This window comes from Arthrobacter sp. DNA4, from assembly GCF_024362385.1.
Taxonomy (GTDB): domain Bacteria; phylum Actinomycetota; class Actinomycetes; order Actinomycetales; family Micrococcaceae; genus Arthrobacter.
Window position 1 is genome coordinate 4209084 of sequence record NZ_CP101466.1, and the last position, 57671, is coordinate 4266754.

General features: G+C 64.2%; 43 protein-coding genes and 3 pseudogenes (2 of these 46 cut by a window edge). 21 read left to right on the forward strand and 25 right to left on the reverse strand.

Translation table 11 applies throughout. The annotated features are described in order from the left end of the window. The 5 genes from NMQ03_RS19510 to benA form a co-directional block, all read right to left on the reverse strand. Positions 1–1617, reverse strand: partial view of an AAA family ATPase gene (locus NMQ03_RS19510; protein ID WP_255173581.1) — the 5' portion only. The gene continues 1215 nt to the left of window position 1, outside the view; 1617 of the gene's 2832 nt are visible here — the first part of the coding sequence; it begins with the start codon at positions 1615–1617; the stop codon falls past the left edge of the window. A 60-nt stretch (positions 1618–1677) separates the two neighbouring features. Continuing rightward, positions 1678–2505 carry a 1,6-dihydroxycyclohexa-2,4-diene-1-carboxylate dehydrogenase gene (locus NMQ03_RS19515; RefSeq protein ID WP_255173582.1) on the reverse strand — a complete coding sequence of 276 codons (828 nt, stop codon included), beginning with the start codon at positions 2503–2505 and terminating at the stop codon, positions 1678–1680. Beyond that, complete coding sequence (benC, locus tag NMQ03_RS19520) at positions 2505–4076, reverse strand: benzoate 1,2-dioxygenase electron transfer component BenC (protein ID WP_255173583.1); 1572 nt, start codon at positions 4074–4076, stop codon at positions 2505–2507. Before benC ends, NMQ03_RS19515 begins: the two co-directional genes overlap by 1 nt. Positions 4077–4200: 124 nt before the next feature. Continuing rightward, positions 4201–4737, reverse strand: a complete 537-nt coding sequence (benB, locus tag NMQ03_RS19525; RefSeq protein ID WP_255173584.1) for a benzoate 1,2-dioxygenase small subunit — start codon at positions 4735–4737, stop codon at positions 4201–4203. Positions 4738–4772: 35 nt separating this feature from the next. After that, positions 4773–6158 carry a benzoate 1,2-dioxygenase large subunit gene (gene benA / locus NMQ03_RS19530; RefSeq protein ID WP_255173585.1) on the reverse strand — a complete coding sequence of 462 codons (1386 nt, stop codon included), beginning with the start codon at positions 6156–6158 and terminating at the stop codon, positions 4773–4775. 329 nt (positions 6159–6487) lie between these two features. Here benA and catA point away from each other — a divergent pair, with 329 nt between their 5' ends. Both catA and NMQ03_RS19540 read left to right on the forward strand, forming a co-directional pair. Continuing rightward, complete coding sequence (gene catA / locus NMQ03_RS19535; protein ID WP_255173586.1) at positions 6488–7369, forward strand: catechol 1,2-dioxygenase; 882 nt, start codon at positions 6488–6490, stop codon at positions 7367–7369. Between the two features lie 91 nt (positions 7370–7460). Further along, complete coding sequence (locus tag NMQ03_RS19540) at positions 7461–8744, forward strand: benzoate/H(+) symporter BenE family transporter (RefSeq protein WP_255173587.1); 1284 nt, start codon at positions 7461–7463, stop codon at positions 8742–8744. 44 nt (positions 8745–8788) lie between these two features. On the opposite strand, the gene NMQ03_RS19545 is transcribed toward NMQ03_RS19540, so the two are convergent. After that, positions 8789–8977 carry a hypothetical protein gene (locus tag NMQ03_RS19545; protein WP_255173588.1) on the reverse strand — a complete coding sequence of 63 codons (189 nt, stop codon included), beginning with the start codon at positions 8975–8977 and terminating at the stop codon, positions 8789–8791. A gap of 152 nt (positions 8978–9129) precedes the next feature. On the opposite strand from NMQ03_RS19545, the gene NMQ03_RS19550 reads away from it, so the two are divergent. The 6 genes from NMQ03_RS19550 to NMQ03_RS19575 all read left to right on the forward strand — a co-directional run bounded on the left by NMQ03_RS19550 (position 9130) and on the right by NMQ03_RS19575 (position 18352). Continuing rightward, the gene (locus NMQ03_RS19550) at positions 9130–9756 is read left to right on the forward strand and encodes a TetR/AcrR family transcriptional regulator (RefSeq protein ID WP_255173589.1); all 627 of its coding nucleotides are present in this window, start codon (positions 9130–9132) and stop codon (positions 9754–9756) included. A 100-nt stretch (positions 9757–9856) separates the two neighbouring features. Then, positions 9857–11395 (forward strand): aldehyde dehydrogenase family protein, encoded by a 1539-nt coding sequence (locus NMQ03_RS19555; RefSeq protein ID WP_255173590.1) that lies wholly within the window; start codon positions 9857–9859, stop codon positions 11393–11395. Next, positions 11396–13036 carry a GMC family oxidoreductase gene (locus NMQ03_RS19560; protein WP_255173591.1) on the forward strand — a complete coding sequence of 547 codons (1641 nt, stop codon included), beginning with the start codon at positions 11396–11398 and terminating at the stop codon, positions 13034–13036. Between the two features lie 148 nt (positions 13037–13184). After that, positions 13185–14759 (forward strand): APC family permease, encoded by a 1575-nt coding sequence (locus tag NMQ03_RS19565; protein ID WP_255173592.1) that lies wholly within the window; start codon positions 13185–13187, stop codon positions 14757–14759. Between the two features lie 150 nt (positions 14760–14909). Next, positions 14910–15473, forward strand: coding sequence for a hypothetical protein (locus tag NMQ03_RS19570; protein ID WP_255173593.1), 564 nt, complete (start codon positions 14910–14912; stop codon positions 15471–15473). Further along, positions 15470–18352, forward strand: a complete 2883-nt coding sequence (locus tag NMQ03_RS19575; protein ID WP_255173594.1) for an ATP-binding cassette domain-containing protein — start codon at positions 15470–15472, stop codon at positions 18350–18352. The genes NMQ03_RS19570 and NMQ03_RS19575 overlap by 4 nt, the downstream gene beginning before the upstream one ends. Here the strand turns inward: NMQ03_RS19575 and metH are convergent. After that, a complete protein-coding gene (gene metH / locus NMQ03_RS19580) occupies positions 18342–21986 on the reverse strand; it encodes a methionine synthase (protein ID WP_255173595.1) in 3645 nt (1214 codons plus the stop codon). The two genes, NMQ03_RS19575 and metH, sit on opposite strands and share 11 nt — an antisense overlap. 308 nt (positions 21987–22294) lie before the next feature. Between metH and NMQ03_RS19585 the strand changes: the two genes are divergently transcribed. From NMQ03_RS19585 to NMQ03_RS19595, 3 genes are all read left to right on the forward strand, one after another. After that, positions 22295–22627: a hypothetical protein gene (locus tag NMQ03_RS19585; protein WP_255173596.1), complete on the forward strand. Its 333-nt coding sequence runs from the start codon at positions 22295–22297 to the stop codon at positions 22625–22627. A gap of 187 nt (positions 22628–22814) precedes the next feature. After that, the gene (locus tag NMQ03_RS19590) at positions 22815–23648 is read left to right on the forward strand and encodes a DUF4062 domain-containing protein (protein ID WP_255173597.1); all 834 of its coding nucleotides are present in this window, start codon (positions 22815–22817) and stop codon (positions 23646–23648) included. Between the two features lie 1328 nt (positions 23649–24976). Further along, positions 24977–26734: a diadenylate cyclase gene (locus tag NMQ03_RS19595; RefSeq protein WP_255173598.1), complete on the forward strand. Its 1758-nt coding sequence runs from the start codon at positions 24977–24979 to the stop codon at positions 26732–26734. A gap of 118 nt (positions 26735–26852) precedes the next feature. On the opposite strand, the gene NMQ03_RS19600 is transcribed toward NMQ03_RS19595, so the two are convergent. The 8 genes and pseudogenes from NMQ03_RS19600 to NMQ03_RS21250 form a co-directional block, all read right to left on the reverse strand. After that, positions 26853–28454 carry an LA2681 family HEPN domain-containing protein gene (locus tag NMQ03_RS19600; protein ID WP_255173599.1) on the reverse strand — a complete coding sequence of 534 codons (1602 nt, stop codon included), beginning with the start codon at positions 28452–28454 and terminating at the stop codon, positions 26853–26855. A 115-nt stretch (positions 28455–28569) separates the two neighbouring features. Next, a complete protein-coding gene (locus NMQ03_RS19605; protein WP_255173600.1) occupies positions 28570–28770 on the reverse strand; it encodes a hypothetical protein in 201 nt (66 codons plus the stop codon). A 518-nt stretch (positions 28771–29288) separates the two neighbouring features. After that, positions 29289–29627 (reverse strand): annotated as a pseudogene (locus NMQ03_RS19610) (chromosome partitioning protein ParB); the annotation flags it as partial. A gap of 233 nt (positions 29628–29860) precedes the next feature. Then, positions 29861–30424, reverse strand: coding sequence for a hypothetical protein (locus NMQ03_RS19615; protein WP_255173601.1), 564 nt, complete (start codon positions 30422–30424; stop codon positions 29861–29863). A 45-nt stretch (positions 30425–30469) separates the two neighbouring features. After that, a complete protein-coding gene (locus NMQ03_RS19620; protein WP_255173602.1) occupies positions 30470–30865 on the reverse strand; it encodes a matrixin family metalloprotease in 396 nt (131 codons plus the stop codon). Positions 30866–31621: 756 nt separating this feature from the next. Further along, positions 31622–33901, reverse strand: a complete 2280-nt coding sequence (locus tag NMQ03_RS19625; RefSeq protein ID WP_255173603.1) for a site-specific integrase — start codon at positions 33899–33901, stop codon at positions 31622–31624. Positions 33902–34025: 124 nt separating this feature from the next. Beyond that, entirely contained in the window at positions 34026–34712 is a 687-nt protein-coding gene (locus NMQ03_RS19630; protein WP_255173604.1) for a site-specific integrase, read from the reverse strand. A 720-nt stretch (positions 34713–35432) separates the two neighbouring features. Continuing rightward, positions 35433–35555: a hypothetical protein gene (locus NMQ03_RS21250; RefSeq protein WP_324643415.1), complete on the reverse strand. Its 123-nt coding sequence runs from the start codon at positions 35553–35555 to the stop codon at positions 35433–35435. Positions 35556–36103: 548 nt separating this feature from the next. Between NMQ03_RS21250 and NMQ03_RS19640 the strand changes: the two genes are divergently transcribed. Beyond that, entirely contained in the window at positions 36104–36754 is a 651-nt protein-coding gene (locus tag NMQ03_RS19640) for an amidase domain-containing protein (protein WP_255173605.1), read from the forward strand. A gap of 102 nt (positions 36755–36856) precedes the next feature. Next, complete coding sequence (locus NMQ03_RS19645; protein ID WP_255173606.1) at positions 36857–37186, forward strand: hypothetical protein; 330 nt, start codon at positions 36857–36859, stop codon at positions 37184–37186. A 169-nt stretch (positions 37187–37355) separates the two neighbouring features. On the opposite strand, the gene NMQ03_RS19650 is transcribed toward NMQ03_RS19645, so the two are convergent. The 4 genes and pseudogenes from NMQ03_RS19650 to NMQ03_RS19665 form a co-directional block, all read right to left on the reverse strand. Beyond that, positions 37356–39434, reverse strand: coding sequence for a tyrosine-type recombinase/integrase (locus tag NMQ03_RS19650; RefSeq protein ID WP_255173607.1), 2079 nt, complete (start codon positions 39432–39434; stop codon positions 37356–37358). Next, the gene (locus NMQ03_RS19655) at positions 39431–40555 is read right to left on the reverse strand and encodes a tyrosine-type recombinase/integrase (protein WP_255175675.1); all 1125 of its coding nucleotides are present in this window, start codon (positions 40553–40555) and stop codon (positions 39431–39433) included. The genes NMQ03_RS19650 and NMQ03_RS19655 overlap by 4 nt, the downstream gene beginning before the upstream one ends. A gap of 71 nt (positions 40556–40626) precedes the next feature. Continuing rightward, positions 40627–40881: pseudogene (locus NMQ03_RS19660) on the reverse strand (chromosome partitioning protein ParB); the annotation flags it as partial. A gap of 158 nt (positions 40882–41039) precedes the next feature. Then, positions 41040–42089: pseudogene (locus tag NMQ03_RS19665) on the reverse strand (LLM class flavin-dependent oxidoreductase). Between the two features lie 174 nt (positions 42090–42263). On the opposite strand from NMQ03_RS19665, the gene NMQ03_RS19670 reads away from it, so the two are divergent. Then, positions 42264–43238, forward strand: coding sequence for an alpha/beta fold hydrolase (locus NMQ03_RS19670; protein ID WP_255173608.1), 975 nt, complete (start codon positions 42264–42266; stop codon positions 43236–43238). A gap of 1 nt (position 43239) precedes the next feature. On the opposite strand, the gene NMQ03_RS19675 is transcribed toward NMQ03_RS19670, so the two are convergent. The 5 genes from NMQ03_RS19675 to NMQ03_RS19695 form a co-directional block, all read right to left on the reverse strand. After that, on the reverse strand, positions 43240–43674 hold the full coding sequence (locus NMQ03_RS19675; protein WP_369693192.1) for a hypothetical protein: 435 nt from the start codon (positions 43672–43674) through the stop codon (positions 43240–43242). A 165-nt stretch (positions 43675–43839) separates the two neighbouring features. Continuing rightward, positions 43840–44754, reverse strand: a complete 915-nt coding sequence (locus NMQ03_RS19680) for an intradiol ring-cleavage dioxygenase (protein ID WP_255173609.1) — start codon at positions 44752–44754, stop codon at positions 43840–43842. A gap of 332 nt (positions 44755–45086) precedes the next feature. After that, the gene (locus tag NMQ03_RS19685) at positions 45087–45722 is read right to left on the reverse strand and encodes a GntR family transcriptional regulator (protein ID WP_159629943.1); all 636 of its coding nucleotides are present in this window, start codon (positions 45720–45722) and stop codon (positions 45087–45089) included. 40 nt (positions 45723–45762) lie between these two features. Continuing rightward, positions 45763–47226, reverse strand: a complete 1464-nt coding sequence (gene tcuA, locus NMQ03_RS19690; protein WP_255173610.1) for an FAD-dependent tricarballylate dehydrogenase TcuA — start codon at positions 47224–47226, stop codon at positions 45763–45765. A gap of 120 nt (positions 47227–47346) precedes the next feature. Then, the gene (locus tag NMQ03_RS19695) at positions 47347–48015 is read right to left on the reverse strand and encodes a GntR family transcriptional regulator (RefSeq protein WP_255173611.1); all 669 of its coding nucleotides are present in this window, start codon (positions 48013–48015) and stop codon (positions 47347–47349) included. 319 nt (positions 48016–48334) lie between these two features. Between NMQ03_RS19695 and NMQ03_RS19700 the strand changes: the two genes are divergently transcribed. The 5 genes from NMQ03_RS19700 (at position 48335) to NMQ03_RS19720 (ending at position 54468) form a co-directional block, all read left to right on the forward strand. After that, a complete protein-coding gene (locus NMQ03_RS19700) occupies positions 48335–49426 on the forward strand; it encodes a PrpF domain-containing protein (RefSeq protein WP_255173612.1) in 1092 nt (363 codons plus the stop codon). A gap of 39 nt (positions 49427–49465) precedes the next feature. After that, on the forward strand, positions 49466–50563 hold the full coding sequence (locus tag NMQ03_RS19705; protein ID WP_109045441.1) for an ABC transporter ATP-binding protein: 1098 nt from the start codon (positions 49466–49468) through the stop codon (positions 50561–50563). Beyond that, positions 50560–52344 carry an iron ABC transporter permease gene (locus NMQ03_RS19710; RefSeq protein ID WP_255173613.1) on the forward strand — a complete coding sequence of 595 codons (1785 nt, stop codon included), beginning with the start codon at positions 50560–50562 and terminating at the stop codon, positions 52342–52344. The genes NMQ03_RS19705 and NMQ03_RS19710 overlap by 4 nt, the downstream gene beginning before the upstream one ends. Positions 52345–52376: 32 nt before the next feature. Then, positions 52377–53495 carry an ABC transporter substrate-binding protein gene (locus NMQ03_RS19715; RefSeq protein WP_255173614.1) on the forward strand — a complete coding sequence of 373 codons (1119 nt, stop codon included), beginning with the start codon at positions 52377–52379 and terminating at the stop codon, positions 53493–53495. 79 nt (positions 53496–53574) lie between these two features. After that, positions 53575–54468, forward strand: a complete 894-nt coding sequence (locus NMQ03_RS19720; RefSeq protein WP_255173615.1) for a serine hydrolase — start codon at positions 53575–53577, stop codon at positions 54466–54468. A 101-nt stretch (positions 54469–54569) separates the two neighbouring features. On the opposite strand, the gene NMQ03_RS19725 is transcribed toward NMQ03_RS19720, so the two are convergent. After that, complete coding sequence (locus tag NMQ03_RS19725; protein ID WP_255173616.1) at positions 54570–55475, reverse strand: LysR family transcriptional regulator; 906 nt, start codon at positions 55473–55475, stop codon at positions 54570–54572. 128 nt (positions 55476–55603) lie between these two features. Here NMQ03_RS19725 and NMQ03_RS19730 point away from each other — a divergent pair, with 128 nt between their 5' ends. Next, positions 55604–56746 carry a PrpF domain-containing protein gene (locus NMQ03_RS19730; RefSeq protein ID WP_255173617.1) on the forward strand — a complete coding sequence of 381 codons (1143 nt, stop codon included), beginning with the start codon at positions 55604–55606 and terminating at the stop codon, positions 56744–56746. Between the two features lie 56 nt (positions 56747–56802). Continuing rightward, on the forward strand, positions 56803–57671 hold the 5' portion of the coding sequence (dctA, locus tag NMQ03_RS19735) for a C4-dicarboxylate transporter DctA (protein ID WP_255173618.1). 442 nt of this gene lie beyond the right edge of the window; only the first 869 of its 1311 coding nucleotides appear in the window; it begins with the start codon at positions 56803–56805; its stop codon lies off the right edge, out of view.

Sequence of the window (57671 nt, forward strand, 5' to 3'; positions counted from 1 at the left end):
CTCCGACTCGATGTGCGCCGGAGTTCCGGGCTCCGTGAGAGCCATGGCGCGTTCGGCCCAGCCGGTAATCATCGGACCGTCCCAGGAGGCCACCCCGTGGAGGACGAACCGTTGGGCCACCTGTGCTGCCGCGGCGGGTTCATGCTGCGGATTGCTGGTGCGCCAGGCCATCTCCAGCTGGCTTTGGGCGCTGTCATTCTGGCCGGACACGGTGGACAGGTACCCCAGCACCGAGGAGCGCAGGGGCGACGGCGGCAGGGCATCCACTGCCCCGGCCCAGGCCTGCGCCTGGGCCACGTTGCCGGAGCCCACCAGGGCGTCAACGGCTTTCAGGAGCCGGAGGTTGCGGTCGCGGATATCGGGTGAAAGCCGCGAAGCGGAGAACAGCGCGGTGGAGGCATCCTGCCACGCCCCGACCATGGCCTGCCGCCGCGCGAACTCTTCCAGTTCCGTGGCCAGGGCTTCGTCTGCCGCCGGGGTGGCTGCAACGCGGTGGCCCAGCTGTTCGCCCTCGGACTGGACGGCTTCGGCGGCCTTCCGGTGCAGGGCAATGCGCCGGCTGGGGACGATTTGTTCGTAGACGGCTTCCGCGGAGCCGGGTTCCAGGAAGGCGACGGCGGAGCGGGACTGGTTCACGGACAGTCCCAGCAGCCCGGCACGGTGCCCCTCATCGAGCGCCGGCATGACGGATTCCAGGCCGCCCACCCTGGCCACCTCGGCCAGGCCCGCGCCGGGGCCGAGCACCGCTGCGGCTTCCGCGGCGGCGACCAGGGCGGAGGACGCCGCGGCCAGGACGCTGCGGACCCTGGCGCGCACCCGGGAGGTGGGCGGCAGGGAAGGGAACCACGACTGCCAGGTTTCCGGGGGCAGCTCACGGAGCAGCTCCACGATGGACTGGGCAATCCCGCCGGTGTGCGTCACCAGGCCATGGGCCGCCGTCGCGCTGAGGTCCAGGCCGAACAGGCTCCGGGCCAAGTCCTGGACCTGCTGCGGCGAGAGGGGTTCCAGCGGGATGCGGGCCACCTGGTGGCCGGTGAGGGAGTCGAGCACGCCGGCGGGGACGCGGGGCGCGTCAACAGGGTTGAGGGTCAGCAGGAACAGGACCCGCTTGTCGTGCAGCCTGCGCATGACGAAGGTGAGGATGCGCAGGCTCTCCTCGTCGAGCTTGTGGACGTCGTCGACGGCGACCACCACACTGCCGTGCGTCTGCAGGCCTTCGAGATGGGTGCTGAGCGTGGAGGCGTAGTTGACCACCTGGTCAGGGGTCAGGGAGGCGACGGGCCCCGGCGCCAGGGCCGGGCCGCCGTCGTAATCCTTCGCCGTACGGAGCGGCAGGGTCCGCATGAGCTGGGAGTAGCCTGCCAGGGCGAACTGCGCCTCCCAGTCGTCCCCCATGGCGGACAGCACCCGGACGCCGCGGGCGGCCGTGCGGCAGTGGTCGAGGAAGAGTTCCAGGAGCGCGGTTTTGCCGGAGCCCGAGGGCCCGGACAGGATAACGGTTCCCACCTTGCCTTTGCGGACAGTTCGGAGGATTTCCAGCAGCTGCTCGAACGCCGCGGCCCGGCCCGCCAGCGGGAAGTCCTCCGCCATCTCGCCCTGGGTGGAGCCCGCTGTCATGGCCGCAATCCTACCGGAGCGGCCCGGGCGCCCCTGGTGCCGCCCATCCAGCACCGGCCCCTACCCCAGGTCGCCGCCGGCCACCGGGAGGATGCTGCCGGTCAGGTAGGATGCCTCGTCCGAGGCAAGGAACACGATGGGCGCCGCCTGCTCGTCCAGGGTGCCGTAGCGCTTCATGAACGAGGAGTCCACCGTCTGGTCAACGATGGTCTGGTACCAGTCCTTCTCGGTGGCGGATTCGGCGTCCGGCCCGCGCTTGACCTTCCGCGGCGGGGCTTCCGTGCCGCCCGGGGCGGTGGCCACCACGCGGATGCCGTGCCCGGCCACCTCCATGGCCAGCGACTGGGTCAGGGCGTTCACGCCACCTTTCGCCGCGGCGTAGGGCACCCGGTGCAGTCCGCGGGTGGCCACCGAGGAGACATTCACGATTGTGCCGGAGCCCTGCTCCACCATGGTAAGCAGGACTGCCCGGCAGGTCCATAGCGTGGGAAAGAGCGAGCGGCGGATCTCCTTCTCGATCTTCTCCTCGTCGTACTCCTGGTAGGGGCGGGCCCAGATGGTGCCGCCCACGTTGTTGACCAGGACGTCCACGCGGCCGTGGGCTGCGAGCGCGGCCTTGATGGCCTGGGTGGCGCCGGCGAAGGTCTCCAGGTCTGCGGTGACGGACGTGGCCGACCCGCCCGAGCCCGAGGCTTTGGCGGCCTCGTCGATGCCGCGGGCAACGTCGTGAACCAGGTCCGCGCGGTCCACCAGGACCACGGCGCCGCCTTCGGCGCCGATGCGTTCGGCCACCTTCCGGCCGATCCCCTGGGCTGCACCGGTGACGACGGCGACCTTGCCGCCGAACCGGCCAGGGGTCACGTATTGCCCGGCGTACGGCGCAGCCATCAGCGGGCGGCCTTGGCGTCGATGGCCCCGGCCATGGTGTCCTTCGCGTCCTGGGCATGGGCGGTGATGACGGCGCGCAGATGGTCCTTGTCGCCGCGTTCGAAGGCGTTCACGATCTCAAGGTGGTCCTGGGTGACGCGTTCGAAGATCGGCGTGCCGGCTTCGAAGGCCGCGGCCATCTGGGCGTGGACGTCCAGGCGCCGGTAGGACTCCAGGAGCATCGGGTTGTCACAGATCGTGAAGAGGTACTCGTGGAATTCCTCGTTGGTGCGCGCGAACTCCTCGGGGTCGGTGATGTTCCCGCCCTGCACCGAGCCGGTGGTGGCTTCGGCCAGGCGGCGGAATTGGCGAAGCTGCTGTTCGCTGAGCCGTCCCAGCAGCAGTTCGCTGACCGCAAGCTCCAGGCCCATGCGGGCGTCCAGCTGGGCGAAGCTGTCCTCCTTGCGGAAATCCAGCCGGCCGGTCTCCAGTGAGGACACGGCCTCACCGCGGCTCATGGTGTCGCCTTCGGCCTGGATCTTCCCGGCCGGTGCGGGGGCGCCGGTTTCGGCGTCGCCCCCGGTGGTTTCCTTCGGTGCGAAACGTTCGAAGTAGAAGTTGGCCGTCTTGATGCCTTCGGTATCCAGCCACTTGGAGACGGCGTTGACCATGGGCGGCGGGCCGCAGAGGTAGATGTCCACGTCGCCGTCGTTGAGGTGCTTCGGTTCGATGATCTGGGTGACGTAGCCGGTGTGCGGGGCGGAGGTGCCGGGCTCGGAGGCGATGTAGTCCCAGGTGAAGCCGGGCAGTTTCGCCTCGTAGGCGCGGAGCCAGTCAAGGCCCACGATGTCCGCCTCGCGGGTGAGCCCGTAGATGAGGTGGACCGGGGTGGACGGCGGGTTTTCGGAGAGCTTTTCCAGGATGGACAGCAGTGGGGCCAGCCCGGTGCCGCTTACCAGGAGCAGCAGGGGCCGCTTGGGCTCGCGCAGGAAGAAGGATCCGTACGGGCCCGTGAACTCGATGGCATCGCCTACCGCGGCGCGGTCGCGCAGGTACTCGGACATGGCGCCCTGCGGAGTCACGCGGACCATGAAGGACGCATCGTCCACCTCGGGGCCGCTGCTGAAGGAGTAGGAGCGCTCGGCGTCGGTACCGGGAACCTTGAGGTTGACGTACTGCCCGGGGAGGAAAGCCAGTGCGTCCCGGTTCTCCACCTCAAGGGTGAAGGACACCGTGGTGTCCGTGTGCCGGTTGAGCTCCTTGATGGTGGAGCTGAAGGTGGCGGCCGCCGTCTTGGCCGATTCGGACGTGGCCGGGATCTGGATGGCCAGGTCGGACTCCGGGACGGCCTGGCACGTCAGCATGTAGCCCTTTTCGAGCTCCTCTTCGGTCATGGCGTCGTCGATGAAGTCGCCCGGGTCGAAGGAGCCGGAATCGCAGAACGCCTTGCAGGTGCCGCACGCGCCGTCGCGGCAGTCCGACGGAATGTTGATCCGCGCCTTGTAGGCCGCGTCCATGACGGTCTCATAGTCGCCGACGTTGATGACTTTGGTGACGCCGTCTTCGAAGCTGAGGGCTACTTTGTGGCCCATGGGGTCCTCCTGACTGGGGCGGGCGCGTCGTCGCGTCCGGGGAAAAGTTGGGGCGTGCCCGGCGGGCACGGAGTGGGACCTGCCGTGCGGAGCCCGTACGTCCCGGGCGCCGGCTACGGGCAGGTCAGATCATGTAGACGTCCACCACGTGGTGGATGTAGTCGTTCTTCAGGACGACTTTCTTCTTCAGGATCACCGGCTGCGGGCCGGAAAGGTCCACCGTGTAGTAGCTGGTGCCGAAGTAGGTGTCCGTCGTGTTGTAGCGGAAGTACAGGGTGAACCAGTTGAAGCGCACGTCCACCTTGCCGCCGTCGTTCGCCACAACCTCCACGTCCGTGATGTTGTGGCCCGTGCGCGGCTCCGGGAGGGAGGTGGCCGAAGACCTGTCGGTCTTGATCCGGAACACCCGGTCCTCGATGCCGCCGCGGTTGTCGTAGTAGATCAGGGAAATCTCGTTCTGGGGATCCTGCGTCAGCTGGTCGTCCACGTCCCAGGCCGGCATCCAGAATTCGGAGTCCGGGTGGTAGCACTCCAGCCATTCATCGAACTGGCGCTCATCCAGCAGGCGGGCTTCCCGGTAGAGGAACGCCCGGACGGTTTCGAGGGTTGCGATCTCCTCCGCGGTCTTCAGGACCGGGGCGGTGTGGATCAGGTTGGTCATGGGTTCTGTGCTCTCTATGGTTCCGGCGGGCTCTCTCAGGCGGTGACGGGAACGGATTCCAGGGCGGAACGCTCCTCTTCCTCCGCCAGGGCCAGGTCCATGACTTCCTTCCAATACCCGTGCTGGATGGGGTAGAGCCCCTCGTCTTCGGTGCGCACGCCGGAGGCGATCACCCTGGTCATGCCCAGGGCCTGCGCCTGCTCATCCGGGCCGGCGATCTCGTGGGTGGAGCCGCGGGTCATGTCGTTCCACGGGGCGCTGGTGGCCCAGTAGGTCTTGTTGCAGGAGCGGAATTCCTCCAGGTCGTCCGGGGTGGCCATGCCCGTGGCGTTGAAGAAGTCCTCGTACTGGCGGATGCGCTTTGAACGGTTCTCCTGGGACTCCCCCTTGGGGGCGATGCAGTAGATGGTCACCTCGGTCTGGTCCGCGGAGATCGGCCGGAAGTGGCGGATCTGCGAGGAGAACTGGTCCATGATGTAGACGTTCGGATACAGGCAGAGGTTGCGGGAGATGTTGATCATGAAGTTGGCCATCTCCTCGCCGTACTTGGCTACAAGCTCGTCGCGGCGGTCCCAGAGCGGGCGGTCCTGGGGGTTGGTCCATTCCTGCCACAGCAGCAGGTGGCCGTGGTCGTAGGAGTAGAACCCGCCCTTGACCTTGCCCCATTTGCCTGCGTCCATGGCCTTGGTCTTGTTGGCGGAGTCTCCGGCGCTGCGGCGGGCCGTGGTGGCTGCGTAGTTCCAGTGCACGGCGGTGACGTGGTAACCGTCCGCGCCGTTCTCGGCCTGGACCTTCCAGTTGCCGTCGTAGGTGTAAGTGGAGGAACCGCGCAGCACTTCCAGGCCTTCCGGTGACTGGTCGACGATCGAGTCGATGACCTTGGTAGCGTCGCCGAGGTGCTCCTCGAGCGGGAGCACCTCAGCCTTCAGCGAGCCGAACAGGAAGCCGCGGTAGGACTCAAAGCGGGCCACCTTGGTGAGGTCGTGTGAGCCTTCCTTGTTGAAGGTCTCGGGGTAGCCGGCGTTCCGGGAGTCCTTGACCTTCAGCAGCTCGCCGGAGTTCTTGAAGGTCCAGCCGTGGAACGGGCAGGTGAAGGTGGTGCGGTTGTCCGTCTTGCGGCGGCACAGCATGGCGCCGCGGTGCGAACAGGCGTTGACCAGGCAGTTCAGGTTCCCGTCCTTGTCGCGGGTGATCATCACGGGGGTGCGGCCGATGTAGGTGGTGAAGTAGTCCCCCACGTTGGGGATCTGCGACTCGTGGGCGAGGTACACCCAGTTGCCTTCGAAGATGTGCTTCATCTCGAGTTCGAAGATCTCCTGGTCGGTGAAGATCTCGCGCTTGGCCCGGATGACGCCGTTCTCGCGGTCGTCGATCACGGCGTCGGCAAGGACCTCGCGGGCATGGATCAGGTTCTCGGTCATGGCGTGCTCCTTCATTGGAGATTGCTGGACGGATGGGCGGAGGTCCACTCGGGAAGAGGCTTCGGCGGCGGACGTTGTCCAGCAATTCTTGCCGCTCGTGATTGGCCTCACATCAGGCAAATACCTAGGTTCCACCAAGGGTGTGTTTATGTACTGATAATGACTCAAAAGACGCCTAGTTGATATTTGTAGCGTCCTTATCTCCGGGCCTACGCTTGAGACCGAGATCACGCGGTGCCGAGCAGGGCAGGTGGAACGTCCCGCCCCGCAGGCCGCGTGGGGAGCAGGAGCCCTTCCTGTCCCATTCAATGAAGAAGGTGGACATCGTCATGACCCAAACCCCAACGGACAGCCGCACGGAAAACGAAGGCACCGCCGTCGAAGCAGGCTCCAAGGCGACCGAGCGGTTCGCTGCGTCAGGCAAGCTCTCCCGCGTGGATGTATCCAAGGAACGGGTGAGCCTGCTGGCCGGCGCACTGATCAAGGCCGCCAACGACATCGTCGTCGAGCACCAGGTCACCTACCAGGAATACAACGCCCTGAAAGCATGGCTGATCAAGGTGGGCACGGACGGTGAATGGCCGCTGTTCCTCGACGTCTGGCTTGAACACACCGTTGAGGACGTGAACTCCCAGGACCGTCCCGGCACCGTCGGCACCATCGAGGGCCCCTACTACGTTCCCGGCTCTCCGGAACTCCAGACGCCCGCCACCGTGGAAATGCGCGACGACGAAGAGGGCACCCCGCTGCGCTTCACCGGCCAGTTCACCGACACCGACGGCAACCCCATCCAGGGTGCGCAGGTGGAGATCTGGCACGCGGACGCCGCCGGCTTCTACTCCCAGTACGCCCCGGGCATGCCCGAGTGGCTGTTCCGGGCCACCGTCAAGGCCTCCGACGACGGCCGGTTCGAAATCAACACGATGCGTCCGGCGCCCTACCAGATCCCCACGGACGGCGCTTGCGGGCAGCTGATCAACGCCGCCGGCTGGCACGCCTGGCGTCCCGCGCACATCCACATCAAGGTATCCGCGCCGGGCTACGAGCCGGTCACGCAGCAGCTGTACTTCCCCGGCGACCCCCACAACGCGGACGACATCGCCTCGGCCGTGAAGCCGGAACTGATGCTGGACCCCCGCCCCCGTACCGACGGGAAGGGCGAGGAAGTAGTTTATGACTACGTCCTGGCAAAGCAGGGCCAGAAGAAGTAGCACGCAAACTGGGAGACACCCCCGCACGGAGGCGCTCCGGAGCTGATGCTTCGGAGCGCCTCCGGTTTTTCCGCGCCAGCCAGGAGTTCCGATGAGCCATCCCCGCCCCGACCCGGCCGCCACATCCGTCGGGTCAGCCCCGCCGGCACCGGCGCCGGAACCCCTGCTGGAACGCCCGGGGGTCCGGCCCGCTGGTCCGCGCCGGATTCTTCGCGACCTGGGCCTGTCCTATGTCTCCAACGGGGCAATCGGGCTTATTTTCGCAGCGTCCGGGCCCATCGCCGTTACCCTGGCCGTGGGGACGGCCGGTGGCCTGACCCAGGGCCAGCTGTCGTCCTGGGTTTTTGGCATTCTCTTTTCCGGCGGGGCGGCCACGCTGCTGATGTCGCTCATTTACCGGCAGCCCCTGGGCTTCGCCTGGTCCATCCCCGGCACGGTGCTCCTGGGACCGTCCCTTCAGCACCTGGCCTTCCCCGAAGTCGTCGGGGCCTTCTTCACTTCCGGCGTACTGATCCTCGCCCTGGGCGCCACCGGGGTGGTGCGCAAAGCCATGGCGCTGGTGCCCATGCCGCTCGTGATGGCCATGGTGGCCGCGGTGTTCCTGAAGTTCGGCACCGACATCGTTGCCTCCACCCAGGACAACCCGGCGGTGGCTGCCCCGATGGTGGCCGCGTTCCTGGTCCTCACCGCAGTTCCCAGGCTTGGCAGGATCCTGCCGCCGGTCCTCGGCACGCTGGTGGCAGGCTGTATTGCCGTGGCCGCCAGCGGGCAGTTCAGGCTGTCGCCCGGCGGACCGCTCCTGGCCACTCCGGTGTTCACCGCCCCTGCATTCACGTGGGCTGCCCAGCTGGAGCTGGTGGTTCCACTGGCCCTCACCGTGCTGTTCGTCCAAAACGGCCAGGGCATCGCCGTCCTCCGCGCCGCCGGCCACCGCCCGCCGGTGAATGCCTTCGCCATTGCCTCCGGCGCCTTTTCAGTGCTGAATGCCGGTTTCGGCGCCGTTTCGGCCTGCGTCACAGGTCCCACCAACGCCCTGTTGACCTCGTCCGGGAAGAGGGAGCGCCAGTACACGGCCGCCGTGGCGTACGGCCTGCTGGCCCTGGTGTTCGCAGCGTTTGCCCCCACCCTGACCCGGCTGATGCTGGCCGCGCCCAAGGAGTTCGTCCTGGCGCTGGGTGGCATCGCGATGCTGCGGGCCCTCCAGCAGGCCTTCGTCACGGCCTTCGCCACCAGCTTCACCCTGGGATCACTGGTGACGTTCGTGGTGACCATCTCCGGCATGAACCTCTTCAACATCCACGCAGCATTCTGGGGCCTGGTGATTGGCTACGGGGTGTCCCGCCTGCTGGAGCGCGCGGACCACGCCCAGCCGTGAGCCGGGCCGGGCATGTTACGGCGGTAAGCAGGGCTTCTTCTGCGTCAGCGCGGGTCCGGTTCCAGCGCCCAGGCCAGCCGGTGCAGGAAAGTCGCGGTCCTGCTCCGGAACGCCAGCCACGCGGCCCGCTTCCACCCGGGCTTCACGCTGAGTAGCGGCGCGTGGGGCTGCGCGCTTTCGCCCGCGCGGACGGCGCCGGCAAACAAGAGGGCAATGAGGCTTGCGCTTTCCATCGTTCTCCAAGCTGTACTGGTCAATCCCGGTGTACAACCACCGTGCCCTGCGGAAGAAGGCTTCAAACATCATCAGCGGCCCCATCGGGTTGCGGGGAGGGCGTGGCGGTACCGCGTTATGCACGTGCAGTGTTAGGCAATAGTCTGGCCAGATGGGGACCAGTGCCGTGACTTCCGGCGAACAAGTGGACAGGCAGACCCGCATCCTCGAAGCGGCAATGGACCTGCTGTCCCGCCACGGGATTTCGGGCGTGAGCATGCGCGCCGTGGCGCGGGAGGCCGGGGTGGCGCTGGGCCTGGTCAACTACTACTACGACGACAAGACCACCCTGATCCGCGCTGCCCTGCGCCGCGTCGATGAGCATGACCTTTTACTCGTCGCCCCGGACCCGTCCGTGGCAGCCGATGAACAGCTGCGCCGCGCGCTCCGGCGCGTTGCCGGCGCTGACCTGCTGACCACGCGCTACCTGTCGCTGCGCCTGCACCTGTGGGCCCTGGCCCAGGCGGACGAGGACTACGCACAGATCAACGCCGCCGCCTTCGACCGGTACATCGACGGGCTCGCGGCGCTGGTGTCCAGCGCCAGGCCCGGACTGTCCTGGGAGGCGTGCAGGGAGCGCGCCTCGGACATCGTGGTCATCCAGAATGGCGTGTGGCTGACCGCGTTGCTCGGGGTGGACCCGGCCTCCATCCAGCGGAGCATTGCGCGCACGGAGCAGATCGCGCTCGCCCCGGTCCCGGACGACAACGGCGACGCCCAGGGCCCCTCACAGCCCTGAAACACCCGCTCCAGGGGCAACAGTAGCCGTGCCATGAGCATTGAACAAGTGTTCAAGAAAAGTATTGAACACTTGTTCAACGTGCATTACTGTCCTTCCTATGACTTACGCCACACCGGCCCAGGAAGCCGCCCCCAGCACTGAAACCAAGCCCGCCTCCTCCCTGTTCATCAACGGCAGGTGGGAGCCGGCGGCGTCCGGCGCGGTGCGCGAAATCCGCAACCCCGCAGACGGGGAGCTGGTGGCCACCGTGTCCGAGGCAGGCCGGGAAGATACCGAACGTGCCATCGCGGCGGCCCGTGCCGCCTTCGATTCCGGCGCCTGGTCCAGCGTCCCGGCACCGGAGCGTGGCGCCTTCCTCCTTAAGGTCGCCGCCGGACTGCGGGAGCGCCGGGAAAAGTTTGCCCGCGCGGAATCGCTGGACACCGGCAAGCGGATGGTGGAAAGCCGCATCGACATGGACGACATCGCCGCCTGCTTCGAGTACTTTGGCAGGCTCGCCGGGCAGCAGGCGGGCCGGGTGGTGGACGCCGGGGACGCCGACGTGGTCAGCAGGATCGTCTACGAACCCGTGGGCGTCTGCGGGCTCATTACGCCGTGGAACTATCCCCTGCTCCAGGCGGCGTGGAAGATCGCCCCCGCGCTGGCCGCCGGCTGCACCTTCGTCCTCAAGCCCTCCGAGCTGACCCCGTCCACCAGCATCCTGGCCATGCAGCTGCTGCAGGACCTCGGCCTCCCGGACGGCGTGGCCAACCTCGTCACGGGTGCCGGCGCCCAGGCTGGCGCCCCGCTCTCGGAACACCCCGACGTCGATCTTGTCTCCTTCACCGGCGGCCTGGAAACCGGCAAGCGCATCGCCGCTTCCGCTGCGGCCACCGTCAAGAAGGTGGCGCTGGAGCTCGGCGGCAAGAACCCCAACGTGGTGTTCGCCGACGCGGACTTCGACGCCGCCGTGGACAACGCCCTGAACGGCGCGTTCGTCCATTCCGGCCAGGTCTGCTCCGCCGGCGCCCGGCTGGTGGTGGAGGAATCCATCGCCGAACGCTTCGTGGATGAACTGGTCCGCCGCGCGAAGGACATCCGGGTCGGCGGCCCCTTCGACGAGGACGCCGAGACCGGCCCGCTGGTCTCCGCCGCCCACCGGGACAAGGTCCATGCCTACGTCCAGCGCGGCATTCAGGAGGGCGCGCGGCTCCGCACGGGCGGCACGGCACCGTCCGGGGAGAAGTACGACGCCGGGTTCTACTACCAGCCCACCATTCTGGACCGCGTCTCCCGCGGCATGTCCGTGGTCACCGACGAGGCGTTCGGCCCGGTGGTGACGGTGGAAACCTTCCGCACCGAGGACGAGGCCGTGGCCACCGCGAACGACACCATCTACGGCCCTGGTAGCGCCGTCTGGACGCAGGACGCCGGCAAGGCGCAGCGCGTGGCATCCCGGCTGCGGCACGGCACCATCTGGATCAACGACTACCACCCTTACCTCCCCCAGGCCGAGTGGGGCGGCTTCGGCCAGTCCGGCGTCGGCCGCGAGCTGGGCCCCACCGGCCTGGCCGAGTACCAGGAAGCCAAGCACATCTACCAGAACACCAGCCCCCAGGTCACCGGCTGGTTTGCTGACCACGGCAAGGAGAACTAGATGCACTACGACAACATCGAGGACGTGACCGAACGCGGGTTCGACTACGTCGTCATCGGCGGCGGGTCCGCGGGGGCGGCGGTGGCCGCACGGCTGAGCGAGGACCCGGACGTCACCGTGGCCCTCGTCGAGGCGGGCCCGGACGACCGCAATATCCCGGAGATCCTGCAGCTGGACCGCTGGATGGAACTGCTGGAATCCGGCTACGACTGGGACTACCCCATCGAGCCGCAGGAGAACGGCAACTCCTTCATGCGCCACGCCCGCGCCAAGGTGATGGGCGGCTGCTCCAGCCACAACTCCTGCATCGCCTTCTGGGCCCCGCGCGAGGACCTGGACGAATGGGAATCCAAGTACGGCGCCACCGGGTGGAACGCCGATGCCGCCTGGCCGCTGTACAAGCGGCTGGAAACCAACCAGGACGCCGGGCCTGACGCACCCCACCACGGCGGCTCCGGCCCCGTGCACCTGATGAACGTGCCCCCGGCGGATCCTGCCGGCGTCGCCCTTCTGGACGCCTGTGAACAGGCGGGCATCCCCCGCACGAAGTTCAACACCGGCACCACCGTGGTCAACGGCGCCAACTTCTTCCAGATCAACCGCCGCGCAGACGGCACCCGCTCCTCCAGCTCCGTGTCCTACATCCACCCCATTGTGGACCGCCCCAACTTCACCCTGCTGACCGGCCTGCGCGCCCGCCAGCTGGTGTTTGACACGGACAAGCGCTGCACCGGCGTGGACGTGGTGGACGGGGCCTTCGGCCGCACCCACCGGCTCACGGCCCACCGGGAAGTCATCGTGTCTACCGGCGCCATCGACACCCCCAAGCTGCTCATGCTCTCCGGCATCGGGCCGGCGGAACACCTGGCCCAGCACGGCATCGAGGTGCTGGTGGACTCCCCCGGCGTCGGTGAGAACCTGCAGGACCACCCGGAAGGCGTGGTGCAGTTCGAGGCCAAGCAGCCCATGGTGCAGACCTCCACCCAGTGGTGGGAAATCGGCATTTTCACCCCCACCGAGGACGGCCTGGACCGCCCCGACCTGATGATGCACTACGGCTCGGTCCCGTTCGACATGAACACGCTGCGTCACGGCTACCCCACCACGGAGAACGGCTTCAGCCTCACCCCGAACGTCACGCATGCCCGGTCCCGCGGCACGGTCCGGCTGCGCAGCCGCGACTTCCGCGACAAGCCCATGGTGGACCCCCGCTACTTCACGGACCCGGACGGCCACGACATGCGCGTCATGGTGGTAAGCATCCGCAAGGCCCGCGAAATCGCCGCCCAGCCTGCCCTTGCGGAATGGACCGGCCGGGAGCTCTCGCCGGGCATCGGAGCGCAGACCGATGAGGAACTGCAGGACTACATCCGCAAGACCCACAACACCGTGTACCACCCCGTGGGCACCGTCCGACTGGGCCCGGCCGACGACGAGATGTCGCCGCTGGATCCCGAGCTGCGGGTCAAGGGCGTCACCGGCCTCCGCGTGGCCGACGCGTCCGTCATGCCCGAGCACGTCACCGTCAACCCCAACATCACCGTCATGATGATCGGCGAGCGCTGTGCCGATCTCATCAAGGCGGACTATGCCGGCGCCGACGCCCTGGAAGAGAAGGAGCTCACCACGTCCCTCGCCTGAGCGGCGGGTCATCAAGGGGGCCGCATTCCCAACAATGGCGGCCCCCGCAGAACGTTATCTCGCCGCACCCCAGGGCGGCCGGTCCCATCGTGCTTTTCTGATCTAGGAGTCCATATTGGAACCCAGCAAGAGTATTGATTCAAGTGGCATGGATGAATTTGGCTACACCCAGACCCTCGACCGGAGCATCGGCAAGTTCGCGAGCTTCGCCGCCGGTGTCAGCTACATCTCCATCCTCACCGGTGTCTTCCAACTGTTCTACTTCGGCTTTTCCATGGCCGTCCCGGCGTACGCCTGGTCCTGGCCCATTGTGTTCGTTGGCCAGCTGATGGTGGCCCTCTGTTTCGCCGAGCTGGCCGGTCGCTACCCCGTTGCGGGCTCGGTCTACAACTGGGCCAAGCGGCTGTCCTCCGGGACCTCGTCCTGGCTGGTAAGCTGGCTGCTGCTGCTGTCCTCCATCATGGCGCTGGGCTCGGTGGCACTGGCCCTGCAGATCACCCTCCCCCAGCTGTGGTCCGGCTTCCAGTTCGTCGGTGACGGCACAGGCCCCTATGACTTCGCCATGAACGGCGTGGTGCTGGCCACCATCATGATCACCATCTCCACGCTCATCAACGCGTTCGGCGTGAAGCTGATGACCCGGATCAACAGCATCGGCGTCTTCGTGGAGCTCATCGCCGCCGTCCTGCTGATCCTGGCACTGGCCTGGCATGTGGTCCGCGGCCCGGAGGTCTTCTTTGATACGGCCGGTTTCGGGGAAGGCAAGGACCTGGGCTTCTTCGGCGTCTTCCTGATCGGTGCCATGGCCTCCGGGTACGTCATGTACGGCTTCGACACCGCCAGCTCGCTGGGCGAGGAAACCAAGGACCCCAAGAAGACCGCTCCCAAGGCCATCCTGCGCGCCGTCACAGCGTCCTTCCTGCTGGGCGGGGGAATCCTGCTGTTCGGCATCCTGGCCGCACCGGACCTCAGTGACCCGCAGATCGGCTCCCCCGACGGCGGCCTGCAGCACATCGTCCTCTCCGTCCTGGGCGGCCCGTTCGGCAAGGCCTTCCTGGCCTGCATCGTGGTGGCTGTGGTGGTCTGCACCCTGGCCGTCCACGCCGCCGCCATCCGCATGATGTTCGCCATGGCCCGCGACAACAACCTGCCCTTCAGCCGGCAGCTCAGCAAAGTGGATCCGGTCCGCCGGACCCCGACGGTGGCGGCCATCGTCATCGGCGTCATCGCCGTCATCCCGCTGCTGGTCAACGTGATGCAGCCGGCCATCTTCACCATCCTGTCCAGCATCAGCATCGTGCTGATCTACCTGTCCTACCTCCTGGTCACGGTCCCCCTGCTCCGCAAGCGGTTACAGAAGAAGTGGCCGCTCGTCGCAGACGGATCCGAGCCCGGGTTCACCATGGGCAAGTGGGGCCTTCCGGTGAACATCCTCGCCGTCCTGTGGGGCGCCGCGATGACGGTGAACCTGGTCTGGCCCCGCCCGGAAATCTACAACTCGGTGCCGCCGTTCGAGTGGTACCTGCAGTGGGGCGGGGTGTTCTTCGTGGCCGCCGTGGTGATTGGCGGGGCCATGCTCTACCGCCTGAAGATCCGCCATCAGACCGGGGTGCTGGCCGAGCACGCCGCGGCAGTCGCCGCCCACCCGTCGTCCAACGACCCCAGGTTCGATCCCGCGGAGGACGCGGTGCTTACCAACGCGGCGATGGCAACCGAGGGCTAGCAACACCACAGCAGAAGGGGCCGACGGCGGCACTCACGTGAGTGCCGCCGTCGGCCCTTTTGCGTTGGTTGGGACGGCGGGCGGCGAGGGCCCGCGTCACACAACGGAACGGCCATCCGCTCCGGAGCGCCAACGCCCTACCCTTGACAGGTGACATTGACTAAACTCCGCACCGCGTCCGCGGGCTCCCTCGCCGCCGCAGGCCTCCTGCTTACCCTCGCCGCCTGTTCCACGCCGGCCTCCACCCAGCCAAGCTCCTCGGCCCCCGCCTCATCTGCAGCTGCTTCGTCGAGCGCTGCTTCAACCACCGCCGGCCCCTGCGCGGGCGTGAAGGTCATCGTCGATTCGGGCGCCCTGAAGCAGTCCGCCGCCGACACCTCCGCCTGCGTGTCTGTGGATGGCCCCACCGTGGCCGCCAAGGTCCTCGAACAGGCCAAGATCAAGACCGAGGGCACCGCCAAGTACCCCACGAGCTTCGCGTGCCGCGTCAACGGAGTGCCCGCCGCGGACTTCGACATCAAGCACAAGGGTGGCACCACCCGTGAAGCGTGCGATGACAAAAACACTGTCTCGTATTGGGCGCTCTGGGTGAAGCCCGCGGCCGGCACGTGGGCTTACGCACAGGAAGGCTTGGACAGCCTGAAGCTCAACCCCGGCGAGAGCCTTGAACTGCTCTACACGGTGGACAACGAACCGGCAGCACCCGCGTCATGACCTTCCGGCCCGCGCCGTTGCGCGCAGCGGCGGTTCTCGCTGCTGTGTTCATCGCGGCGCGGGTCGCCTACCGGGCCCTTTTCAACGGGGCCGCCACCGGTACCCCGGTCCTGCTGGACCTTCCGCCGCTGAGGCTCCCCGCCCCGTACGCCCACGTGGTGTTCCTGGGTCCGATCACGGCCCCGGGGCTTTGGGCGGCGGTGCTGTCAGCGCTGCCCATCGCCGCAACGATCCTCGGCTTCGGCCTGCTCAACGCCTGGGTGGATGTGTCCCGTGGCTTCGTCCGCCTGGCCCGCGGCGGCCCCCTGCAGGGCGTGGCCCGCATGCTGGTGGTGGCTTGGGCGGCCCTCCCGGCGCTGGCCGACGCCGTGGCCTCGGTGCGCCTAGCCTTCCGGCTCCGCGGCGAACGCTTCGGCCCCCGCGCCCTCGTGCCCGTCCTCGAACGCACCCTTGAGCATGCCGGCCGCATTGCCGCGGCCCTAGAGCTGCGCGGCTTCGGCAGCCGGGCATCCCGCCAAGGACATCACGACGACGGCGGCCCGCTTCTGGTGCGCGACGCACAGTTCCGCATCGCTGACACGCGCATGAGGGTTGACTCCTTTGCACCGCCGGCTGGGTCCGTCGCGGTGATCACCGGGCCCACAGGCTCCGGCAAGTCCACCATTCTGCGCGGCCTCGCGGGCCTCCTTTCGCACGTGGACGGTGGCGCGCTGTCCGGCACGGTGCAGATAGCCGGGACGGACCGCGCCAGCGCTCCCCCGCGTGATACCGCGGGGTTGATGGGCGTCGTCCTGCAGAATCCGCGCGCCGCGTTTGCCACCACACGCGTCCGGGACGACATTGCCCTGGCCCTCGAACTCCGTGGCGTGCCCTCCGCCGCCGCGAAGGCCCGGGTACGGGAGGTGGCGCACCGGATCGGGGTCTCCGCGCTGCTGGACCGGGACGTCAGCACCCTCTCGGCCGGTGAGGCAACGCTCGTGGCCATCGCCGCCGCCGTCGTGGACCAGCCCCGGCTGCTGCTGGTGGACGAGCCCCTGGCCGACCTCGACGGCACGGCACGCAGCCGCGTCATCGCCGTCCTCGACGACCTGGCCCGCGAACACGGTGTATGCGTCATCGTGGCCGAACACCGGGCGGCGGCGCTGGTTCCGGTGGCTGACTCCTGGTGGACCATCGAGGGCGGCGTACTTGTCCCGGGCACCGCAGCCTCCCCCTCGGCTCCGGCCGTTGTCTTGCCGGCGGCCGGTCCGGATCACGGCCATGCCCCCGTGTTGACGGCGACCCACCTCGAGGTACACCGGAAAGGCGCGACGCTGGTCCGCGACGCCTCGCTCGCCCTGCACCGCGGCGAGATCGTGGCGCTGGTTGGGCCCAACGGGGCCGGGAAGTCGTCCCTCCTGGTGGCGCTGGCCCTGGGTGAGGGTACGGGGACAACGTCCGACGGGGGCCGGGTCGCCCTGGTGCCGGACGCGTCGGACGACCTCTTCACCAGGGACACGGTCACGGGCGAGCTGCGGTCGGCGGAGCGGCGGCTGGCGCGCCGGAAGAACGGCACGGCGGTTGCTGCCGGGACCGCGACGGCCCGCCTTACCCGGCTGCGGGGAGGCGTCCATATTCCCATCGGGAACGGGCATCCGCGGGACCTCTCCGCCGGCGAGCGCAGGATCCTGGCCATCGCCCTGCAGACCATGGATGACCCGGATGTACTGCTCATCGACGAACCCACGCGCGGGCTCGATCCTGCCGCACGGACTGCTGTGGCGGCGGCCCTGCGTACCGCTGCCGAGGACGGTGCCGCGGTCCTGATCGCCACGCACGACCTCGACTTCGCCCACGGCCTGGGCGCCCGGATCCTCCCGATGCGCGATGGGGTGGCACCATCCCTGGAAACTGTCGCTGAACCTGAACCGTATGTCCCTGCACCGCGCGTCCAAACATCCGTGCCCGCTCTTACCGGCGCGCAGGCGGTTGCGTCCACCGCTGAACCGGCAGACGTACCGGGCGCCAGGAGGCCCCACCAGGTCCGGATGCCGCGGGGCGCCGAGCTTGCTGTCCTGGCTCTCGCCAATCTGGCTGCCTTGGCGGCGTTCTGCTGGCCGCTGCTGGCCGCGGCACTCCCCCAGGACGCTGCCGCCTCCACCCCCTACATTGCCCTGGCCATCGCACCCGTGGCAGCCGTCGCCGTCGTGCTTTCCCTGGACGGATCCGTCCGCTCCGCACACACGGTGGCGCTGCTCGGGGTGCTCACTGCCGTCGGTTCCGCCGTGCGGGTGGCGAGCACCGGCGTCGGCGGCGTGGAAGCGGTGTTTATCCTGCTGATCCTGGCGGGCCGGGCGTTCGGCGCCCGGTTCGGGCTGCTGCTCGGGGCCGCCACGATTGCCGTCTCCAGCGCACTGTGGGGCGGGATCGGGCCGTGGACGCCGTTCCAGGTCTTCGCCTGCGCGTGGGTGGGCGCCGGGGCCGGCCTGCTCCCCCGCCGGGTGCGCGGCAGGGCCGAACTGTGGATGCTGGCGGCCTACGGGGTGGTGTCGTCGTACGTGTTCGGGCTGCTGCTGAACCTGTGGTTCTGGCCGTTCGCGGTGGGCGGCGGCACCGGTATCTCCTACGTTCCGGGCGCGCCGCTGGGCACCAACCTCAGCAGCTTCCTGCTGTATTCGCTGTTGACGTCGACGGCTGGCTGGGACACCCTGCGCGCCGTCACCACGGTGATCGGCATCGCCGTGGTGGGCCGTGCGGTGCTCGCGTCGCTGCGGCGGGTGAAGCCGGTGTCCGGGGTTACGGGCCCCGGCGGACAGGGCTCACAGGCGGCCGACGACCAGGGCGGCTCCGCTCACACCCCAGCCGCGCACTCCAAGAAGCGGCGCCAGCTCACACCTTGAAGTACTTGGCCTCCGGGTGGTGGAAAACGAACGCGTCGGTGGACTGCTCGGGGTGCAGCATGAGCTCGTCGCTCAGGATGACGCCCATGCGCTCGGGCTTCAGCAGCTCGGTGACCTTGCGGCGGTCCTCCATGTCCGGGCAGGCCGGGTAGCCCAGCGAGAACCGGGCGCCGCGGTAGTCCAGCTTGAAGTACCCCGCCGTCTCCTTCGGCTCCTCGGCGCCGAATCCGAGCTCCTTCCGGATGCGGGCGTGCCAGAACTCGGCCAGCGCCTCGGTGAGCTGCATGACCAGGCCGTTGAGCTCGTAGTAGTCGCGGTACTGGTTGGCCGCGAACATCTTGGACGTGAACTCTTCGATCTTGGAGCCGGCAGTGACCAGCTGCACGGGCAGCACGTCGATCTGGCCAGACTCGCGGGACTTCACGAAGTCTGCCAGGCACAGGTGCCGGTCGCGGCGCTGGCGCGGGAAGTCGAACCGCAGGCGGTCGGTGCCGATGGGTCCGCCTGAACCACCGTCCGGGGCGAGCAGGCCTGCCTGGCCTAAGACGCCGTCGGGATCCTCGCCGTGGTGCAGGACCACCACCTGTTCGCCCTCGGAGACCACGGGGAAGTAGCCGTAGGCCACGGAGGCGTCCAGCATGCCTTCACCGAGGATGCGGTCCAGCCAGTAGCGCAGGCGCGGGCGGCCTTCGCGTTCCACGAGTTCCTCGTAGGAGGCGCCGTCCTCGCCGCGGCCGGGCTTGAGGCCCCACTGGCCCATGAAGGTGGCGCGCTCATCGAGGAACGCGGAGTAGTCGTGGAGCGAGACGCCGCGGACGATGCGGGTACCCCAGAACGGCGGCACGGGCACGGGGTTGTCGCTGGCGACGTCGGAGCGGCCGGGCATGGCTTCGGGCTCGGTGATGGTGAACTTCGCCCCGCCCTTGTGGATGCGCTTCTTCAACGGCGGCAGGCCGACGTCGTCCGGTGATTCGCCTCGGGCCACGCGCACCAGGGGTTCCATGAGGGAGAGGCCCTCGAAGGCGTCCTTGGCGTAGCGGACCACGCCGTCGAACTGCTCGGCCAGGTCCTGCTCCACGTAGGCGCGGGTGAGGGCGGCGCCGCCCAGGATGACCGGCCACTTCTTGGCGAGACCGCGGGACTGCAGCTCCGCGAGGTTCTCCTTCATCACCACGGTTGACTTCACCAGCAGCCCGGACATGCCGATAACGTCGGCGTTATGCTCCTCGGCGGCGGCGATGATCTCGGCGATGCCCTGCTTGATGCCGATGTTGATGACCTTGTAGCCGTTGTTGGTGAGGATGATGTCCACCAGGTTCTTGCCGATGTCGTGCACGTCGCCGCGCACGGTGGCGATCACCATGGTGCCCTTGCCGGAGGAGTCCGACTTCTCCATGTGCGGTTCCAGCAGTGCCACGGCGTTCTTCATGACTTCGGCAGACTGCAGCACGAACGGCAGCTGCATTTCGCCGGCGCCGAAGCGTTCGCCCACCACCTTCATGCCCTCGAGCAGGTGGTCGTTGATGATGCCGAGCGGGGTCATGCCTTCGCTGCGGGCCAGGTCCAGGTCCTCCTCGAGGCCCTTGCCTTCGCCGTCGATGATGCGGCGTTCCAGGCGGGCGCCCGTGGGCAGCGCGGCGAGTTCGGCGGCGCGCTGGTCCTTGAGCGCTGCGGTGTCGACGCCGGCGAACATGTCGAGCATGCGGGCCAGAGGGTCGTAGGTGGTGTTGCCGTCGGCGTCGTATTCGCGGCGGTCCCAGACCAGGTCCAGGGCCACCTTGCGCTGCTCCTCCGGGAGGGAGGCGAGCGGGACGATCTTGGCGGCGTCGATGATGCCGCTGGTCAGGCCGGCCTGGACGGCTTCGTGCAGGAACACGGAGTTCAGGACGATGCGCGCGGCCGGGTTCAGGCCGAAGGAGACGTTGGAGACGCCGAGGGTGGTGTTGATGCCCGGGTACTTCGTGGTGATCTGGCGGATGGCTTCGATGGTTTCGATGCCGTCGCGGCGGGTTTCCTCCTGGCCGGTGGCGACGGGGAAGGTGAGGCAGTCGACGATGATGTCCTCGACGCGCATGCCCCATTCGCCCACCAGGGAGTCGACGAGGCGGGAGGCGATGGCCACCTTGCCCTCGGTAGTGCGGGCCTGGCCTTCCTCGTTGATGGTCAGGGCGATGACGGCGGTGCCGTGTTCCTTGACCAGCGGCATGATGCGGGCGAAGCGGCTATTGGGGCCGTCGCCGTCCTCGTAGTTGACCGAGTTGACCACGGGGCGGCCGCCGATGAGTTCCAGGCCGGCCTTGAGGACGGGAGGTTCGGTGGAGTCGATGACGAGCGGGAGGGTGGAGGCGGACGCGAACCGGGAGACGATCTCCTTCACGTCCGCCACGCCGTCGCGGCCCACGTAGTCCACGCAGACGTCCAGCAGGTGGGCGCCGACGCGGATCTGTTCGCGGGCGATGTCCACGCAGTCGTCCCAGCGTTCATCGAGCATGGCCTGGCGGAAGGCCTTGGAGCCGTTGGCGTTGGTGCGCTCACCGATGGCCAGGTAGGCAGACTCCTGGTGGAAGTTCACGTGCTGGTAAAGGGAGGCGACGCCGGCCTCACGTTCCGTGGGGATTCTCGCCGGCGCGTTGTTTGGCTTTGTCTCCACGGCTTTGGTGCGGAATGGCGCAAGACGTTCGACGACGGCGGCCATGTGTTCCGGCGTCGTACCGCAGCAGCCGCCCACCAGGCCCAGGCCGAATTCACGCACGAACTGTTCGTGCGCGGTGGCGAGCTCGGCGGGTGAGAGCGGGTAGTGCGCGCCGTTGGCGCCGAGGACGGGCAGGCCGGCGTTGGGCATGCAGGCGATGGCGACGGAGGACTGCTTGGAGAGGTGGCGGAGGTGTTCGCTCATCTCGTCCGGGCCAGTGGCGCAGTTCAGGCCGATGGCGTCGACGCCGAGCGGTTCAAGGGCGGTGAGCGCGGCACCGATTTCGGAGCCCATGAGCATGGTTCCGGTGGTCTCGACCGTCACCTCGACGAAGATGGGGAGGCGGACGCCCTTGGCGACGATGGCCTGCTTGCAGCCGTTGACGGCGGCCTTGGTCTGCAGGAGGTCCTGGCTGGTTTCGATGAGGAACGCGTCCGCGCCGCCGTCGATGAGGCCCTCGGCCTGCAGCGCGAAGGTTTGCTTGAGGTGGTCGTAGCTGGTGTGGCCGAGGCTGGGAAGCTTGGTGCCGGGGCCCATGGAGCCGAGGACCCAGCGCATGCGGCCGTCTGTTTCTTCCGCAGCTTCGGCGCGTTCGCGGGCGATTTTGGCGCCCTTGAGGGCGAGTTCCTCGATGCGGTCGTCGATGCCGTAGTCGGAGAGGTTGGACCAGTTGGCGCCGAAGGTGTTGGTTTCCACGGCGTCGATGCCGGTGGCGAAGTAGGCGTCGTGGATGTCCGCGATGACGTCCGGGCGCGTGTCGTTGAGGATCTCGTTGCAGCCCTCGAGGTTTTGGAAGTCCGCGTCCAGCTGCAGGTCGCGCCCCTGCAGCATGGTGCCCATGGCGCCGTCGGCGATGACCACCCGGTGGTTCACAGCGTCCAGGAGTTCCTGGGAACGGGCGGGACGGGGGACGGACTCGATGTCCAGTGCGAAACGAGGCATTTAAACAGGTTACGGTCGGGGGCGCCTGCGTTGCGCTGTGTGTCCGGATGCTACGGCGAGGGTGGGGGCGCCGCAGATTCCGCGTCCTCAATTCAAAAACCCTCTCTCACCAAGTTTTGACCACGTTCGCTCCAGTAGTTTTCGCAGTCGACTTCTGACCCAACGATGCAAGGAAAATCGGGCCTTTTGGCAGGGTTCCTCGCTTGGCCGTCGGCGCTGGCAAAAGGGTCGTTTTTGATCATCACCATTTCCCCAGGCGCTGCGTCGCCAGGAAAAAGCTGAGCCAGCGGCTGCACTAGTATCGCGATATGGCTACTAAGACAATGTGGAAGTCCGACGGTGATGTGTGGGTCTTCGAGGAGGGCGAGCTCGCGAAGGTAACGCTGCGAGGCGAGAACCGCCAGAAAACTGCTGATTTCCGAGTCCTCAGGGTGATCAACGGGGCGCTGGTAGAGACCGACCTGAAGGGTCTTTCGAGGTACGGCTGGAAGGGACCCTTCGTGAGTTGGTCGGGAACTTACGAGCTTGAGGTAGAGGTCGAGGTCGAGGAAAGCGAGAGCGACGGAGACACGGCCAGCTCCGGCGAAGGCGAGGAAACATCAGCAGACGGTCCGGCGGAGCCTCATTCAGGCGCCAAATAACGCCGCGAAAAGGCGGCCATTTATCGCCGAAAGTTACAATTTTCGGAGGCATGCCGAGGTTTGGGTCAGGAACGGTCGTTATTGACGGCATTACCGAACGCTCCGGCCGCCTGCAGGTTGAACCGCTTTCGCCACTCCCACGGGGCAATGCGCGGAGAGAGTTTTTCTGCGTATAACATTCAGTCACATGGCCTACAACGCACACGTCCTCAAAGTCCTTATTGCCTCTCCGACTGATACCGGAGAAGCCCGAGATGCGGTCGAAGAGGTGCTCCACAAGTGGAATAGTCGACGGTCTGAGCGGGAACGTGTCATGATTCTTCCCCGTAGATGGGAGAACGATTCGGTGCCCAAGACGGGCGGCGACGGCCAACAGATGATCAACGATCAGCTTGTTGATTCCTGCGATATTGTGATCGGAATCTTTAATTCGAAACTTGGCGGACCTACTCCGCGAGCAATATCAGGAACTGTCGAAGAAATAGAGGCTGTTGATAAAGCGGGTAAACCTGTGCATGTCTTCTTCAGCAATGAACTCGTCCCCCGCGGTGCAGAAGAAACTTCGATTGAGCTTAATAAATACCGTAAGCAATTCGAGAAAAAGGGACTTTATTTCGCCTACGACAACTTGCAAGACCTCACCAGGAAGGTCGATGAGGCGATTGAACACGATATAACGGCTCTGAACCTGTCCGTCGAGGCTGACAGCGCGCGACCGACACCCACTGGAGCCAAACCTCAGGCGAGTCACCAGGAGACTCGTTATGCCAAGAAGATTCGGGTCCAGAACCTGGGCGATACCGCCGCAGAATCATTTACTCTGAAATTAACAGGGCAAGGTGGTAAGGCACCTATGGTCACTAACCCTCACATACTCCCTACTATCACTCCACTCGGAGAGTTCGTTTGGGACTTGAACTGGTCTAGTGCACAGACCGGAAACGTTCTTGCAGAAATGGAATGGGAAGAAGACGGCCAGCCGAAAGAATTGAAGCAGTCAATAGCACTTCCCTTCAACTAGGTGACGGCACCGAGGCAAGACTGAACTGTTGCATCAGCATCAGTGTCCATGAAACCGAAAAGGGGCACACTGTGCCGGCCTTTTCATTTTTCCCTCTGCAAAGGAAATCTTTGGTTCAGCGGAGCTGAAGTGTTTGTGATGCTGCCGCGAGCTGGGTACCGCGTTGTTCATGGTCGCGCGGCTGGATGGTGGCACCCTGGAACATCGCGGTGACTGGCGGTCCGTCGCGGGCGAGTGGTTTCGCCCTGGCGGCGGACCGCCCGACCTACGGGAGGTTCCCGGTCCGCCGCTGGTGGTTTGTGCCTTGCCGGGCGGGTTGGTTACCGCCCGGCAAGGGTCTTCTACGCGGCTTCGGTGCTGGTTTCCTTGCCGCTGTCGATGATGATCTGCTCGGCCTCGGATGCGGTGTAGCTTCTCCGGACTACTGGCGCTCATCAATTGATACTCAAGGGGCGGGGCAACAGCCTAAATGTGCCTGATAGGTCACCCACAAGTTCGATGGGGTCAGGACAAGTCCGAGGAGGGTCGATTGCCGATGAGTACATGCCCCTTTTGAGGGCTACGTCGCTGAAGTCGTTGACGTAAGAGTCTCAGGATGCCCCTACCTCTGCGCCTAATTGCCTTGGCAACCAGGAGCAGTGAACCGGCGCCGAGCACAACGAAGAACAAACCCATCACGTACCAAGTGAGCGACGCAGGAACCTCGGCGAGCTGGAAGACGCTCGGAAACTGCAATAGGGCGAGCCCGAAGGCTAGACACGTGATGGAGTAGACAGTTCCCTCAATCCAGTTCCTGACTTTTCTGTTCTGGGCTGTAGACAACAGCAAGTACTGCCGAGTTGCTTCATTGCCGGAACGCAGCAAGTCATTTCGGAGATAGCGAGCGTGTGCGCTACCAGCGTCCCCTGGCCCGAGTTCCCCAACGGCCTTCGCTAGAGCGTAGGCCTCCGTTGCGATTGTGTGTGCCCGTCTTCGCCCACTCGACTCCCGAATCTTCAGGAACAAAGTCACTAGGGACACCGCGGGCGCGACGACGGCAGCAGCGATAGTCAGGGCATTCCTCCCAAGTTCGTTCCAGTCCATGATTTTTCCTGCCTTATCCACGTCAAAGCCACTAACTAATGTTGCGACGCGTTGTGTTTTGAAGTCGGGTTGGGACAAGCGTAGGACAGGGAGCGCCTAGGACCCGCTAAAGCTGGGGCAAAAGGGTCGCTACTGATCGAGAAGCTACCCAAGAGCGCGGTGGGCGTGGGGCCCGGCCGATACACTGCCTTCGGTGACCGCCCCTTCCCGGTGGGTCAATTTACTCAGTGCTATAGAAGGTGCAGATGCGCGACACTATTCAACAGTTCATGTGGGGTTTCCAGCCGCACTTCAGGTCTTCGCTCACTTTTCTCGCGAAGCACGCCCTTTCCTCAATAGGCGTAGAAGTGGCGCCCGAAGCTTACTTGGTTGGTTTCCGTGAAGCCGGAAACGGGCCCTGGCCGATTTGTGTCGAGCCAGAAACGGGACCGTACTCTCCCGACCTGCTGGGGGACGTGCTGCAGAATGCGGACCAACTGTACGAGGTGCATCCAGATCGCAACGTTCTGCACACACATCCTGACGTCCACGAGCGCTTCGTGCGCGGCCTTGTCGAATCATGCCGGATGAAAGCACTCAGCTCGGCCCTGGGCAATTCTGATACCGAATCTGAAAGAACGTTCTTTGTTGGGTACCCCGGGCACGTTGGTGACTACCGCGTCTATCCTGTCATCAGCGTCCTCAGAAGTCGCTGGGGCCTTTACCCACAACTGGACAAAGAGCAAAGCTTCTCCCGAATATCAACGCGACCTTCACTTCAGTCGGCTGTCCTGTGGGAGATTTTGGATCTGGCCACAAGTGCCTTGGGCCGGGCGCAGCCACCGCAAAGTCTCGGCCGTGCCGGGGATAATTCAGCTGATGTTGTACGGCATGCTGCGCACGATTTCGTAAATCGGCTGGTTACGGTGCACGGGGATTGGATGGGCGGTGGGTTTCCCGAGGCCATGGAGGCGGTTGCCGCGCAACCTTATGAAGGAAGGACGGGTATAGGCACCATCGTTCTCGCCAAGGAGGGACATCCCCAGGTCATCACCGACATCCGCTTTTCTAATCCAATAGTGCTTAGAGAGACCCGCTCTTTCCGCAAGGCACTTGAGATGACCGGAGTGAATCTTCATCTCCTCAGCGACGGCATCAAAGCGTATGGCCTCGGCCGCGTATCAGATGGATACAAAAAGGAGGCCGAGAACCTCTATTCCGTCAAAGTCGTTGGCCGTGGTTCATGGGAGCTTTCCCACGTTGACTCACACCTTCTCCGGCTTGACTATGGAATGGCGAAACTTCCTCAGGAGAGAATCTCGGAGGAGAAGTTTTTCGACACCGTCGAACGGGTTTTCCATGAAGACGGCGACGCTCGAGCATTGTGGGAGCTCACCCTTGCTGCCGCCGAGCAGCAACACGGAACCATGCTGGTCATCCATCGTGAGGCTGAGCTGGAAGCAAAGAGGCTAGCACCACAGGCTCTTGCCATAGAACCACGCCCCCTAGAATCAGAGGCCCTAGCTTCGCTAACCGCGATTGACGGCGCCATCCTTGTCGCTCCAAATGGACACTGTCACGCAGTTGGTGTCATCCTAGACGGCACTGCGGTGACCGGCACCGGCGATGCTGCGCGAGGCGCTCGTTACAATTTGGCCGTACGCTATCACCATGCAATGCCAGAGGGCTCATGCATCATCGTCATAGTCAGTGAGGATGGAATGATCAACCTCCTCCCTAGCCTGGCGCGCAGAGTTAAACTCTCGGCAGTCGAACACGCAGTTCGCAGTTTAGAAGAGGCTTCAGAGGGAGATGTCGAGTTCGAAAAGGCCAGTCGGCACGACAGGCATGTAGCCGCATTGGCCTTTTACTTATCCGGCGAACAATGCAATCGCGTCAATGCAGCCCGTGAACGAATTGAGGAAGCCCGTGAACGCTCGGGAAGTGCGATCACCAGAGTCGGATACGACCTCGTGAAGCCTAACCCCAAGATGAATGACTCATACTTCCTGCCTGAGGAATAGCGACGTGCTAGAAATCAGGCAGCACTTCCGGACGCGCCTGACGTCCTAAACGTCATCTCCTGCAGGGAAGATGAACAACAGAGAAGGACGACACAACCCCTGCAGAAGGAGGCGCGCTCTACATCTGTTCAGGAAGGGGAAGGCTCATCAACTGTGCCTTTTGTTCATCTGATTCCTTCTCAGTAACCAGGTCAATCAGATAGATATAAGCGGCACGGGCCACCCGAAGCGATTCGTGGCAGGCATCAATCAACTCCATAAAGTCGACTGTGCTATGCGTATCCTCGGTGACGCCCGTAGCCTCCCCATGAGTCAAGTGAACCAAACGATGAGTGCCGGCATTCCGAAGCAATTGCGCAGCCGGGTATAGTCCTTCCGGACAAATGTCGAAAGAAAGCTCAGCCAGCGCGATCGCTGCACCATAACCATCCACGGGAAGCGGGAGCTTCTTCCTAATGGCACCAGAGCCGTTGTCGAACCAATAGTTGCGGAAGGTGATGTCCCCAGGACGCAGACCCGTTTGAAAGTACTCATTCGCTGCGACCGCTATTTTGTCCAAAAGGTCGAGGCTAGCTCGCTGAGCAAGTATCAGCATCGCCGGGGGCTCTCCATACAAGGAGTGATCAAGGGTATCCGCATACCAACCGGTGTCCTCTCGATGTTGCTGATACAGCGAATCCAACAGCATCATTTCCCCGTTGAAAGCAAGTCGGCGCACTGTAAGGAACTCTGCTTTGAGCACGTTCATGGAGGAAAAGATGGGTGGAGGATCCGGCTCCCCGAGACGGACGGTGACGCCGTCAAGGCCAGCACTGTCCCACCTAGGCTCGTCTGAGCCCAGTCCTTCAACAGCCAAAGTCAGCGCCAGCCTGTGCTGTTTGATCCACCTTTGGTAGTCGTTTAGTTTGTCGCCTTCGTGGCTGATATGCCCAGGGCTGTCGGTGAGCTCTAGAGTGTCCCACCGCTGCGCCGTGTCCTCTCCAGCAATTGCCGCTGTGTGCCTCCGCAACTCCTTCGCCTTCTTTAGGTAGAAGTCATAGACCGCGGCGTAATGGCCTAAGAGTCCGTGCCCACGATTGATGCGACGACGCAGAAGCTCTGCCGCGTTTCCCGCCGCATTGCCGTTGTTTGGATCCGCCTCCAAAGCGTCCGTATAGCACTGATATGCCTCAACCCAACGCCCGGATTCGTCCAGGGAGTTACCCAGGTTACATAAGGCTGTCGAACGGGCCGTCCCGTTCAGATCCGAGCTGTTCGCAGCACGGACATTTAAAACGCGCGTGCGACGGACAATTTCGCGCTCCTTCAATCGGAAAGGAGTTCGTTTCCCTGCCTTAGTTTCAGGTTTTGCGCGGTGCTCGGTCCAAGCCAGATAGTGAATCGATGTCAGTGCATTTGCGAGGTTGTAGGCTGCCGAAGCTTTGGATCCTTCATCCACGTTCTCCCCGTCAAGTACGTCCTGGGCCCATGCGATTCCACGATTTATTTCATCCACGTCGGATGCATCACTTGCGACATCTATCTGCAGCGACGACAGGTGCAGGAGCATCCTCATGCATCTTCTGGCATCCGCGCTTCCGGAAAGAATCAGTTCCTCTAGGCCGGTGTGGATGGCGTCGAGTTTCTGCATTGCCACCCTTGGCTGCCACATCCATCTTGAGCACTCGCTGATATCGCGTGCCAATTGCTCGAATTTCTGGCGCCCTTCGCGACTCTCCATGCCGACTCCCCCTGTTGAACCTGATGACCCAACGACGTGGTTGGGCCAGATGACTAAACAGTATCGGCGCCTACCGTCAGTTTTAGCTGTATTGACCGTTCGCGGACCTCGCACCTCACAATGAGGGGACAACCGGCATTCCAAGCGATACTTGTCTGACCATCTGGCTTATTTTTTCCTGCGCTGCTTCGAGGCTGATCTCTATACCTTCGAGTTCGCCCAGCCAGCCGCGATCTTCGGCTTCTATCTTCCGTATCCGAAGGGCTTCTATAAGTTCTTCGAGCCGGGCTCGTTGTGTTGGATCGGGGCGCAGCATGGGGCATCTGATGCAGGCAATGTTCGTGTATGCAAGGTGTCCCATAGGCCCGTCCGCAACTGCCGAGTTCAACCTTTCGCTTTTTGAAGTGCTCGTAAAACTCGCTGATTTCGGCGTCTGTAGGTTCGATGTAATCATCGGCAGGCCGCATCGCCCTGCGCCTGTCGAGGAAACTGCGGAAGTGCCCGAGCCCAGAAATCCTGCAGATACCGCTCCACACTGGGAACTCGCGCTTCGTCAGCGTCTAACACTTCCCAGTACGGCGAAACTGGCAAGGCTTTAACGCTGCCAACGGACCGAAGGCCAACAACAATGCCGTGATTCTGAATACCCATACTGCAGCCTCCATTGGCTCAGTCGTCCGAGCTATCAACCCTCAGGGTCTGACAGGTCCTTACTTCACGTGATTCATGCTGCTGCAGAGCAGTGACATCTCCTTGGCCCGGGAGGCAGCCGTCGTTCCCGTCAGTGATCGTTTGCCTACGCGAGGGAGGTGACGCTGCGTTAGTCCGGTCAACATATCCCCACGTGACCAGCCGGTTGAGGTAGTCACGGTGGCTTTGGTGCGGTGACCGCCATGTGTCCTTGGCGATGGTCTTTTCGTACCCTGCGCAGATCAAGGCGATCATGGAGAACTCGGGCCGGGCGGTAGTGTTGGCGACGTGGTCGCGGAGGGGGTTCCAGCCCCAGCGTCCTGCCTTGTCTTCAGTTTTGGCTCCGATCATGTCGGCGGCGACTTCGCCCTGGTAGCCGCTGGCGGTTTCGGGGTGGTGGGTGATGGCGTGGACCGTGAAGTAGTGCCAGCCCTTGGGTGCCTGCTTCCGAGCCAGCAGGTTCTTCACGAACTCCCGGCGCACGACACCAGCTTCTCTGCACTTTGCAACCGGCATGGATTCGGCTCAGGCGCAGCGACATATCACTTTCTGCAGCCATCAAACGGGTCTTGAGAACGGGGCTTTCTGGTCGTGTGACTGCTTGCCTCGAGCCGGGTCGGTCAAGGGCAGTCGCACGCGAAATTGTCCTGTGGAGCCTGACCATACCCCTGACTCTTTGTTGTCGGGGGCATGGTCAGGCCTTGTGGTTCCGGCGGTTAGGAGTTTCTTACCGCAGCTGCAAATTCTGCGGTTGTCCCGGTGAATTTCACCCCACCAGGAGCGAATGGGGTGACCTTGCCGTTGGCAACCTCAAATCTTCCCGACGGTCCTCCAATCACGTAAAAGAGGCCGGGTTCGGGTTGCTTCAGGAACAAGACGGCTTGTTCTGAAACCTTGAACAGCGGGTCATCATCGGTTTGGTGAAGGACGCCATCCACGAGTCCGCCAGTCTGGCGTACGGTCAGTTTCGCTCCAACAGCCACAATATTTCCCGGGTCGTGGACCACCTGTTCAACGGTAAATTCGAAATCAGTAACCGGAATGGTCTTGATGCTTGACTGTCCGATGACGCGCGTAAAGCTGCCCCGGACCGCGACCGCACTATGCGCCTTGAGATCGCCCAGGTTGTTGTAGGCCTCAGCCCAGCTGGCGTCCATTCCGACCGTTTGGGCAGATGTAGTCGCACTTGTGTTTCCCGGTGTGCTCGAACAGCCGACCAGGCCTGAGACAGCAGCGATAGCGACCATTGCTGATGCCGTCCCGGTCACCAGCATCCTCATGGAGTGAGTCTTCATAATTTTCATCATCCTCTTGGGTCGATCGTGTTAGTACAGGGCAACGGAGCCGTTGTTGTCATCCGCGGTGGGCATGTAAATCCCGCAGGAATTACGCGTGGGTGTGTTGGGAGTCATCAAAACGCAGCCATTAGTGTGAGCAAGTCCGATTGCATGCCCCAACTCGTGCGCGGCGACTCCCTGAATGGTGGCTGCCGAATACCCCGACGTGTAGTAATAGTTCAAATAGGCATTGGCATAGCTGAAACAGTTCCCGGTTGAACACCCGTGCCAGGCGTAATAGGTAATACCGTCCCAGCCGACGGTAGAGCTGTAAGCGTCGTCGACAGTCAGCGCACCACTACCCGCGTTCAGATAGAGGTTGTCCGGGCTGGCATTCCACGCCCAGCGCCCGTTGTCCCAGCCGGTGATATTAATGCCGTACATGTTCGGCTGATACTGCACGCTGATGTAGGCGCAGCACCCGCTGGTGGGCGTGTTCTCCCATCGGACCCCTTCAAGTGAGTAGGCCTGAGCCGGACTCATCCCAGTACTGATACCAGAAATATCGCCAATCCGGCTGCCATCCCTCTTAGGCCCAAAATACGCTTGTTTCTGATTGCCACGTGCATAATTCCTTCCTCAAATGAAGACGGGTGCAGTGGGTGCCTCACTTCTGGCAGGCAGGCAAATATGGCCCAACAAATGGAATTTAGGTGGAATTGAATCCAACAAGTTCCGCAATCAGCAGACATCAATAAGTTCTGGATACCCCATAAGTTCGAGGTCGATGAGTGCATGGACCAGCTTCGTCTCGAAGGCTGGATCTCGGCGTAGTAGCTCTGGCCATCCCCCTGAAGCAGAGGATTCTTGCGAATTACACGCGTTTATCCGGCATCGTTGCCTGAAATGTTCTCCCCCAATTTCCCCCCGGATACCTCTGTATGAGATATGGGGTGAGAATATTCCACTGGATGCCGCGGCACAATAGCTTTAAAAATATTCAGTCGAATCTTTACATGACTGCAGTTCGTGAGTGAACGCCTCGATCCCTGACACCTCTAGCCTGGAGAGCATCCAGAGGTTCACTGGGCTCGCCGGCGGTTGCCCGAACCAGCTTGCCGAGTGTTGAACCCGTATATGGGTCTGTGCCGAGTATCGGAGATTTTTGGGCCAGCTCCGCCCCCTGGCGCGGCGAATTAGCTACTTCTCAGATCGGATTGTTGGGATACCTAGCATCGTCTGCCCGAACCCACCGAGTCTTTGAGCGTCGGCGCGTTTCTGTTTGAGGAACTGCATGGTTAGCTCGATGCCTTCTATCTCCCCCAGCCAGCCTTTCGCGTGGGCCAGCTCGCGGCGCGCTATGAGATCGATGTGGATCTCGTCGAGCCGGGAGACCATGTCAGGCTTCACGTGGAGCATGGGGCATCGGATGCAGGCGTGCTCGTGTTCGCACGGGGTGGCGTAGGGTCGTGCGCAGTCCCCGAGCTCCACTTTGCGTTTGTCGAAGTGTTCTTCGAACTCAGCCCATTCGGTCCTGCTTGGAGCCTTGTATTCCCGTGCTGGACGGGCGGCGCGCCGCTCGGCGAGGTGTTTTTGGTAGTGCCTAACGACGTCTTCCCGGAAGACCGTGACGTAACCGTGGGTTGTTTGAATATCGAGGTGTCCCAGAAGTGCGGCGCCGATGTGGATGGGTAGGCCGTTATTGACCAGGTCAGAGGCCAGAAGACGGCGGAAATCGTGCGGTGTGAACCGGCAACCGCCCAGCTCGGGATGGTCGAGGGCGACGGCGTCGCTGAGTTTGGCCAGTTCATCTCGGAGCGTTCCCGCGTTGATTACCTCGGTGCGTTGTCCGATCGTGCGTTGGAAGAGGAACGGCAGCGGCTCGCTGGTGACTCTTTCCGATGGGTTGAAGCGGGTCGCCAGTGGCACGTTCTCCCTGTTCCTGGTCAGGCGCCGGATGATGGTGGCGATAACGTGGAAAAGGTCGGGGCTCATGGGGATGACTCGTTCCCGATCATTTTTTGAGGGAGCGACGACCAGGAGTGCGACGATTTCGCCGTTCGGCCGGATGTATTGACGGATGCTCAGCTGCGATAGTTCCAGCAGTTCGTCGCACCGGAGGCCGGTATGCCTCAAGGTCTCAACAGCCGCCCACTGCCAAAACACGCCATCCTCGGTGAACGTCACATTGATCTTGCGGTTGGTGGACAGGTCGAGCACGCGGACGTTCGATACTCCATGGAAGCGGCGGTGCCTGGCGTCGCCCTCGGTGTAGAGGCGTTGATACTGTTTGCCGCCGACGGTAATGATCTCGTCTTTGCGGGTTTCGCCGGCGACTTTCAGAAGTTCCTGGAAGTGATCTTTGCGTTCTGTGGCGGCGGCGATGAATGCCGGGAGTACTGGCTGGAGGAGGCGGATCCTAGCGTCCATGCGTTCTTTTGCGCGGCGGGCGGCTTTGCCCAGCGTCCGGGTCTCTCTGCCAGCGATCGGGCACGGCGCTACCCATCGGGCCCAGCGTTCTGGTTCTTCGGCCGCCCAGCCCTGCAGGTCGAGATAGAAGGCCCTGATATTCGTCATGACGGCTTCGAGCTGAAGGCGTGGCTTTCCATCGCGGCGGACAGCGACAACCGCCCGCCAGCTTTCGTAGTTCTCTTGTGAGATGACGAAGGTCGCTTGGCCGGGGTTGATCTTTTGGAGGCCTGTCCAAAACTTCCCGCAAATGTCTTCTGAAAGGTCCCGTAAGGTGGCGTAGTCGATGTCGTGGCTGCGCCGGGTCAGGTAGGCAACGAAGACGTCGCGGATGTCCGGATTAGTGACGCTGTGCTTGTCGACCAACTCAGCCGGCGTCTGGGCCGGGGATCGCATCGCCGCGCGGAGAGTTGGCGGGACCTGGGCGGGAAAGTGCCCGGATTCGGACATCACCCGCCAGGCAAGGTAACCGACGTGAGTTTCATACCCGCCGCCCCAGCCGCCCTCGCGCGTGGCGATGGCGTAGTGCAGCAATGCTTCCGCGCTCAGGTCAGCGAACCGGATTCCCTGGGTCGTCAGTGCTGATGCCACATCCATCCGGGCGCAGCGTTTGAAGTGATCAGATGTGTCCTGCTGTTCAACCAGGGCAAGGAAGCGGTCCAGATCGGAATCGTTTTGTGCTTGCTCAAAATGCTCGTGGTAGCGGACGAACGAGTTGATTTTGAAGGCTTCCAGCGAAGGGCGAATGACACGCAGGCAGCACAGCAGCATCAGAGAATGCCCCAGCTCGCCGTCCAGACGGAAGTTTCCCGTGGTCAGCTCGCGTATTTTGCGGTGACCATCATTGAACCCCGACGAGATCCATTTCTCCTGCCAGGTCCGTCCGGAGTGCCTCACGAGATAGGACAGCAGCCATTTCAGCCCGTGGTGGCGCAGTGATTCACGTGGCTGCTTGCGCGGCCATATCGTGTCCGTCAAGGCGATGATGCTCTCGGGGCTTGCCGTGTCCAAGTCACCGCGAGGCCATGGCGGAATTTCCGGTCTCGGCGCAGGAGCTGCGATGATGACGGTTTGGTTCCGGGTTCTGCCGGGAACAGCTGCGTTTACCGGCCGCTGTTGTGGCCGCTTGAGGGCCTTAGGCACCGAACACCACTGAGAAATCGTCGGGGTCGTAGCCCGGGGTCAGCGTTGATTGAGGCCGTGGAGAGGCCATGTGCTCTTGTACTTTTTGGAAGACCTCATCGACCCGAGGGCGTAAATAGGGAGCCATCGAGGAGACTTGTCGGTGCTTACTCACGGCCATGATTTCAGGCAAGGTCAGATTCGGGTCAGAGACCATGCGGTTGATAGTCGTGTGCCTGAAGTCATGCAGTGACCAATCTGTACCCAGCACGCCATTCACCCGTTGCAGCATCCGGCGGGCAGCGTGATATGTCAACGGCCGCGGTTTGCCATGGAGCGCCCGCCAGATCAATTCATCTGGCCTCGGAACTCCGTGCTCATGGAAGTACAAGGTCAGATACTGCAGGGATTCCGGTGAGACAGGCACCGGTTCCAGGACACGGGATCCTTTAGATACGACCCATACGCGTTGCCCGGCCCAGTCGATCTGATCACCGTGGACGCCGAGCAGCTCACTCGCCCGGGCGCCGGAGGACACATACATACTCACCAGGGCACGATCACGGTTAGTCCGCAGAGCCTCCATCAAATCTTCGAAAAGGTCATCCGGGATGGAACGGGGCAGCCATTCGGACTTCTTCTGCCGCAAAGGAGCCCGATTCGCCCGTGGCGCTGTTTCCGTCCGGCCGTGATGAACCATGCGTCTCCGCCCGGCAGCCTCAGGGACCGGGTTTATCAGGGGTCCACGACCGAATCGTGCGTGGTAGGAGTAAAGGACGAAAGCACCGTAAGGGCGTGATTGATCGTTGCCGGAGCATAGCCCCCGGGCAAGGGACGCTTACCTGTGCGCGAATTCCTCCCCCGGCTACCGGTCCCCCGCCGCTGAGGATTCACAGCGGACCGCATCCACCCCACAAGGACCTCGACCTCCGCACGAGTCGCCTGCTCCCATCCAGCGCCGAGCAGACCAAGAACACGCCACCACCTGAGCAAGTCATTACCGTAAGAGCGCACGGTCAAAGGGCTCATATCGCTCAGAACGAGATCACGGAGGAACACTGAGAAGTCCTCGATCTCTTGCCCCTTGTCGTCGATGACGACGTAGGGCAAGAGGCCCTCCGTTCTTGGGACCACTACGCCTATCGCCATAAGGCCAATCTGTCCCTCGAGTAGTTTGAGCCGCACTTCGTCCACGAGAACCACCTCTCCGGAGAACCCTGATCCAGACTCTACGATGAAGTTCAGTTAACAGGACGGATTCCATCGCCTTGTTGTTGGCGATCAGGGTCTTCCGCTCGGCTTTCTGTTCCTCGGTCATGGGGCCGGACTGTGCCTGTCGGCCGCCGTCGTAGCGTTCGTGGCGCGGGGTGAAGCCGAGTTCTTTCCACCCGTTGATGACTGGTCTGGCGGAGTGGTGGCCTTACCAATTGCGCTGGATGACGTAGGCGTTGGCCTCGTCCTCGGTCGCAGGTTCACCGTTGGCCCGGTTCGCGGCCGAGACGTACAGGGCGTCTTCATCGGCGTAGCGGCCCGCGTCCTCCACGATGGTCTTGCCCTAGCCTTCGAGTTCGGCGATCAGCGCGGCATGTCGGGTTCGTCGGCGAGGACTGATTCAAGTTCCTCGGTCGCGTCGGGGTCGTCTTCAATTATCTGGACAACCGGGAAATTCCAAGGATCTGATTATGACAAGGCATTCGTGTCCGCTCACTCCCGGTGCGCGTCATCGGCGCAGATCACTGGTTGAAAGGCAGGGTCATCCAGCACGAGCCGATCCTTCAGGGTCTGGTCCTGGATTTCCGGGACAGCTCAGAGGGCTGAAAATGGAACTCTTGAGATGAAAATAAATTAGTTTTTACGAAACGCCCCGCAGGCCATTATTCAGTGCTATTTTTCAATCAGCCTTTCATGGGGGGAGGCGGTCAACGAAGATCGTTGAGGGGGACGAATCGTGACAAAAACTAGACATATTAGTGCGGACCTCCACAGACCTACATTTACGAGCAGGTTGTTGAGTTCACCAAGGCCGATAACGGGTGGGTCATTGACAATATCAAACCTAAGTCACCTAACGGGACCCCGCCATCAACGGTTGTGAGCGCAGAACAACTCGCATACGCCAAGAATCCTCCTGGTTCACAAGCTGCTCTGAAGATCGGCACAGGCCGAGTGGCAACCCCAGCGAAGGCTGTCGCGCCAAATGATCATGTTCCGGAGACCAAGCCAGCCGTTGGCCCCAAGACAGGCGCCACAACACCTTCTTTGATGGCGGGTTACGACTACACCGCGATGGTCAACTATGCCCGATCTTGGGCTCTGGGCCGGAATGGGGCTTACAGGCAATTCGGCAACGACTGCCAGAACTTCGTTTCCCAGTCGCTAAAGGCAGGGGGCTGGCAGGACCAGGGGGGCTGGTACCAATATGACAGTAGCTGGTGGTACGACTGGGCAAACCAGACCTACTCGTGGACAGGGGCACAGAACTTTCATAATTTCGCTGTCGGACAAGGCCGCGTGACATACCTCAGCTATCTAAACGACCTTGGTCCCGCCGACGTGCTGCAAGTGCACTGGCCCGAAGGAACCCCCGACGTTGACCATTCCATGTTCGTTACTTACTCACCATGGAGCGCTGGCACACGCGATATTCGGGTGAGCTACCCTACCAACGACGTGCTCGACAGAAGCGTGTGGGATCTCTATGCATCGTTCCCATACGCAACCTGGTATGGCCTCCGGACTTAGAGAATTGGTGCAAACATGCGAACGTCAAGATCGATCGCCCTCTCAGCCGCCGTAGCAGTACTCGTTACGCTCAGCGGCTGCGACAAGACTTTCGACCCGGACATGGGACAGCGGAATTCAACTGCCGAGAAAGTTATCGACGCAGCGAAGGAAGGCGACCGGCAAAAGCTACTCGATCTCGCTCTGCTAGAAATGCAGGGGCGAGAAGCAGGAGCTGATGCTCTCATTGCCGACGCCAAGAAGCTCGATCCAGCAACTTCAAAAGTTGAGTACCAAGAGCATCACGGCGCACCTGACAACTACATCGTCACAGCTACGGATAGCCAGGGACATGAAGTTTCATTTGAACTCGACTGGAGCGAAGCCAGGTGGCAGGTGGCACTAGGAACAGCTGGGCCTGCTAAGTCCCCAGCCGCTTCAACCTCACCGTAGGCCAGCTCGTCACCAAAGCCCGTAGCCGACGTTGGCCCCGCTATCCAAGGCCGCAGCACGCTTTCACCCACAGACAATGCGCGCAGGCTGCCAAGCCCTGCGCGCATTGTCGTGGTCACTCCATTTCGCCTCCACCAACTGTGAATGGCACTCTCGATACCACTCGACGTCAGGCCAAATCCTGGAGTAGAGCTCGAATCCTTTCCTGGGCGGCCCTATGGCGTTCGACTTCTCGAGGCCAGCCGCGGACCTCAGCATCCGCAATGAGTTCTTCCTGTCGTTCAAGCCGCGCCCGTAGCCTTGGTGCGTATTCGGTGGTGGTGAGAAATTTTGGGCAGGTGAGCATCAATTCGCATTCGCATGGCCCTTCTGCTGGCAGTCGCAGGCAGTGGCCGAGCTCGAGTTCGGTTTTGAGGAAGTTAGTTTGAAGCCAATGAATGGATTCGTCGTCAAGCTTTCCAGTTATCAGAGCTTCCGCCGCTGGGCCAGCAATCCGGTTACCTGACGCCAATGCTTCCTCATACTGGCGACGCACTACGGGGTCGGAGATCCGGCTGTAGATCATCGACATCGAGGCGCTCTTGTGGCCCAGGATCGTCATGATGGTTTGAATCCGCGCTCCTCCCTCGGCGAGCTGCGTGCCGAGGGTGTGGCGAAGCCTGTGTGCGCTAACGGTCCTGGTTCCCTTGGAATCGACGAGGCCGGCAGCTGTGCACGCCTTCTCGAAGGCGTCATCGAAGAGGGTCGCCGATGACAGGAGTTTGCCCTTGCGGACGAAGATGTAGTTCTCCAGCCGGCCCGTGGTGGCATCACGCCGCGCCACTGCCTTCATCGCCTTGGCCTGATTGATTGCCTCCTGCAGCGAAAGGGCCGCGTCAGGGTGCAGCGGGATGAGGCGTTCAGAGTGACCTTTCCCGACCGGAATCCGCAGTCTCGGGTGGCCGCTGGCATAGGCGTCAAGGCAGTCCCACGTAAGCCGCCGGATTTCGTCCCGTCGTGCACCGGACCACCTCAGCAGCAGCAACGCTGTCCGCTGCAACGGGTCGGTAAGTCCTTCTATCGCGGCCATCAAGGAGTCGAGCTCGTGCCGGGGCAGGTAACGGGGAACCGTCTCCAGTCGGCGAGGCGCGTCCCGGGTAGTGAGCAGCGGTCCACCTGGAACATCGTCCCAGCCCCACATGCTCGTATCGCGACAGAACGCCCCGATGGCATTGATCTCATGCTTGCGGGTGGTCACCTGCAGCGGTTGCCCTGTGGTCTGACTCGTGTAGGTGGGTAACCAGCGGAGGTATTCCTCAACCAAGGTCCGATCCAGCTGGGCCAGGGATATGACTTCTGGGTGTTCCCGTCCGAGCCAGTTCACGAAACGCCGCAAGCCCTCCCTGGCGATCCGGACCGTCTGAGGGCGGTCCAACTGGGCCTCAAGACGGGTGGAAAGATAGCGCTCAACGACTGCCCGTATCCGGGGTGGGCAGGGTTCCGGGAGCAAGTTTTCCTCCCACCCCTTTCTGCGTCTCGTGCCAGAAGTCGGCGGGCTGGTGACCTGCCCGATGTTGAACAGCAGGACGTGCAGACAGTGGACTTTCGCCAAATGGGCTTTGGTGAAGCGTTCCCCGGCGTTCTCACCCGTCATTTGCCAAGGGGACTTCTGATAGAGAGCTGCCCGGAGCTGGGCGAAATCCTCCCGCTGACCAAAGGCCCGTATCTGCTCTGCCATAGCAAATAAGTCCCCGGCAGTGATTGCCGTGATGTCGGGGTCACCACGATGAAGCAGGAGACGACCGATTGCCCAGGTGAGGTTCGAACGCGCAGATTCTGGGATGTATCCCAACTCATCCAGCTTCGTTACGTGGGACTCAAAGAGATCCAAGTCCACTCCGAGCCCCTTTCCGCCCGCTTGAACGCTGAAAAGTCGGGCGTACTTACGGACAAAAAGGAACTCATACCCCAGCCCAACGCCGCGCACGAGGGCCAGATAGACCAAATACCCACTGGCATCGAATGTAGCCGTGCGCCCATTTGCGCGAAGGGGTCCACCGGTAAAGCCGGCACGAACAAGAAGAGGCGCCTGGAACCATTCCTCCAGATCAGGCCACGCCTGAACAAATCGACGATAGGACGCCATCCGCTCGTAGCGGGCGGCGTAGTGCGGGATAAACGCCTTGACCCACGCACTGTACTCCGCCTCCGTAGCATGGCGGCGTGCAGTAGGAGCGGTTATCCGTGCCGTTACGCTTGCAGTGTTCATTGGAGGGCACCCAAGGCGGCGCGATACTCATCGCGGACCTGAGAATCCGACACCCTGGTGTAAATCCTGGTCGACTCCGGCGAAGCGTGGCCCAGACGTTGTTGGAGTGCCAACTCCCGCATGCCCGCTTCCCACATCAGGGTCGCGTGTGTATGACGCAAGGCATGCGGGGTCTTCTCAGGTGCCCGCAATCCGAGCATGCTCAGCCGGCGAGCGAACATCCGCACCAACGCGTCGTACGAAAGCGGCTCACACGATCGGGCACCGCGGCCGCCGACCAGGAAGAGAAAGGGGCTCTTTGACTGGGACGGGCGTTCGCGCATGACATACCGGTTCACGGCGTCCAGGGTTCGGGGTTCCAAGACATCAACGACGCGTTCCTGGCGGGATTTCCCCCTCGCGCCACGTGGATGGTCATCGCGTTTGCGGATGGTGACGCGCCGACGTCCGTACGAGACGTCCTCAAGGTGCAGGCTTAACACCTCCCCTGGGCGCAGTCCCCCGTCAAGCATCAGCAGGACCATGGCCAGATCCCGCAGGCAGGTCATGCTGTTCAGCAGGGCCTCGACTTCCCGTATTGCCAAGGGGCGGGGCAGTCTAAGCGGCAGCTTGACCCTGATCTGTCGCCTCATCGGCTGCTGCCTGCTTGCACCGCCAGTGAAGGGACGGTGCCGCTCTCTCACCATGGCCCATGCCCGGTCAGGTTGCCGTCGCATGGGATTTTCGGCGTCGAACATCTCGGCGACAATGGCCCACTCGTAAAAACTTGATACGGCAGCCAGCACACGGGCAACAGTGGCCGGAGCCAGTAGCCGGCCCTCGGGGCCAGTCATGGCAAGACCAAGCCGCTGAGCTGGCCTCCGGCTTGGACGCCGCCTAAGCCAGCCCAGGAACTGCAAAGCTACAGCGGGACGGAAATCTTCCCAGTCCGTGTCGGTTTCCTCGAGGAATTCAAACAGGTTCTTTAGGTCGAAACCGTATGCAGCGGCAGTGTTCGGGCTGCCTCCGGAGTCCAGGATGTGTTGCAGGAACCTGCAGACAGGGACCACCGCTGCCCCGTCAGGATCCAGAAGCATCACGGCGGAAACCGTCCCGGATGACTTGGTCGTTACAACCCGCATCTGCGTCACCTTTCCAGTGCAACACCCCTCAGCCCACTCGACTGAGAGGCGCGCAGTGTCCACATAAGAAAGAATTCGGCCAGAATCAGGGCTTCTTCGATGGTGCAACTCCTGCCCAGGGCGGCGTCCCCGGCGGTGGTGGACTTGGCCTTCAGGGCGTCCTCGACGGTGATCTTAGTCCGCCCGGTTTTCTTGGCGATCTGCGCCGCTGACACGCCGATCAGGGAGAGCTGGTGGTAGGCCTCGGCTTCGTCTGCCTCGGTCAACGCGGAGCGTTGGATGTTCTCGACCACCCGCGCGAGCATGCATTCTACTTCCTAGGGGCTTCGGTTCTCTTGTCGCGGATGCTTCTCCACCTCGCTCTAGCAGCCGCCTTCACCGACGCATCGCGATCTTCGTTTACTTGATCTTCCCGTTCAGGTTGCCCCGCCTTTGCACTGCAAGAAACAGCTTCCTGTGCGGGCTTGTCGATCACCCTGGATGCCTACGACGCCGCGCTGCCATTTCTTGGAGCCCAGCCCAAGGCCGGCCCCAGCTTCCCTGCTATATCGGTCAAGATCTGAACGTACTCCTCGTGGTCGAAGCTGAAGGGCAGCGCGAACGCCACCTCATCCACCTCCTGGAAACCGGCGTGACCATACAGCTGCTCAGCGATCTCCTCGCTGGTTCCGATCAGATCCGGAGCGAACATCATGCCCCGCGGCCCCTGCGGAGCGGCAGTCCGCGGAGTGCGTTCCTCGACATACCGCTGGTACTTCTCCCGCTGTGCAGGAGAAGCAGAGTCAGTCGGGATCACCACCAGCCCCTGCGACACCCGGGCCCCGGAATGTCCGGCCGCAGCAGCCGCTTCGCGGAACGCCCGGATCTGCGACTGCTGGACCAGGGCGAAGTCCGGTTCCTGGCCCTTGTCCGGAAAGATCACGCTGCTGGAGAGCAGGTTGAAGCCGTTCGAACCGGCCCACACCGCTGACTTCGTGCTGCCAGCCCCGTACCAAAGCCGGTCCCGCAGCCCTGGCGAATGCGGCTCCACCCGGTTGGAAAACTCCTCCACCACGCCTTGCTTGCCGGAGAACTCCCGCACCGGCTCCCCCGCCACCAGCCGCGCAAACCGCTCCACCCGGGCGTAGCTGAAGTCCTCCACATCAGCAGTATCCGGGTACAGCTCCTGCTTCACCGTGTCGTACTGCATCGGCTCCCCCACACTCACGCCAGGATTGATCCGTCCGCCAGCGAGCAGGTCCACGGTGGCCAGGTCCTCGGCCAGTCGCAGCGGGTTCTCCCAGCCCAGCGGCGTCACGGCAGTTCCCAGCTAGATCCGGGAGGTCCGCTGGCTGGCAGCAGCCATCACCGCCACAGGGGAAGAGATCCCGAACTGCAGGTGCCGGTGGCGCAGCCAGGCACTGTCGTACCCCAGCCGCTCCCCCAGCTCAATGATCTGCAGCGTGGACTCATGCCCAGCAGCTGGATCAAGAGGATCAAACAGCCCAATGGTGAGGAAGCCAAGTTTGCGCAAAGGACGGTCGGGCTGCGGCATGGCTTCCTCCAGGATCCGGGGACGTGGCTGGTGTTCAGACTAGGCGCTTAGACACAGCATGAACCAACATGTCCCGCGGCCCGGCGCCGCATGCAAAGACGACCTTGACGGCGCCGTCCACCAAGACGTTAGGCTCACCACGAGCCAGCGACGGCGCAGGCACGGGAGGAACATATGTCACTGCAGGAAATCGAGTTCACGTCCGCCAATGGCCGCGACACCATCCAAGCCTGGGTTTACGAACCCATCGGGCAGCCCAAGGCCATCGTGCAGCTGATCCACGGGCTCGGCGAGCACTCCCGCCGCTACCTCCACCTCATCTCCATCCTGGTGGACGCCGGCTTCATCGTGGTGGCGGGCGACCACTCCGGCCACGGGCGCACGGCCATGCAGCAGGGCACCTGGGGCGACGCCGGCGAGGACGCCGCCAGCGTGGTGGTCGCGGACGAGGTCACCCTCCAGGCCAAGGCCAGGGAGGCACTTCCCCAGCTTCCCTATGTGGTGTTCGGCCACAGCTGGGGCTCCATGATCGCCCGCGGCATGGCCGTGGACCCGCGGACCCAGCTCTCCGGCCTGATCCTCTGCGGCATCGCCGCCCAAATGCGCGGCATCGAGAAAATGATCGACCGGCCCGAACTGGCGCGGCTTGCCTCCGGCGAGCGCGGCGCGGAACCCGCGCCCGAGGAGCTGGTGGCCCAGTTGTTCGACGGCTTCCTGGGCCGCTTCGGTGAAGGCGCGGGCCCCACCGCCTGGGTGGCACTGGACGCCGACGTCGTCACCGACCACGGCCGGGACCCCTTCAACAACTTCGGCGCACCGCTCAGCGCCCGCTTCCTTCAGGGCTTCGTGGACCTCTACGACCAGGTCACCTCCGACGACTGGTACAAACAGCTCCCCGCCGAACTCCCCGTCCTGATCCTCGCCGGCGACCAGGACCCGGTGACCAACTACGGCGAAGGCGCCTACCACGTGGCCAACCGCCTGGCGGATTCGGGCCACGCGGACGTCCGCACCCGCGTCTTCCCCGGCGTCCGGCATGAGGTGCACAACGAACCCACCACCCGCGCTGAGACGGAGCGCGAGACGGTCGAGTTCATCCAGCGCGTCACCCAGCGGCAGGACTCCCCCACACAGTCAGCTGCACTTTGAATCAAGCCGCTCGACTCACGGAGGAGCCCTTAGTACGGTTCCGGTCCAGGATCAGCGCGAGGGCGATCCCGAACATCCAGACGTCCTTCGCCAGCACGGTGCCTTGCTGGCTGGGCCGGATCCCGTCCTCCAGGGTCATCTCCGGAATTCTTCGGTACATGGTCAGAAGCGATCCGGAGAAGAGGCCAAGGCCCAGCCCCGCCAGCCGGCTCGGCACGAACGGCGACAGGAGTGCCGCGCCCAGGGTCATCTCGGCGTAGCTGAGCAGCTTTCCAAACTTTTCCGGTTCCATCCGGGCCACCTGCGGGTACACCTTGGCTCCCATGCCCTGCATACGGGCTGCGCTGTCCTTGTCCAGGTTCCGCTTGCTGTAACCGGCGTTCAATATGAAGGCTCCGGTCGCCAGGCGGAGGGGAATATGGCTCAGTTTCATCATTAGTCCCTTCACAACGTGCGGGGGTGATGCGTGAGAGCATAGTTCGCCCGGCTATGTACCGCCAGAGCCTTTATTCCGGGCGCTTTCTCCCGACGGAAGCACCACGGAAGGTTCGACGGCGGCACGCACCTCGCCGCCGTCGTCGTCCGTGTTGATCGTTTCGCGCTAGATGGTCACGTTGAGCCCGGCCGTGTAGCCGGCAGCGGCGGAACCGGTCATCGTCGCCAGCTGGTAGATGCCGCCGTCGTTCCCGAACACGTTGTCCGACTTGAGCGTGGTGCGGGTCATGTTCGTGACGCTGCGCTCGTACCCGGGGGTGGCGTACACGTCGTCGCAGGCCGCCTGCGGCAGCGCGATCTGGGAGACGGCCAATACCTGCCCGGCAGCGGTGGCATTGTTCATGGACTCGAACACTTCGAAGTGGATGTGCGGCCAGCGCCCGGAGTAGGCGGCCGGGAAGATCGACGTGAACGTGACCTGCCCGTTGGCATCGGCTTCCTGCACGCCGCGCAGGTAGTTCTCGTTCTTCAGGCTCGAGTCGTACATCGAGTATTTTCCGTCCCGGTCGCAGTGCCAGGCGTATACCGCGGCACCGGCCATTGGGGTGCAGCCGTTGGCGTTGTCCAGGAGGGTCAGGGTGAAGGTCAGCGGAACGCCCTTGGCCTTCGCGGAGGCAGTGCCGAAGCTCGACGTGATGTCCCGGCGCACCACCCCGGATGCTTCCAGGACGTTCGGCCCGTTGGAGCCGTCCCCCGGATAGGGGCCCGCGGTTTCCTGCGGGATTTCCACGCCGCATTCAGCGATGGCCCGGGTCAGCGTCGGGGTGGCGGTGCCGGCGTCCGTGGCCGTGGCCGACGCGGAGGACGTGGCGGCCGTCGCCGTGGTTGTGGCCGTCGCGGTGGAGCCCGTGGTTGCGGCGGGTGTGCAGGCGGCGAGCGCGGCCACCGCACCGCCCGCGCCGAGGAACAGTCCGAGGGACCTGCGGCTCACCAGGGTGTTCAGGTCGAACTCCAGCCCCCGGTCGTGGTCGGGGTGCGGCTGGTCAAGGTCGGACTGGCGGGGTGTGCGTGAAGTGGTCATGATGCAAGGAAACCGCACGGGGCTATGCCCTGGGCCGGTTGCTGCTGTGCCGTTGCTGTGCGTCCGGACGGGTGCTTCCCCACGGGAAACCAGCCCGCGCAGAACGTACGACGGCGGCACCCGCCCCGCCGCCGTCGTCGTCCGTTCCAGCGAAGCCGGCCGGGCGCATAAGGCGACGGAAAAGCGAGGCGGGGCAGGCCCATTGGAGCCTGCCCCGCCTCTTTGCACCGGCTGATGCCCTGCGCCCGACTTTCGGGTTTCCTGTTGCGATGGAGTATGCAGGGACATCTGCCGGCGGGCTTGTAAAGGAGCGCCTCGCGGCCGTCTGCGGCCTAGAGCGTCCTGGGATCTTCGGCGTACATCTTCAGCCTGATGCCCAAGGCGTCCGACATGTGGCGGGCGGCGATCTCCCCTGCCCGCCCGGAGTCGCCGTCCCCGATGGCGGCCAGCAGGCTGGCGTAGTCCGCCAGCACCACCGGCCACCGTCCCGGGTAGGTCAGGGTGGTGAGGGTGTACCGGCGCACCTGCTGGTCCAGGCGTTCCAGCAGCCCGATCAGTGACGGGCTGTGCGTGGCGTGCCACAGCTGGGCGTGGAAGGCGCGGTTGGTTTCGGCGAGCGCCCGGCCGTCGCTGGGATCCAGCTGCTGCATCTGCGTCAGCAGCCCCGCGAGCAGCTGACGGTCCAGGGCGGTTGCCTTGACGGCGGCCTTGGCAGCCGCGGCCTGCTCCAAGATGATCCTCGACTCGTAGATGTCGATGATCTCCTCGGCCGAATGCGTGCGGACCACCACCGCCTTGCCGCGCCGTTCCACCAGCCCGTCCTGCTCCAGCCGCTGCAGCGCCTCCCGCACGGGCGTCCGGGAAGCCCCGTAGCGCTCGGTGAGCTTGGCCTCCGTGAGCGGCTCGTCAGGCGCAAAGACACTCGCGAGAACGTCCTCGCGGAGCCGCTGATGGATGGGACTGGCCACTTTTTCCTCTTTTCCGTTGCTGGTGGGGCTGCTGGGTTGCTTAGGCGATGGAGCCGGCGCGGCGGCCGAAGACGGCGCCCGCCGCAAGCCCGGAGCCGCCGGGGTAGTTTCCACTGAACAGTCCGCCCAGCGCTTCCCCGCAGGCATACAGCCCTTCGAGCGGCTCCGCGTCTTCGGTGAGCACGCGGCCCCAGGTGTCCGTCTTGAGGCCACCGAAGGTGAAGGTGATTCCGCAGGTCACCGGGAAAGCGTAGAACGGGCCGGTGGAGATGCTGCGGGCCCAGTTGCTCTTCGGCGGCTGGGTCTCGGCACGTCGTCCGTCCTTGACGTTGGGGTCAAAAGGCGCGCCCTCAGTGATCGAAGTATTGAAGTCCTGCACCGTTTCCTCCAGCCCTTCGGGGCTGATGCCGGCTTTCTGCGCCAGCTCAGCGAGGGTCGGCGCGGTGACCACCGAGACGCCCGGCATGTCGTACTCCTCGGCCCGCAGCATGGGGCGGGAGGAGGCGTCAAAGATCTGGAAGGCAGCCGAACCCGGCTGGGCGAGGATGTCCCGGCCGTACTTCGCGTACGTGTAGTTGCGGTAGTCGGCGCCCTCGTCCACGAACCGCTTGCCCTCGCTGTTCACCACGATGCCCAGCGGGTACCCTCCGCGTGTGAGCTGGTTGGTGAGCTCCAGGTTGCTCTCGTTCTCCGGATGCCAGGCGTCCCAGGCCACGCTGTGGCAGGTGGACCAATCGCCGCCCCTGGCCGCCCCGGCGTCGAGGGCAGCGAGGATCATCTCCCCCGTGTTGCCCGGCGTGCCGCGTACCTTCGCGTTCTGCCAGCCCTCACCCAGGTGCTGGCGGCGCAGTTCAGGTGAGGCTTCAAAACCTCCCGAGGCGAGGATGACCGACTCGGCCCGGAGCTCACCTTCTTCGGTGGAGGTGCGGTACCGGACGCCGCGCACGCGGCCGTCCTCCTGGATGAGGCCGGTGGCTGCGCAGTCGTAGATGACCTCAACGCCCATGCGTTCAGCAGCGGCGCGGTGGTCGGCCATGAGTCCCTTGCCGCCACCCACGTTGCCCACGTGCAGGCCGCCCCAGAACAGATACCCGCCATCCTCGGTCCGGTACGCCTGGCGCTCATACATCAGGCGGTATTTGAGCCCCATGCCCTGAAGCCAACGCAGGGTCGGGTTGCTTTCGCTGACCAGGACCGCGGACAGTTCGGGGTCGTTGCGCCCTTCAGAGACCTTGGACAGATCGGCGAGGTATTCGGCGGCGGTGTAGGCGGGGACTTCGCTGGCGGCGTGCCGCTCATCAGGTTCCACGAATTCGATCAGCTCCTGGAGCCCGTCATGGGAGATGCGCGTGGCACCGGCGGTGTAGAAGCTGTTGCCGCCCGATGCGGCTTCCCGTGCCTTTTCCAGCAGGACCACTTTGCGTCCACGCTCGGCGGCTGCAAGTGCTGCCGCAAATCCGGCGTTGCCGCCGCCCACTACCAAAACGTCACTCTTGATCATCATCAATCTCCTCAGCTCCATCGCTGTACACGATTGTATACATAGGTATGCCGTCGCATGCAATAGCGTCTTGGCACAGGCTTACGGGCTCGGCAGGGAGAGGTTTAATGCCGGATTTTGTGGCTATCCCAAGTGCGGGTGGCTGATTTCCTGGGCGTCGATGTACATCTGGATGCGGATATTCTTTGCCTCGTCCATGTGGGCGCTGGCGATGCGGTAAGCCTCCTCCGCGTTCCGTGCGCGGATGGCCACCAGCAGCTCCTCGTGCTCCTTCAGTACGCGGTCCCAGCGCTCCTTGGTGGAGAGCGTGGTGCCGGGGTAGCGGATGAAGTGGACCAGGATCCGGTCGAGCAGGTCAAGGAGGGCGGCACTGTGGCTGGCGGCCCAGATGCGCTCATGGAAGGTGCGGTTGGCGGCGGCCAGTTCAGCCGGAGTGGCAGCATCAAAATCAAGGGTGACCATGGCCTGGTGCGCGCGGTCGATCAGCATCAGGTCCATGTCCGTGTGCCGGAGAGCAGCAGTTTTTGCGGCCGCCTCCTCCAGGAAGGTCCGCACCTCATAGAGGTCCAGCATCTCCTCCGGGCGGTACTCCCGCACCTGCATGCGTGAACCGTAGCGCTCCACGAGCCCCTCGGTTTCAAGGCGCCGCAAGGCTTCCCTGATGGGCGTCCGGGAGACGTTGTACTTCTTGGCCAGGGCGCTTTCGACGAGCTGGGCACGGGGAGGCAGCTCCTGCGAGATGATGGCGTTCCTGATCATCAGGTAGGGGCTTGTCTCTGGTTGCGACGCCACGGGCGGCCTCCGGTCTTCATGGAAACAAGCGGCAGGGCGCGCCGGCGCCATACCTTTAGCCGCAATTCTAACGCACTGCATACCGTTTCGGCGCGCTGTGAACACCGTGCCGATATTTCGCACACCCTCCGAAGCAGGCCCGCGCCCAAACGCCATTACCGGTATTCATATTCCAAGGACTGTTGCTTAAGTCATGTCAACGGTATACCGTTTGTGACCAACGCCATACAGCGGACCAAGTTCCGGATTCCGGCTGGCTCAGCTTTGAACATTTACCCGGCAACTGCACACGGCCGGGCAGGGTATTTCAGGAGAATCAATGACGCTTCTATTCAGGGAAGAGCCGCAGGCCGGCACCCTCCCGGTCACCCCGGTGCCGGCCACCCTCGTCCGTGGCGGCACCAGCAAGTGCTGGATATTCCGGGACGAGGACCTTCCGGCTGATGCCCTGGAGACGGACCGCCTCCTCATCCGCACCTTCGGCTCGCCGGACCTCCGCCAGATCGACGGAGTAGGCGGCGCCTCGTCCACCACCAGCAAGGCGATCACTGTGGCCGGCACCGATCCGGACGGAACGGTCCGCTACCGGTTCGCCCAGGTGGCCATCGACAAGCCGGCAGTGGAGTGGGCCAGCAACTGCGGCAACTGCGCAACAGCGCTGGGCCTGTACGCGCTCCATGCCGGGCTCGTCGCACCGACCGGCGAAGTCACCCGGGTCCCCATCCTGAACACCGTGACCGGCCTGCGCCTGGTCTGCGAGATCCCCACGCCGGGGGCGCAGGTACCCGCTTACGGCGGGCGGCGCCTCGACGGTCAGCACTACCCCGGCGTCCCCATCGACGTCATCTTCCAAAAAGCGTCCTGGTCCAGCTACGGTGCACAGTTCCCCACGGGCAGCGCCACGGATGAGCTTGAGGTCGACGGGAAGCGGTACCGGGCGACACTGATCGACGTCGGCGCCCCGGCTGCGCTCTTCGACGCCCAGGATCTGGGGCTGGACGCAACCGGCAGCGAGGAAGCCTTGGAGGCGCTGGTCCGGCTTGCCCCGCAGCTGCGCGCAGCGGCTGCCCGCAGGATGGGCCTGCCGCAGGACCTCACATCCATTCCGAAGGTTGGCATCGTGGGACCTCCGCCCGCAGGCGCAACCGGCGTTTCGGCCCGGATGATCTCGATGACCGCACTGCACCCCGCCATCGGCCTCACCAGCGCGGTCGCCGTCGCGGCCGCCTCGGGCACACCAGGCAGCGTGGTGCAGCGCAGCGTGGTTCCGGCGGCGGAGGCCGGACTCTTTATCCACTTACTGAAAGGCACGACGGCGCTGGCACTGGATGCAGCCGATCCCGCTGAAGTCTCCTTTCAACGCTCGGCCCGCGTCATCAGCGAAAGCACCATCCTGGTGCCCAGTGACTGAAGAAACCCCTACCGGAAAAACCCAGCCAAGGAATCAGCCATGAAAATCAGCATTCAAAACCTGCAGCTGAAGTACGGAAGCTTCACTGCCATCGAAAACCTCAACCTCGACATCGAAGACGGCGAGGCCCTCGTCCTCCTGGGCCAGTCCGGTTGCGGCAAGACCAGCACGATGCGCTGCATCGCCGGCCTGGAGGAGCCCACCTCGGGGCGGATCATCATCGACGACGTTGTGGTCTTCGACTCCGAAAAGGGCATCAACCTGCCCCCGAACAAGCGCAACGTCGGCATGGTCTTCCAGTCCTACGCGGTATGGCCGCACATGACGGTGGCCCAGAACGTTGCCTACTCCCTCAAGCAGAAGAAGCTTTCCAAGAGCGAAATCGATGAGCGGGTCATGGAGGCCCTCACGCTGGTGGGCCTGGAGCCCTACGCCGACCGCGGCGCCAGCCTGCTCAGCGGTGGCCAGATGCAGCGCGTCGCCCTGGCGCGCAGCCTGGTCATGCGGCCCAGCGTGCTCATGCTCGACGAACCGCTCTCCAACCTTGACGCCCGACTTCGTGACCGGCTCCGGGTTGAACTGCGTGAAATCCAGCTCCAGCTGGGGCTCACCTGTGTCTACGTCACCCACGACCAGCACGAAGCCTTCGCCCTGGCAGACCGCATCGCCCTGCTCCAGGGCGGCCGGATTGTGCAGATGGGCGCCCCGCAGCACATGTACGAGGCACCCGCCAGCGCTTCGATCGCCCACTTCCTCGGTGTTTCCAACATCATGGACTGCACCCCGGAGGGCACCGCCACCGGGTCCACCACCGCACGCATCACCAACAGCGAGCTCACCATCCAGTCGGCGCAGCAGGCCAGCGACGCCGGCACATCCCCCAAGGTCTGCATTCGGGCCGAGGACCTGCAGATCACCGCCATGCCCACCGAACACCCCAACTCATGGCCCGGAACGGTACGCGTGGCGGGCTTCCAGGGCAACGACATCCGGTACGCGATCCAGCTGGAATCCGGACCCGAACTGGACGCCCTGGGCGGACTGCGCCGCGGCGAACAGCACAAAGTGGGGGACCGCGTATGGGTCACCGTCAACCCCCGCGAAGTCCAGATCCTGCCGGCTGAGGTCCTCGCATGAGCCTCAAGACCACCGAAGCGGCCACCCGCGCCGACGCCCGCCTCGCACCAAAGCCGGCGCCCCGGGACTACCGCGCTGCCCGGACCCTCTCGGGCCTCCAGAAGAACACACCGGGCCTCATTGTCCTGGTCATCCTCGGCGTCCTCATCGTCCTTCCGCTTGCCCTGGTCCTGCTCGCCGCGTTCTCGGACAGCGTTCCCCGGCCGGGCAGCATCTCCCTGGGCGGCCTGACGCTGTCCAACCTGGCGCTGCTGGCCACCCCCGAAGCACTCGGCGCGTTGGTCAACTCGCTCATGGTCGGTGCCGGCTCGGCGCTCATCGCCCTGCTGATCGGCGCCTTCCTGGCCTTCGTCTGCGCCCGCTCCGATGCGCCGTGGCGGAAGTTCATCTTCTTCATCGGCATGGCGCCGATGTTCATCCCCGCCCTGGTGGGCGCCCTGGCGTGGTCGCTGCTGTGCTCGCCCAGCGCCGGCTACATCAACATCTTCCTCCGCGACCTGGGCATTGATGCCGCCATCAACATCTACAGCCTGCCGGGCCTGGTGTTCGTGCTGGGAATCTTCTACGCCCCGTACGCCTTCCTGCTGCTGCACAGCTCGCTGTCGATGATGAACGCCGACCTCGAAGAGGCTGCCACCGTCCACGGGGCTCCGCTCCGCACCATGCTGCGGACCGTCACCCTGCCCCTGGCCCTGCCGGCCATCCTGGGCTCCGCCGTCCTGGTCTTCGCGCTGACGATGGAAAACTTCCCCGTGGCCCAGGTCATCGGCAACCCGGCCGGTGTGGACACACTGCCCACCTATATCTACCGCCTCATGAGTGCCACGCCCGCCAAGAGCAACCAGGCGGCCAGCGTCGCCGTGATCCTGACCGTTGCGCTGATGGCCGTGACCCTGATCCAGCAGCGCATCATCAACAAGCGCAAGTTCACCACCATGACCGGCAAGGGCAACCGTCCCCGCCAGGTGCCGCTGCGCAAGATGCGCTGGCCCTTCACCATCCTGGCCCTGGCCTACTTCGCAGTTTCGGTGGTCCTGCCGATGCTGGCGCTGCTGGCCGCTTCGATGCAGGCCACCCCGTTCGTGTCCTCGATGTCGCAGCTGCTCGAAGCGAACTCCCTCAGCTTCGCGAAGCTGATCGAAGTCCTCGGATCCAACGACTTCCAGCTCGCCCTCAAGAACAGCGTCCTGGTGGCCCTGATCGCAGCCTTCGCCGACACCACCCTCAGCTTCATCGCCTCCTACATCCGGTACCGCACCAAGTCCAAGGTGGGGCGCCTGATTGAACTGGTCGCCATGACCCCCCTGGCCGTCCCCGCCATCGTCATGGGCATCGGACTGCTCTGGACCTGGTTGCTGCTGCCGCTGCCCATCTACGGCACCCTGGCGATTCTCGCCGTCGCCTGCGTTGCAGTGTTCATGCCCCAGGGCTACCGCGGCGTCTCCGCGTCCATGCTCCAGATGGACCAGGACCTCGAGGACAGCGCCGTGATGCTCGGCGCCGGGCGGACCCGGTCCGTCCTGGACGTCACCCTGCCCCTGATGCGCGTCGGCATCATGTCCTCGTTCCTGCTGTTCCTCATGCTCTCCATGCGTGAGCTCAGCGCCTCCATCTTCCTCTTCACCTCGAACACCCGGATCCTGTCCATCCTCGTCTTCGACAACTTCGACAACGGCCAGAGCCAGGCAGCTGCAGCCGTCAGCGTCCTGTACTGCCTCGTCATCGGAATCCTCGCCGTCATCGCCCAAAAAGTCGGCGGCGAACGCAAGACCAAGAACTGACCTCACACCCACCTTTGAAAGGGACACCCACAATGAAGTTAGCGTCCAAACTCCCCGCCCTCACCGCCGCCGGAGTGCTCCTGGCCCTCAGCCTGACCGGCTGCGGAAGCGCCGCCCAGAGCGCCGGCGTCGTCACGGCCAGTGCGGCGGTGAAGACCGACGACGGGCTGGTCATCAACGGCGAGTCCATCGCGGACAAGGCCACCTATGAGAAGGCCAAGACCCAGACCCTGTCCCTGTACTCGGGCTACACCGACTCGTCCGAAAGCGCGCTGGTGGACGCCTTCACCAAGGACACCGGCATCAAGGTCAACGTCGTCCGCCTCACCCCGAACAAGCTCTCCGAACGCGTTCTCTCCGAACAGGGCGCCGACAAGCTCAGCGCCGACGTCATCCGCACGTCCGACTACCGGATCGCCAAGTCCATGGAGGACGCCAAGGTCTGGAAGGCCTACGACGTCCCCGGCGCATCGGCCCTCAAGGACGTTTCCGTGGACGGCGGCCAGTTCACCCGCATGTTCAACTCCGTCTACACCCTGGGATACAACACCCAGCTGGTGAAGGAAGCCGATGCCCCCAAGTCCTGGGCGGATGCCGTCGGCGGCAAGTGGCAGGGCAAGCTGGGCATCGTCCAGGGCGGTTCGGGCGGCAGCACCGCAGCGCTGAACAGGTTCATGGAAACCAAGATGGGCGGCGACTACTTCGCCAAGTACGCTGCGCAGAAGCCCAAGATCTACGACTCCCTGGGCGCTGAAGCCACGGCCTTGGCCCGCGGCGAAGTGGCCGTCGGCACGGTCACCATCAGCGGCACCAACATCTCGGCCGTCCAGGACAAGGCTCCGGTCAAGTTCATCGTCCCCGAGGAAGGCCTGGTCTCCTACGACTACTACCTGGGCATGACGGGCACCGCCACGAACGTGGAAGCCGCGAAGGTCTTCATGAACTACAACCTTTCCAAGCAGGGCCAGCAGGTCTTCGCGCAGATCGGTGAATACCCGGTCCGCACCGACGTGGCACCGCCCACCATCATGGGCGTGACCCTCCCCGCCGTCGACTCCGGCAAGGTCTTCCGCATGCAGAACACCGACGCCGTGACCTACGGCAAGGACGACCTCGCCAAGTGGAACCAGGTGTTCGGCTACACCAAGTAACCCCCGAATCCCATGCCTGGGGACCCCGCCTCTACCGGGTCCCCAGGCTTTTTGGTTTTACCCGCCACCAGGAGGCTCCGTGACCGCCGCCCCAGAACTTCCGCTGCCCCGGAACACCTCGTCCCTGCTGGTCCTCCAGGACGGCAGGACCGTCGTCGAACTTGGCGACACCACCCGCGCCAGCTACGTCGCCTCTGTCCGCAAAAGCCTGCTCTCGGTCCTGTTCGGAATCCAGGTGGACGCCGACACGGTCAACCTCGACGCCACCCTCGATGAGCTCGGTGTTGATGATGTGGGCGGCCTGCTCCCCCTCGAGAAAACGGCGCGGCTCCGCGACCTCCTGACCTCGCGGTCGGGGGTCTACCACCCGCCCTCCAGCCCGGGCAGTGACGAGGACGCCTTCCCTCCGCGCGGCACCAAAGCGCCGGGTCAGTACTTCGTCTACAACAACTGGGATTTCAACGCCGCCGGCGCGATCTTCGAGAAGGCCAGCGGCCTGACGGTCTTTGACGCGTTCGAGAAGTACCTGGCCGGTCCGCTGGAGTTCGACGACTACGACCCCACACGCCAGCGCATGCTCGGGGACGCCGAAAAGTCCGCCTTCCCGGCCTACCACTTCTTCCTCTCCACCCGGGACCTGGCCAAGATCGGGCTGCTGATGGCTGCGGCCAGTGGGAGGGCCGGCAGCATGTCCCCCGGGAGTGGGTCAGGGACAGCGTGGCCACCCATGTCAGGCGCGCAGACATGGCGCTTACCACCGGCTTTGGCACCTGCGACTACGGCTACCTGTGGTGGCTGCCCCGGGAACCCGGCCCGCAGTGGGAGGGGGCGTTCCTGGCTGCGGGAAACTACGGCCAGTTCCTGCTGGTCCTGCCGGCAATCCGCAGCGTCATTGTGCACCGGCGCTTCGTCAGCGACAGCTTCGCCATCGCCCGGAACACCCGCAACGCGGCCGCATCCCCGGCTCCCGTGACCCACGCCGAGTTCATGGACCTTGCCCGCGCGCTGGTTGCCGGCCCCCTTGCCAGGTAGGCGCCAGGAAAGGTAAGTGCACGACGGCGGCACCCTCCTGTGTCAGGAAGCCGCGCCCTTGGCGATGGACCGGAAGACCTTGGTGGCCTGCTGCGCGGCGGGGCTGAGCCTCCGGTTTTCCAGGTGGGCCAGGAGGATGCGGCGCTTGGGGGACCCGGCGAGCGGGACCGCCACCACGTCGGGGCGCAGGGCCGTCAGGGCCAGCCTGGGTGCCAGGGCGATCCCGATGCCGGCCGCCACCATGCCCTGTGTCTCCTGGTAATCGTTGGCGGCAAACGCGATCCGCGGTTCGAACCCGGCATCGCGGCATACCCGGCTGAGGACGTCGGCCACGGGGTGCTCGTCGCGTACCACCCATTCCTGGTCGCTTAATGCGCCAATGCGGACCGAGCCCAGTTTCGCAATGGGGTGCTCCCGCGGTACCAGCAGCACGGTTGGATCGTTTGTCAGCCTGACCAGGGTCAGGTCGGGGTCCTCGATTTGCTGCCAGGGATAGTCCCACAGCAGCGTCAGTTCGATTTCCCGCCGCCGCAGCCGTTCCAGCAGGCCGTCCCGGCGGGCGCTGACCACCGTTACTGCCACCTCGGGGTGGCGGGCGCGGAATGCCAGCACCACGTCCGGCATCAGCGAAGCTCCGCCGGTGGGGAAGGTTCCAAGCCGGAGCTGGCCCCGGCGAAGGCCCGCGAACTCCCCCATTTCGGCACGGGCAGCTTCAACGGTCCTGTCGATGTCGTCCGCGTAGTGCAGCAGGGCGTGCCCCGCTTCGGTCAGGACCACGCCGCGGGGATGGCGCTCGATGAGGACCACGCCCATCTCCTGCTCGAGTTTCGCGATCTGCTGCGAGACCGCCGAGGTGGTGAAGGAAAGGGCGGCCGCAGCGGACGTCAGGGAGCCGGAACGGCCCACCTCGCGAAGCACATGAAGCCGGTGGAGATCGAGGATTGCCATGTACTGAGTTTAGCAAAAGTAGATAGTCGTCCATTTATTTGCGATTGTGCTGAAGGCTCCCATCCCGGATCGTAGAAGTACAAGGTGCTGTGAAGTAGAGCACCTGCAAGTTACGAGGGAGAAATACAGTGGGACTCAAAGGACATTGGTACCGGGGCGGCACCAGCAAGTGCTGGCTCTTCGATGCCAGGGACGTGGCCCTCCACGCCCCCACCCGCGAGGAAATCCCCGCACTGCTGTCAGCCGCTTTCGGCGCAGCGGATGCGCGGCAGCTGGACGGCGTCGGCGGCGGAACCTCCACCACGTCAAAGGCTGCAGTCATCTGGGCAACCCCTGGTGCCGAGGCAGACCTCGACTACCTTTTCGCCCAGGTGGGAATCGGTGACCCCACCGTTGAGCTCGGTTCCAACTGCGGCAACTGCGCCACGGCCATTGCCCTGTTCGCAGTCCAGACGGGCATTGTTCCCGCCCGGGACGGCATGACCAAGGTCCGCATGCGCCACGTCACCTCCGGCGCGGTGCTCAGCGGATCGGTTCCCACTCCCGGCGGCCAGATTCCCAAGTCCGGCCTGGCCCGGGTTCCGGGCAGCAGCGCCGCCGGCGTTCCCGTCAGCCTCTCGTTCCACGGCCCCTGGGGCCAGAACACCGGTGCACTCCTGCCGACCGGCAACACGGTGGACCAACTCCAGGTCAACGGCAGGACCCTGGCCGCAACGATGGTGGACGCCGGCGCCCCTGCCGTGCTCCTCGCGGCCGACCAGGCCGGCGTCGATCTTTCCTCAATGACGGACAACCTCACCGCCCAGCTGCCGGACCTCATCGCGGCACGGGCATCAGCCGGCCTCATCATGGGGCTCCGGAAGCCTGAGGATCCCCCGCAGAACGCTGTCCCGAAAGTCGGAGTTGTGGCACCTGCCGGCGACTACATCGCCGCGGACGGAACAACCATTACTGCCGGCAGCCACGACGTGCGGGTGCGGATGCTGTCCATGCTCGCACCCCACCCGGCCATCGGCCTCACCTCAGCCGTGGCAGTTGCCCTGGCATCCTCGCTGCAGTCATCGGTCGTAGCCACCGCAGCAGGCCAATCACCCTCCACCGGCACCGGAACTCCCCGCTTGCTGCGGGTCGGGACGCCCGCCGGCGTGATCACCGCCGAAATCATCACCGATGACACCGGCGCCGTCAGCGAAGTGGCCCTCCACCGGGCAGCCCGACACATCGCCACCGCAGACATCGACGTGGCCCCGGCCGCAGAGCTGTCCGCCTAAAACCCCCATCTCTTTGCCCCATCATTAAGGGGCCGCACCAACCAGGAAGTTGTTCAATGAAGATCAAATCCATCCTCGGACACCTGTATGTCCAGGTACTCATCGGAGTCGCTCTCGGCGTCGTTGTAGGCGCACTCTGGCCGGACCTCGGTTCGTCCCTGAAGCCCATCGGCGACGGATTCGTGAAACTCGTGAAGTTCATGATCGCCCCCATCGTGTTCTGCACCATCGTCGGAGGCATCACCTCGCTGCGGGACACCAAGAAGGTGGGCCCCACCCTGATCCGTTCGCTGGGCCTCTTCTACGCGCTGACCGCACTCGCCCTGGCCCTGGGCCTGGCCGCGGTGACGCTGTTCCAGCCCGGCGCCGACATGCACATCGATCCCACGCACCTGGACTCCTCGGTGGCGCAGAAGTACACCACGCAGCTGCCCAGCAGCAACCCCGTGGACTTCATCCTGAGCATCATCCCCACTACCTTCGTTGGCGCATTCGCCGACGGTGAAGTCCTGCCCGTGCTGGTCATTGCCCTGCTGTGCGGCTTCGCCTTCAGCAAGCTCGGCGCACCGGGCCAGCTGGCCCTGAACGTGGTCAACAGCTTCAACAAGCTGCTCTTCATCATGTTCGGCTACATCATGAAGGTAGCCCCCCTCGGAGCCTTCGGGGCCATGGCCTTCACCGTGGGCAAGTACGGCGCCCACTCCATCGGCAACCTCGGCATGCTGATCCTTGCCTTCTACGCCGCCTGCATCGTCTTCGTGGTGGTTGGCCTGGGCATCCTGGCCAAAGTGACCGGCTTCAGCCTGTGGCAGATCCTGCGCTACTTCAAGGACGAATTCCTGATCGTCCTGGCCACGTCCTCCAGCGAACCTGTCCTGCCGCGCCTGCTGTCCAAGCTCGAGCGGATCGGCTGTGACCGCAGCGT

What these genes read in the sequence shown, in the direction of transcription:
- NMQ03_RS19515 (WP_255173582.1), bottom strand. Translation starts at nt 2,505, where the DNA reads ATGGCTGCGCCGTACGCCGGGCAATACGTGACCCCTGGCCGGTTCGGC.
- benC (WP_255173583.1), bottom strand. Translation starts at nt 4,076, where the DNA reads ATGGGCCACAAAGTAGCCCTCAGCTTCGAAGACGGCGTCACCAAAGTC.
- benB (WP_255173584.1), bottom strand. Translation starts at nt 4,737, where the DNA reads ATGACCAACCTGATCCACACCGCCCCGGTCCTGAAGACCGCGGAGGAG.
- benA (WP_255173585.1), bottom strand. Translation starts at nt 6,158, where the DNA reads ATGACCGAGAACCTGATCCATGCCCGCGAGGTCCTTGCCGACGCCGTG.
- catA (WP_255173586.1), top strand. Translation starts at nt 6,488, where the DNA reads ATGACCCAAACCCCAACGGACAGCCGCACGGAAAACGAAGGCACCGCC.
- NMQ03_RS19540 (WP_255173587.1), top strand. Translation starts at nt 7,461, where the DNA reads ATGAGCCATCCCCGCCCCGACCCGGCCGCCACATCCGTCGGGTCAGCC.
- NMQ03_RS19545 (WP_255173588.1), bottom strand. Translation starts at nt 8,977, where the DNA reads ATGGAAAGCGCAAGCCTCATTGCCCTCTTGTTTGCCGGCGCCGTCCGC.
- NMQ03_RS19550 (WP_255173589.1), top strand. Translation starts at nt 9,130, where the DNA reads ATGGGGACCAGTGCCGTGACTTCCGGCGAACAAGTGGACAGGCAGACC.
- NMQ03_RS19555 (WP_255173590.1), top strand. Translation starts at nt 9,857, where the DNA reads ATGACTTACGCCACACCGGCCCAGGAAGCCGCCCCCAGCACTGAAACC.
- NMQ03_RS19560 (WP_255173591.1), top strand. Translation starts at nt 11,396, where the DNA reads ATGCACTACGACAACATCGAGGACGTGACCGAACGCGGGTTCGACTAC.
- NMQ03_RS19565 (WP_255173592.1), top strand. Translation starts at nt 13,185, where the DNA reads ATGGATGAATTTGGCTACACCCAGACCCTCGACCGGAGCATCGGCAAG.
- NMQ03_RS19575 (WP_255173594.1), top strand. Translation starts at nt 15,470, where the DNA reads ATGACCTTCCGGCCCGCGCCGTTGCGCGCAGCGGCGGTTCTCGCTGCT.
- metH (WP_255173595.1), bottom strand. Translation starts at nt 21,986, where the DNA reads ATGCCTCGTTTCGCACTGGACATCGAGTCCGTCCCCCGTCCCGCCCGT.
- NMQ03_RS19585 (WP_255173596.1), top strand. Translation starts at nt 22,295, where the DNA reads ATGGCTACTAAGACAATGTGGAAGTCCGACGGTGATGTGTGGGTCTTC.
- NMQ03_RS19590 (WP_255173597.1), top strand. Translation starts at nt 22,815, where the DNA reads ATGGCCTACAACGCACACGTCCTCAAAGTCCTTATTGCCTCTCCGACT.
- NMQ03_RS19595 (WP_255173598.1), top strand. Translation starts at nt 24,977, where the DNA reads ATGCGCGACACTATTCAACAGTTCATGTGGGGTTTCCAGCCGCACTTC.
- NMQ03_RS19600 (WP_255173599.1), bottom strand. Translation starts at nt 28,454, where the DNA reads ATGGAGAGTCGCGAAGGGCGCCAGAAATTCGAGCAATTGGCACGCGAT.
- NMQ03_RS19605 (WP_255173600.1), bottom strand. Translation starts at nt 28,770, where the DNA reads ATGCTGCGCCCCGATCCAACACAACGAGCCCGGCTCGAAGAACTTATA.
- NMQ03_RS19615 (WP_255173601.1), bottom strand. Translation starts at nt 30,424, where the DNA reads ATGAGGATGCTGGTGACCGGGACGGCATCAGCAATGGTCGCTATCGCT.
- NMQ03_RS19620 (WP_255173602.1), bottom strand. Translation starts at nt 30,865, where the DNA reads ATGTACGGCATTAATATCACCGGCTGGGACAACGGGCGCTGGGCGTGG.
- NMQ03_RS19630 (WP_255173604.1), bottom strand. Translation starts at nt 34,712, where the DNA reads ATGGTTCATCACGGCCGGACGGAAACAGCGCCACGGGCGAATCGGGCT.
- NMQ03_RS19645 (WP_255173606.1), top strand. Translation starts at nt 36,857, where the DNA reads ATGGGACAGCGGAATTCAACTGCCGAGAAAGTTATCGACGCAGCGAAG.
- NMQ03_RS19650 (WP_255173607.1), bottom strand. Translation starts at nt 39,434, where the DNA reads ATGAACACTGCAAGCGTAACGGCACGGATAACCGCTCCTACTGCACGC.
- NMQ03_RS19655 (WP_255175675.1), bottom strand. Translation starts at nt 40,555, where the DNA reads ATGCGGGTTGTAACGACCAAGTCATCCGGGACGGTTTCCGCCGTGATG.
- NMQ03_RS19670 (WP_255173608.1), top strand. Translation starts at nt 42,264, where the DNA reads ATGTCACTGCAGGAAATCGAGTTCACGTCCGCCAATGGCCGCGACACC.
- NMQ03_RS19675 (WP_369693192.1), bottom strand. Translation starts at nt 43,674, where the DNA reads ATGATGAAACTGAGCCATATTCCCCTCCGCCTGGCGACCGGAGCCTTC.
- NMQ03_RS19680 (WP_255173609.1), bottom strand. Translation starts at nt 44,754, where the DNA reads ATGACCACTTCACGCACACCCCGCCAGTCCGACCTTGACCAGCCGCAC.
- tcuA (WP_255173610.1), bottom strand. Translation starts at nt 47,226, where the DNA reads ATGATGATCAAGAGTGACGTTTTGGTAGTGGGCGGCGGCAACGCCGGA.
- NMQ03_RS19700 (WP_255173612.1), top strand. Translation starts at nt 48,335, where the DNA reads ATGACGCTTCTATTCAGGGAAGAGCCGCAGGCCGGCACCCTCCCGGTC.
- NMQ03_RS19705 (WP_109045441.1), top strand. Translation starts at nt 49,466, where the DNA reads ATGAAAATCAGCATTCAAAACCTGCAGCTGAAGTACGGAAGCTTCACT.
- NMQ03_RS19710 (WP_255173613.1), top strand. Translation starts at nt 50,560, where the DNA reads ATGAGCCTCAAGACCACCGAAGCGGCCACCCGCGCCGACGCCCGCCTC.
- NMQ03_RS19715 (WP_255173614.1), top strand. Translation starts at nt 52,377, where the DNA reads ATGAAGTTAGCGTCCAAACTCCCCGCCCTCACCGCCGCCGGAGTGCTC.
- NMQ03_RS19725 (WP_255173616.1), bottom strand. Translation starts at nt 55,475, where the DNA reads ATGGCAATCCTCGATCTCCACCGGCTTCATGTGCTTCGCGAGGTGGGC.